Origin of the sequence: Pseudomonas sp. NPDC088444 (genome assembly GCF_044900175.1) — a bacterium.
GTDB lineage: Bacteria > Pseudomonadota > Gammaproteobacteria > Pseudomonadales > Pseudomonadaceae > Aquipseudomonas.
Window position 1 is genome coordinate 51,832 of sequence record NZ_JBJDNK010000001.1, and the last position, 50,480, is coordinate 102,311.

At 58.6% G+C, this 50,480-nt stretch carries 72 protein-coding genes, 2 tRNA genes and 3 pseudogenes (2 of these 77 only partly in view); 45 read left to right on the plus strand and 32 right to left on the minus strand.

Annotated features, from left to right (window positions below):
* The 12 genes from ACI2KB_RS00350 to ACI2KB_RS00405 form a co-directional block, all read left to right on the plus strand.
* Window positions 1-272, plus strand: the 3' portion of a protein-coding gene (locus ACI2KB_RS00350) for a hypothetical protein (RefSeq protein WP_404630306.1). Its footprint begins 133 nt before the window's first position; 272 of the gene's 405 nt are visible here — the last part of the coding sequence; its start codon lies off the left edge, out of view; its stop codon occupies window positions 270-272.
* Entirely contained in the window at window positions 269-463 is a 195-nt protein-coding gene (locus tag ACI2KB_RS00355; RefSeq protein ID WP_404630308.1) for a hypothetical protein, read from the plus strand. Before ACI2KB_RS00350 ends, ACI2KB_RS00355 begins: the two co-directional genes overlap by 4 nt.
* Entirely contained in the window at window positions 460-891 is a 432-nt protein-coding gene (locus tag ACI2KB_RS00360; protein ID WP_404630310.1) for a hypothetical protein, read from the plus strand. The genes ACI2KB_RS00355 and ACI2KB_RS00360 overlap by 4 nt, the downstream gene beginning before the upstream one ends.
* Window positions 888-1,109 carry a hypothetical protein gene (locus ACI2KB_RS00365; RefSeq protein WP_404630312.1) on the plus strand — a complete coding sequence of 74 codons (222 nt, stop codon included), beginning with the start codon at window positions 888-890 and terminating at the stop codon, window positions 1,107-1,109. Before ACI2KB_RS00360 ends, ACI2KB_RS00365 begins: the two co-directional genes overlap by 4 nt.
* Window positions 1,106-1,561, plus strand: coding sequence for a hypothetical protein (locus tag ACI2KB_RS00370; RefSeq protein ID WP_404630314.1), 456 nt, complete (start codon window positions 1,106-1,108; stop codon window positions 1,559-1,561). Before ACI2KB_RS00365 ends, ACI2KB_RS00370 begins: the two co-directional genes overlap by 4 nt.
* Window positions 1,562-1,719: 158 nt before the next feature.
* Window positions 1,720-2,883, plus strand: a complete 1,164-nt coding sequence (locus tag ACI2KB_RS00375; protein ID WP_404630316.1) for a hypothetical protein — start codon at window positions 1,720-1,722, stop codon at window positions 2,881-2,883.
* A 7-nt stretch (window positions 2,884-2,890) separates the two neighbouring features.
* On the plus strand, window positions 2,891-3,805 hold the full coding sequence (locus ACI2KB_RS00380) for a hypothetical protein (RefSeq protein WP_404630318.1): 915 nt from the start codon (window positions 2,891-2,893) through the stop codon (window positions 3,803-3,805).
* Window positions 3,802-4,446 (plus strand): lambda exonuclease family protein, encoded by a 645-nt coding sequence (locus ACI2KB_RS00385; RefSeq protein ID WP_404630319.1) that lies wholly within the window; start codon window positions 3,802-3,804, stop codon window positions 4,444-4,446. Before ACI2KB_RS00380 ends, ACI2KB_RS00385 begins: the two co-directional genes overlap by 4 nt.
* A complete protein-coding gene (locus tag ACI2KB_RS00390) occupies window positions 4,443-4,685 on the plus strand; it encodes a hypothetical protein (protein ID WP_404630320.1) in 243 nt (80 codons plus the stop codon). Before ACI2KB_RS00385 ends, ACI2KB_RS00390 begins: the two co-directional genes overlap by 4 nt.
* Complete coding sequence (locus tag ACI2KB_RS00395; protein WP_404630322.1) at window positions 4,682-5,143, plus strand: hypothetical protein; 462 nt, start codon at window positions 4,682-4,684, stop codon at window positions 5,141-5,143. The genes ACI2KB_RS00390 and ACI2KB_RS00395 overlap by 4 nt, the downstream gene beginning before the upstream one ends.
* A gap of 81 nt (window positions 5,144-5,224) precedes the next feature.
* Complete coding sequence (locus tag ACI2KB_RS00400; protein WP_404630324.1) at window positions 5,225-5,536, plus strand: hypothetical protein; 312 nt, start codon at window positions 5,225-5,227, stop codon at window positions 5,534-5,536.
* Window positions 5,520-5,738 carry a LexA family protein gene (locus ACI2KB_RS00405; protein ID WP_404630326.1) on the plus strand — a complete coding sequence of 73 codons (219 nt, stop codon included), beginning with the start codon at window positions 5,520-5,522 and terminating at the stop codon, window positions 5,736-5,738. The genes ACI2KB_RS00400 and ACI2KB_RS00405 overlap by 17 nt, the downstream gene beginning before the upstream one ends.
* On the opposite strand, the gene ACI2KB_RS00410 is transcribed toward ACI2KB_RS00405, so the two are convergent.
* Window positions 5,731-6,129: a hypothetical protein gene (locus ACI2KB_RS00410; RefSeq protein WP_404630328.1), complete on the minus strand. Its 399-nt coding sequence runs from the start codon at window positions 6,127-6,129 to the stop codon at window positions 5,731-5,733. The two genes, ACI2KB_RS00405 and ACI2KB_RS00410, sit on opposite strands and share 8 nt — an antisense overlap.
* Before the next feature lie 90 nt (window positions 6,130-6,219).
* Here ACI2KB_RS00410 and ACI2KB_RS00415 point away from each other — a divergent pair, with 90 nt between their 5' ends.
* Together ACI2KB_RS00415 and ACI2KB_RS00420 are read left to right on the plus strand one after the other, a co-directional pair.
* Window positions 6,220-6,840, plus strand: coding sequence for a hypothetical protein (locus ACI2KB_RS00415; protein WP_404630330.1), 621 nt, complete (start codon window positions 6,220-6,222; stop codon window positions 6,838-6,840).
* Window positions 6,841-6,862: 22 nt separating this feature from the next.
* Window positions 6,863-7,183 carry a hypothetical protein gene (locus tag ACI2KB_RS00420; protein ID WP_404630332.1) on the plus strand — a complete coding sequence of 107 codons (321 nt, stop codon included), beginning with the start codon at window positions 6,863-6,865 and terminating at the stop codon, window positions 7,181-7,183.
* Here ACI2KB_RS00420 and ACI2KB_RS00425 read toward each other — a convergent pair.
* Window positions 7,146-7,346: a hypothetical protein gene (locus tag ACI2KB_RS00425; RefSeq protein ID WP_404630334.1), complete on the minus strand. Its 201-nt coding sequence runs from the start codon at window positions 7,344-7,346 to the stop codon at window positions 7,146-7,148. The two genes, ACI2KB_RS00420 and ACI2KB_RS00425, sit on opposite strands and share 38 nt — an antisense overlap.
* A gap of 61 nt (window positions 7,347-7,407) precedes the next feature.
* Between ACI2KB_RS00425 and ACI2KB_RS00430 the strand changes: the two are divergent.
* Window positions 7,408-7,515: pseudogene (locus ACI2KB_RS00430) on the plus strand (site-specific DNA-methyltransferase); the annotation flags it as partial.
* A 113-nt stretch (window positions 7,516-7,628) separates the two neighbouring features.
* On the opposite strand, the gene ACI2KB_RS00435 reads toward ACI2KB_RS00430, so the two are convergent.
* Window positions 7,629-8,423, minus strand: a complete 795-nt coding sequence (locus ACI2KB_RS00435; protein ID WP_404630336.1) for a hypothetical protein — start codon at window positions 8,421-8,423, stop codon at window positions 7,629-7,631.
* Between the two features lie 89 nt (window positions 8,424-8,512).
* Here ACI2KB_RS00435 and ACI2KB_RS00440 point away from each other — a divergent pair, with 89 nt between their 5' ends.
* The 8 genes from ACI2KB_RS00440 to ACI2KB_RS00475 all read left to right on the plus strand — a co-directional run bounded on the left by ACI2KB_RS00440 (window position 8,513) and on the right by ACI2KB_RS00475 (window position 12,869).
* Entirely contained in the window at window positions 8,513-10,315 is a 1,803-nt protein-coding gene (locus ACI2KB_RS00440) for a DNA cytosine methyltransferase (RefSeq protein WP_404630338.1), read from the plus strand.
* A gap of 316 nt (window positions 10,316-10,631) precedes the next feature.
* Complete coding sequence (locus ACI2KB_RS00445; RefSeq protein WP_404630340.1) at window positions 10,632-10,916, plus strand: DUF4031 domain-containing protein; 285 nt, start codon at window positions 10,632-10,634, stop codon at window positions 10,914-10,916.
* On the plus strand, window positions 10,913-11,515 hold the full coding sequence (locus tag ACI2KB_RS00450; RefSeq protein ID WP_404630342.1) for a Lar family restriction alleviation protein: 603 nt from the start codon (window positions 10,913-10,915) through the stop codon (window positions 11,513-11,515). Before ACI2KB_RS00445 ends, ACI2KB_RS00450 begins: the two co-directional genes overlap by 4 nt.
* Window positions 11,512-11,877: a hypothetical protein gene (locus ACI2KB_RS00455; RefSeq protein ID WP_404630344.1), complete on the plus strand. Its 366-nt coding sequence runs from the start codon at window positions 11,512-11,514 to the stop codon at window positions 11,875-11,877. Before ACI2KB_RS00450 ends, ACI2KB_RS00455 begins: the two co-directional genes overlap by 4 nt.
* A 53-nt stretch (window positions 11,878-11,930) precedes the next feature.
* A complete protein-coding gene (locus ACI2KB_RS00460; protein WP_404630346.1) occupies window positions 11,931-12,257 on the plus strand; it encodes a hypothetical protein in 327 nt (108 codons plus the stop codon).
* A complete protein-coding gene (locus tag ACI2KB_RS00465; protein WP_404630348.1) occupies window positions 12,254-12,496 on the plus strand; it encodes a hypothetical protein in 243 nt (80 codons plus the stop codon). The genes ACI2KB_RS00460 and ACI2KB_RS00465 overlap by 4 nt, the downstream gene beginning before the upstream one ends.
* Window positions 12,496-12,642, plus strand: a complete 147-nt coding sequence (locus ACI2KB_RS00470) for a hypothetical protein (protein WP_404630350.1) — start codon at window positions 12,496-12,498, stop codon at window positions 12,640-12,642. Before ACI2KB_RS00465 ends, ACI2KB_RS00470 begins: the two co-directional genes overlap by 1 nt.
* Entirely contained in the window at window positions 12,639-12,869 is a 231-nt protein-coding gene (locus ACI2KB_RS00475; RefSeq protein ID WP_404630352.1) for a hypothetical protein, read from the plus strand. The genes ACI2KB_RS00470 and ACI2KB_RS00475 overlap by 4 nt, the downstream gene beginning before the upstream one ends.
* A gap of 38 nt (window positions 12,870-12,907) precedes the next feature.
* Here the strand turns inward: ACI2KB_RS00475 and ACI2KB_RS00480 are convergent, their stop codons facing one another.
* Window positions 12,908-13,084 (minus strand): hypothetical protein, encoded by a 177-nt coding sequence (locus tag ACI2KB_RS00480; RefSeq protein WP_404630354.1) that lies wholly within the window; start codon window positions 13,082-13,084, stop codon window positions 12,908-12,910.
* Between the two features lie 298 nt (window positions 13,085-13,382).
* Between ACI2KB_RS00480 and ACI2KB_RS00485 the strand changes: the two genes are divergently transcribed.
* From ACI2KB_RS00485 to ACI2KB_RS00495, 3 genes are read left to right on the plus strand one after another with little or no spacing between them, the layout of a single operon-like run.
* On the plus strand, window positions 13,383-13,775 hold the full coding sequence (locus ACI2KB_RS00485) for a hypothetical protein (protein ID WP_404631678.1): 393 nt from the start codon (window positions 13,383-13,385) through the stop codon (window positions 13,773-13,775).
* A 17-nt stretch (window positions 13,776-13,792) separates the two neighbouring features.
* Window positions 13,793-14,005 carry a hypothetical protein gene (locus tag ACI2KB_RS00490; RefSeq protein WP_166596879.1) on the plus strand — a complete coding sequence of 71 codons (213 nt, stop codon included), beginning with the start codon at window positions 13,793-13,795 and terminating at the stop codon, window positions 14,003-14,005.
* The gene (locus ACI2KB_RS00495; RefSeq protein WP_404631680.1) at window positions 14,005-15,117 is read left to right on the plus strand and encodes a tyrosine-type recombinase/integrase; all 1,113 of its coding nucleotides are present in this window, start codon (window positions 14,005-14,007) and stop codon (window positions 15,115-15,117) included. The genes ACI2KB_RS00490 and ACI2KB_RS00495 overlap by 1 nt, the downstream gene beginning before the upstream one ends.
* Before the next feature lie 88 nt (window positions 15,118-15,205).
* On the opposite strand, the gene ACI2KB_RS00500 is transcribed toward ACI2KB_RS00495, so the two are convergent.
* From ACI2KB_RS00500 to thrS, 9 genes are all read right to left on the minus strand, one after another.
* Window positions 15,206-15,282 (minus strand) — tRNA-Pro (locus ACI2KB_RS00500).
* A 90-nt stretch (window positions 15,283-15,372) separates the two neighbouring features.
* Window positions 15,373-15,729 carry a MerR family transcriptional regulator gene (locus ACI2KB_RS00505; protein WP_108238075.1) on the minus strand — a complete coding sequence of 119 codons (357 nt, stop codon included), beginning with the start codon at window positions 15,727-15,729 and terminating at the stop codon, window positions 15,373-15,375.
* On the minus strand, window positions 15,710-16,012 hold the full coding sequence (gene ihfA, locus ACI2KB_RS00510) for an integration host factor subunit alpha (protein ID WP_002553164.1): 303 nt from the start codon (window positions 16,010-16,012) through the stop codon (window positions 15,710-15,712). Before ihfA ends, ACI2KB_RS00505 begins: the two co-directional genes overlap by 20 nt.
* Before the next feature lie 3 nt (window positions 16,013-16,015).
* Window positions 16,016-18,397, minus strand: a complete 2,382-nt coding sequence (gene pheT, locus ACI2KB_RS00515) for a phenylalanine--tRNA ligase subunit beta (protein ID WP_404630356.1) — start codon at window positions 18,395-18,397, stop codon at window positions 16,016-16,018.
* A 31-nt stretch (window positions 18,398-18,428) separates the two neighbouring features.
* Window positions 18,429-19,445: a phenylalanine--tRNA ligase subunit alpha gene (gene pheS / locus ACI2KB_RS00520; RefSeq protein WP_404630358.1), complete on the minus strand. Its 1,017-nt coding sequence runs from the start codon at window positions 19,443-19,445 to the stop codon at window positions 18,429-18,431.
* A 105-nt stretch (window positions 19,446-19,550) separates the two neighbouring features.
* A complete protein-coding gene (gene rplT / locus ACI2KB_RS00525; RefSeq protein WP_295479351.1) occupies window positions 19,551-19,907 on the minus strand; it encodes a 50S ribosomal protein L20 in 357 nt (118 codons plus the stop codon).
* A gap of 28 nt (window positions 19,908-19,935) precedes the next feature.
* Window positions 19,936-20,130 carry a 50S ribosomal protein L35 gene (gene rpmI, locus ACI2KB_RS00530; protein ID WP_027620572.1) on the minus strand — a complete coding sequence of 65 codons (195 nt, stop codon included), beginning with the start codon at window positions 20,128-20,130 and terminating at the stop codon, window positions 19,936-19,938.
* A 60-nt stretch (window positions 20,131-20,190) separates the two neighbouring features.
* On the minus strand, window positions 20,191-20,742 hold the full coding sequence (gene infC, locus ACI2KB_RS00535; protein WP_404631682.1) for a translation initiation factor IF-3: 552 nt from the start codon (window positions 20,740-20,742) through the stop codon (window positions 20,191-20,193).
* Complete coding sequence (thrS, locus tag ACI2KB_RS00540) at window positions 20,742-22,664, minus strand: threonine--tRNA ligase (protein WP_404630361.1); 1,923 nt, start codon at window positions 22,662-22,664, stop codon at window positions 20,742-20,744. Before thrS ends, infC begins: the two co-directional genes overlap by 1 nt.
* 394 nt (window positions 22,665-23,058) lie before the next feature.
* On the opposite strand from thrS, the gene ACI2KB_RS00545 reads away from it, so the two are divergent.
* Window positions 23,059-23,373 carry a hypothetical protein gene (locus ACI2KB_RS00545; protein ID WP_404630363.1) on the plus strand — a complete coding sequence of 105 codons (315 nt, stop codon included), beginning with the start codon at window positions 23,059-23,061 and terminating at the stop codon, window positions 23,371-23,373.
* A 298-nt stretch (window positions 23,374-23,671) separates the two neighbouring features.
* Complete coding sequence (locus ACI2KB_RS00550; protein ID WP_017904083.1) at window positions 23,672-23,884, plus strand: cold-shock protein; 213 nt, start codon at window positions 23,672-23,674, stop codon at window positions 23,882-23,884.
* 59 nt (window positions 23,885-23,943) lie between these two features.
* Here the strand turns inward: ACI2KB_RS00550 and ACI2KB_RS00555 are convergent, their stop codons facing one another.
* Window positions 23,944-24,267 carry an I78 family peptidase inhibitor gene (locus tag ACI2KB_RS00555; protein ID WP_404630365.1) on the minus strand — a complete coding sequence of 108 codons (324 nt, stop codon included), beginning with the start codon at window positions 24,265-24,267 and terminating at the stop codon, window positions 23,944-23,946.
* A 216-nt stretch (window positions 24,268-24,483) separates the two neighbouring features.
* Between ACI2KB_RS00555 and ACI2KB_RS00560 the strand changes: the two genes are divergently transcribed.
* A complete protein-coding gene (locus ACI2KB_RS00560) occupies window positions 24,484-24,681 on the plus strand; it encodes a hypothetical protein (RefSeq protein WP_404630367.1) in 198 nt (65 codons plus the stop codon).
* Here the strand turns inward: ACI2KB_RS00560 and ACI2KB_RS00565 are convergent, their stop codons facing one another.
* The 7 genes from ACI2KB_RS00565 to ACI2KB_RS00595 all read right to left on the minus strand — a co-directional run bounded on the left by ACI2KB_RS00565 (window position 24,682) and on the right by ACI2KB_RS00595 (window position 31,714).
* Window positions 24,682-25,710 carry a nucleoside hydrolase gene (locus ACI2KB_RS00565; RefSeq protein WP_404630369.1) on the minus strand — a complete coding sequence of 343 codons (1,029 nt, stop codon included), beginning with the start codon at window positions 25,708-25,710 and terminating at the stop codon, window positions 24,682-24,684.
* A gap of 42 nt (window positions 25,711-25,752) precedes the next feature.
* Window positions 25,753-26,157: a D-ribose pyranase gene (gene rbsD, locus ACI2KB_RS00570; RefSeq protein ID WP_404630371.1), complete on the minus strand. Its 405-nt coding sequence runs from the start codon at window positions 26,155-26,157 to the stop codon at window positions 25,753-25,755.
* Window positions 26,154-27,071 (minus strand): ribokinase, encoded by a 918-nt coding sequence (rbsK, locus tag ACI2KB_RS00575; RefSeq protein WP_404630373.1) that lies wholly within the window; start codon window positions 27,069-27,071, stop codon window positions 26,154-26,156. Before rbsK ends, rbsD begins: the two co-directional genes overlap by 4 nt.
* Window positions 27,072-27,111: 40 nt before the next feature.
* A complete protein-coding gene (locus ACI2KB_RS00580) occupies window positions 27,112-28,134 on the minus strand; it encodes a LacI family DNA-binding transcriptional regulator (protein ID WP_404630375.1) in 1,023 nt (340 codons plus the stop codon).
* A 1-nt stretch (window position 28,135) separates the two neighbouring features.
* The gene (locus ACI2KB_RS00585; RefSeq protein ID WP_404630377.1) at window positions 28,136-29,131 is read right to left on the minus strand and encodes an ABC transporter permease; all 996 of its coding nucleotides are present in this window, start codon (window positions 29,129-29,131) and stop codon (window positions 28,136-28,138) included.
* Window positions 29,131-30,681, minus strand: a complete 1,551-nt coding sequence (locus tag ACI2KB_RS00590) for a sugar ABC transporter ATP-binding protein (RefSeq protein WP_404630379.1) — start codon at window positions 30,679-30,681, stop codon at window positions 29,131-29,133. Before ACI2KB_RS00590 ends, ACI2KB_RS00585 begins: the two co-directional genes overlap by 1 nt.
* A 73-nt stretch (window positions 30,682-30,754) precedes the next feature.
* Window positions 30,755-31,714 carry a sugar ABC transporter substrate-binding protein gene (locus ACI2KB_RS00595; RefSeq protein ID WP_404630381.1) on the minus strand — a complete coding sequence of 320 codons (960 nt, stop codon included), beginning with the start codon at window positions 31,712-31,714 and terminating at the stop codon, window positions 30,755-30,757.
* 346 nt (window positions 31,715-32,060) lie between these two features.
* Here ACI2KB_RS00595 and ACI2KB_RS00600 point away from each other — a divergent pair, with 346 nt between their 5' ends.
* Window positions 32,061-32,333, plus strand: a complete 273-nt coding sequence (locus ACI2KB_RS00600) for a hypothetical protein (RefSeq protein ID WP_404630383.1) — start codon at window positions 32,061-32,063, stop codon at window positions 32,331-32,333.
* Between the two features lie 67 nt (window positions 32,334-32,400).
* Here the strand turns inward: ACI2KB_RS00600 and ACI2KB_RS00605 are convergent, their stop codons facing one another.
* Window positions 32,401-32,625: a YgdI/YgdR family lipoprotein gene (locus ACI2KB_RS00605; protein ID WP_404630385.1), complete on the minus strand. Its 225-nt coding sequence runs from the start codon at window positions 32,623-32,625 to the stop codon at window positions 32,401-32,403.
* Window positions 32,626-32,798: 173 nt separating this feature from the next.
* Here ACI2KB_RS00605 and ACI2KB_RS00610 point away from each other — a divergent pair, with 173 nt between their 5' ends.
* Window positions 32,799-33,074, plus strand: coding sequence for a DUF1654 domain-containing protein (locus ACI2KB_RS00610; RefSeq protein ID WP_404630387.1), 276 nt, complete (start codon window positions 32,799-32,801; stop codon window positions 33,072-33,074).
* A gap of 78 nt (window positions 33,075-33,152) precedes the next feature.
* Window positions 33,153-34,211, plus strand: coding sequence for an endonuclease/exonuclease/phosphatase family protein (locus ACI2KB_RS00615; protein WP_404630389.1), 1,059 nt, complete (start codon window positions 33,153-33,155; stop codon window positions 34,209-34,211).
* 49 nt (window positions 34,212-34,260) lie between these two features.
* On the opposite strand, the gene ACI2KB_RS00620 is transcribed toward ACI2KB_RS00615, so the two are convergent.
* Entirely contained in the window at window positions 34,261-34,590 is a 330-nt protein-coding gene (locus ACI2KB_RS00620) for a hypothetical protein (protein ID WP_404631684.1), read from the minus strand.
* A 481-nt stretch (window positions 34,591-35,071) separates the two neighbouring features.
* Between ACI2KB_RS00620 and ACI2KB_RS00625 the strand changes: the two genes are divergently transcribed.
* The 3 genes from ACI2KB_RS00625 to dacB all read left to right on the plus strand — a co-directional run bounded on the left by ACI2KB_RS00625 (window position 35,072) and on the right by dacB (window position 37,528).
* Window positions 35,072-35,296: a DUF6555 family protein gene (locus tag ACI2KB_RS00625; RefSeq protein WP_404630391.1), complete on the plus strand. Its 225-nt coding sequence runs from the start codon at window positions 35,072-35,074 to the stop codon at window positions 35,294-35,296.
* A gap of 84 nt (window positions 35,297-35,380) precedes the next feature.
* Entirely contained in the window at window positions 35,381-35,638 is a 258-nt protein-coding gene (locus tag ACI2KB_RS00630; RefSeq protein WP_404630393.1) for a hypothetical protein, read from the plus strand.
* A 420-nt stretch (window positions 35,639-36,058) separates the two neighbouring features.
* Complete coding sequence (dacB, locus tag ACI2KB_RS00635) at window positions 36,059-37,528, plus strand: D-alanyl-D-alanine carboxypeptidase/D-alanyl-D-alanine-endopeptidase (RefSeq protein WP_404630395.1); 1,470 nt, start codon at window positions 36,059-36,061, stop codon at window positions 37,526-37,528.
* A gap of 60 nt (window positions 37,529-37,588) precedes the next feature.
* On the opposite strand, the gene ACI2KB_RS00640 is transcribed toward dacB, so the two are convergent.
* The 3 genes from ACI2KB_RS00640 to ACI2KB_RS00650 are packed head-to-tail and all read right to left on the minus strand — an operon-like array spanning window position 37,589 to window position 40,438.
* Entirely contained in the window at window positions 37,589-38,383 is a 795-nt protein-coding gene (locus ACI2KB_RS00640) for an ABC transporter ATP-binding protein (RefSeq protein WP_404630397.1), read from the minus strand.
* A complete protein-coding gene (locus ACI2KB_RS00645) occupies window positions 38,377-39,375 on the minus strand; it encodes an ABC transporter permease (protein WP_404630399.1) in 999 nt (332 codons plus the stop codon). Before ACI2KB_RS00645 ends, ACI2KB_RS00640 begins: the two co-directional genes overlap by 7 nt.
* On the minus strand, window positions 39,362-40,438 hold the full coding sequence (locus tag ACI2KB_RS00650) for an ABC transporter substrate-binding protein (protein WP_404630401.1): 1,077 nt from the start codon (window positions 40,436-40,438) through the stop codon (window positions 39,362-39,364). The genes ACI2KB_RS00645 and ACI2KB_RS00650 overlap by 14 nt, the downstream gene beginning before the upstream one ends.
* Window positions 40,439-40,742: 304 nt before the next feature.
* Here ACI2KB_RS00650 and ACI2KB_RS00655 point away from each other — a divergent pair, with 304 nt between their 5' ends.
* Window positions 40,743-41,375 carry a DUF5666 domain-containing protein gene (locus ACI2KB_RS00655; RefSeq protein ID WP_404630403.1) on the plus strand — a complete coding sequence of 211 codons (633 nt, stop codon included), beginning with the start codon at window positions 40,743-40,745 and terminating at the stop codon, window positions 41,373-41,375.
* A 74-nt stretch (window positions 41,376-41,449) separates the two neighbouring features.
* Here ACI2KB_RS00655 and ACI2KB_RS00660 read toward each other — a convergent pair whose 3' ends face one another.
* From ACI2KB_RS00660 to ACI2KB_RS00670, 3 genes are all read right to left on the minus strand, one after another.
* Entirely contained in the window at window positions 41,450-41,794 is a 345-nt protein-coding gene (locus ACI2KB_RS00660) for a 2-oxoacid ferredoxin oxidoreductase (RefSeq protein WP_404630405.1), read from the minus strand.
* Between the two features lie 55 nt (window positions 41,795-41,849).
* The gene (locus tag ACI2KB_RS00665) at window positions 41,850-42,407 is read right to left on the minus strand and encodes a DUF4174 domain-containing protein (RefSeq protein ID WP_404630407.1); all 558 of its coding nucleotides are present in this window, start codon (window positions 42,405-42,407) and stop codon (window positions 41,850-41,852) included.
* A gap of 242 nt (window positions 42,408-42,649) precedes the next feature.
* Window positions 42,650-42,726 (minus strand) — tRNA-Val (locus ACI2KB_RS00670).
* 411 nt (window positions 42,727-43,137) lie between these two features.
* Between ACI2KB_RS00670 and ACI2KB_RS00675 the strand changes: the two genes are divergently transcribed.
* Both ACI2KB_RS00675 and ACI2KB_RS00680 read left to right on the plus strand, forming a co-directional pair.
* Window positions 43,138-43,965, plus strand: coding sequence for a hypothetical protein (locus ACI2KB_RS00675; protein ID WP_404630409.1), 828 nt, complete (start codon window positions 43,138-43,140; stop codon window positions 43,963-43,965).
* Window positions 43,966-44,060: 95 nt separating this feature from the next.
* Window positions 44,061-44,408: a hypothetical protein gene (locus tag ACI2KB_RS00680; protein ID WP_404631749.1), complete on the plus strand. Its 348-nt coding sequence runs from the start codon at window positions 44,061-44,063 to the stop codon at window positions 44,406-44,408.
* Between the two features lie 161 nt (window positions 44,409-44,569).
* On the opposite strand, the pseudogene ACI2KB_RS00685 reads toward ACI2KB_RS00680, so the two are convergent.
* Window positions 44,570-44,923: pseudogene (locus ACI2KB_RS00685) on the minus strand (substrate-binding domain-containing protein); the annotation flags it as partial.
* Window positions 44,924-45,080: 157 nt separating this feature from the next.
* Here ACI2KB_RS00685 and ACI2KB_RS00690 point away from each other — a divergent pair.
* Window positions 45,081-45,257, plus strand: a complete 177-nt coding sequence (locus tag ACI2KB_RS00690; RefSeq protein WP_404631686.1) for an MFS transporter — start codon at window positions 45,081-45,083, stop codon at window positions 45,255-45,257.
* A gap of 29 nt (window positions 45,258-45,286) precedes the next feature.
* Here the strand turns inward: ACI2KB_RS00690 and ACI2KB_RS00695 are convergent, their stop codons facing one another.
* On the minus strand, window positions 45,287-46,123 hold the full coding sequence (locus tag ACI2KB_RS00695; RefSeq protein ID WP_404630411.1) for a helix-turn-helix transcriptional regulator: 837 nt from the start codon (window positions 46,121-46,123) through the stop codon (window positions 45,287-45,289).
* 100 nt (window positions 46,124-46,223) lie between these two features.
* On the opposite strand from ACI2KB_RS00695, the gene ACI2KB_RS00700 reads away from it, so the two are divergent.
* The 5 genes and pseudogenes from ACI2KB_RS00700 (at window position 46,224) to ACI2KB_RS00720 (ending at window position 49,328) form a co-directional block, all read left to right on the plus strand.
* On the plus strand, window positions 46,224-47,138 hold the full coding sequence (locus ACI2KB_RS00700; protein ID WP_404630413.1) for an SDR family oxidoreductase: 915 nt from the start codon (window positions 46,224-46,226) through the stop codon (window positions 47,136-47,138).
* 103 nt (window positions 47,139-47,241) lie between these two features.
* A complete protein-coding gene (locus ACI2KB_RS00705; protein ID WP_404630415.1) occupies window positions 47,242-47,754 on the plus strand; it encodes a GNAT family N-acetyltransferase in 513 nt (170 codons plus the stop codon).
* Window positions 47,708-48,403 (plus strand): MFS transporter, encoded by a 696-nt coding sequence (locus ACI2KB_RS00710; protein WP_404630417.1) that lies wholly within the window; start codon window positions 47,708-47,710, stop codon window positions 48,401-48,403. Before ACI2KB_RS00705 ends, ACI2KB_RS00710 begins: the two co-directional genes overlap by 47 nt.
* Window positions 48,404-48,440: 37 nt before the next feature.
* A pseudogene (locus ACI2KB_RS00715) lies at window positions 48,441-48,911 on the plus strand (NAD(P)-dependent oxidoreductase); the annotation flags it as partial.
* 45 nt (window positions 48,912-48,956) lie between these two features.
* Window positions 48,957-49,328 (plus strand): NAD-binding protein, encoded by a 372-nt coding sequence (locus ACI2KB_RS00720; protein WP_404631688.1) that lies wholly within the window; start codon window positions 48,957-48,959, stop codon window positions 49,326-49,328.
* A gap of 8 nt (window positions 49,329-49,336) precedes the next feature.
* Here the strand turns inward: ACI2KB_RS00720 and ACI2KB_RS00725 are convergent, their stop codons facing one another.
* Window positions 49,337-49,894 (minus strand): helix-turn-helix domain-containing protein, encoded by a 558-nt coding sequence (locus ACI2KB_RS00725; protein WP_404630419.1) that lies wholly within the window; start codon window positions 49,892-49,894, stop codon window positions 49,337-49,339.
* Between the two features lie 146 nt (window positions 49,895-50,040).
* On the opposite strand from ACI2KB_RS00725, the gene ACI2KB_RS00730 reads away from it, so the two are divergent.
* A protein-coding gene (locus tag ACI2KB_RS00730; RefSeq protein ID WP_404630421.1) for an aldolase crosses the window boundary here: on the plus strand, window positions 50,041-50,480 show its 5' portion. 343 nt of this gene lie beyond the right edge of the window; only the first 440 of its 783 coding nucleotides appear in the window; it begins with the start codon at window positions 50,041-50,043; the stop codon falls past the right edge of the window.

Below are 50,480 nucleotides of genomic sequence, written 5' to 3' on the forward strand. Positions count from 1 at the left end.
TCCACAGTCCGCAGGGTGTGTCCTTCGAGCGATTCGCCTTGGCGGTTGACGAGCACATCACTGACCGCCTCATGAGCGCCATTCAGAGCAACTCGGTACTGGGCCGACTGGCGATGCACTCACGCTGCAAGGCTGCATCTGACGCCGCTACGGTTGCTGACGAGCTTATCGGTCCAGACCCGGAGGAAACACTTCGGGAAATCGCGACGAAGCTGCTCAAGCCGTTGGCTGCTGATGCGCTGATCGCCCAATTCGAGGATGCAGATTCATGAGTCGATCATCCATCGAGTCCGCAATCGAGGCCATCACCACTCACGACAATCCTGATATGGCATCTGGTCTGGCTGAGGGCTTGGTGATCGCGTACTTCACCTCCTCAGCAATCACTGCTGACGAATTCAAATCCTACTGCGCTCGGATCAGGGATGTGTACCTGGAGCGGACTGCAAGGAGAGCGGCATGAGCAGAAGCGGATATAGCGACGACAACGACAACAACTGGTCTCTGATCTGTTGGCGCGGCGCTGTAAACTCAGCATTGCGCGGCAAGCGCGGGCAAGCATTTTTGAAAGAGCTCGCCACGGCCTTGGACGCCATGCCGGTCAAGCGCTTGGTTAGCGAGCAGCTACAGGCGGATGGTGAGTTTTGCACGCTTGGAGTGGTCGGACAGGCTCGCGGCTTAGACATGACGGTCATCGATCCTGACGACGCCGAGGCTGTAGCTGACAGATTTGGCATAGCCTCGGCCATGGCTCGCGAGATCGTTTGGGAGAACGATGAACACCCAGGCGTCTACGACCCTCAGCAGGGATGGCGGCGCGAGAATCCCGAAGAGCGCTGGACTCGCATGCGCAAATGGGTTGATCAGCAGATCAAGAAGGTTGCCCAGTGAGTACGCCACTCGTTCCATCCCTGATCGACGAGCAGCTTGCAGAACTACCTGATCACCTGGCTGTTCCTGCTGATCGTGTGCTCATGGTCTTCAAGGGCCGGACCATGCTCGAAGCCATGCAGGCCGCCGAGCGCGCTCACATCTCCAACCCTGAAGCATGGAGCCGCCGTGCCTGCCTTTGTGGTGAGTGGACGCTAGCTTATGAGGTGCGGGCATGAAGCTTGAGCGCTCAATCCTCATCACCCTGGCGGCGCACGAAAGCGCACTTCAGCGAATCAAGTCGCTGACACGCGCTATCGGTGAGCATCTTGGCCAATGCGAAAACCGTTTTGATCAGCTCGGCCCAAAGCCTGTCAACGCGTTCCCCGAACTGGGCGAACTGCCTTGGCCCAATGGCAGCGAAGAGCACTGGCGAATTCTCTACGACGAGAAGAATCACCGCAAAACGCACTTGTGGGAAGCATTTCAGATGTGGGCAGACGACGAAGACCGCAGACTGAATGACGATGAAGTGATGGATAACCTACTCAAGCGAGGCTGCGTCCACTGCACTCGCGCTTGGTACTTTGCCAGAGAGCGCAAGAAAGCGCGGCTGGCGCTTCGCGGCTTCAGACTTTCTTTGCGCGCGCTTGGCAAGTCTGCCATTAAGGCGTTGGAGCCAAAGCGATGACCCGCTACCAGCACGCCAAGCGCATCGCATTCTGGCGCGGCAGCTTCATCACCCTTCTCTTCTGCACTGTGTGGATGCTGGCCAGCGCCTACGCACCGCACTGAACCCCTACCCAATTTAATCAGCGCCCCGGCAACGGCATGGCGCAAGGAGCAGTCATGTCTACAGATACGCAACTGGCCGCAGTTCCGCCCAAGGAAACAGCGCTGAAAGTGTTCAGCACTGACAAAGGCTTGGAGCCATGGCTGCAGCAGGTCAGGACGAAGGTTGATGAGTTCCTAAAAGTTCTCCCGGAGCTCAACACCGTGAAGGGGCGCGAGGCCTACGCATCAATGGCCTACAAAATTGCCAAATCAAAAACCGCCTTGGACGCTCTCGGCAAAGATATTTCTGCTCAGCAGAAGGAAATCCCCAAGAAGATCGATGCCGAGCGGAAGCGCGTATGGGACACGCTGGAGCTGTGGCAGAAGGAAGTTCGCAAGCCTCTGGATGATTGGCAAGCGGCAGAGGATAAGCGCCTTGATGCGCACAATGCCCGGCTGGACTTGCTGCGTCAGATGCCTCTAAACCTCGTAGGCTCCACTTCCGCGCATGTGCAGGGCCTTATCGACCAGGCGGAAGCAATCGCCATCGACGATTCTTGGGAAGAATTCAAGGCGGAGGCAGGTCAAGCGAAAGACCTGACACTCAAGGCGCTGCGAGACATCCTCGCCGAACTGCATCGGTATGAGGCTGAGCAGGCTGAACTCGCTCTGCTCCGCGCTGAAGCAGAAGCCCGCGCCAAAGCAGACCATGAGGCCGCCATTGCCCGCGCAGCAGCGGAGAAAGCTCAGCGCGAAGCAAATGAGCGCGCCGCAGCCGAACTGGCAGCCGCCGCAAAGCGCGAGCAGGACCTGAAAGACCAGGCGGCAGCCCAGCAACGTGCCGCCGAACAAGCCGCGCGCGATGCGGAAGCCGCCGCCGCGCAGCAGGCCCTGCAACTGAAACTTGCCGCTGAACAGGCCGAACGCATTGCAGCCCAGGCCGAAGCCAATCGACTCGCAGCCATTCAACAAGCCGAGCAAGACCGCATTGCCGCCGAGAAGCGTCAAGCCGAAGCGGTTGAGCAGGCGCGTCTGGCTGAGATCGCCCGCCAAGAAGAAGCTCTGCGGGAAGAGCAGCGACTGGCCGCAGCCCGCGAGGCAGACAAAGCCCACAAGGCAAAGATCAACCGAGCGGCGCTAGATGCCTTCATTGCAGGCGGCATGACGGACGAATGTGCCCGACAGGCCGTCACCCTCATCGCCCAACGCAAGATCCCCAACATCGCCATCACCTACTGAGGCAGCTATGAACGAACTCATCCAAATGCCGGTTCGCGAAAGCGCTGGCCTCACCGCCGCTGAGGTTCATCGCTTCTCGGCCGTCGAAATTCGCCAGCGAGTGAACCTGGTGCAAGAAGTGATGCAAGGCATCATGAAGCGGGACACGCACTACGGCACGATCCCCGGCACGCCGAAGCCAACCCTCTACAAACCCGGTGCCGAAGTCTTGTGCGTGACTTTTCGTGTCGCGCAGGAGTACCGGATCGAAGACCTGTCCACCGACAAGGTCGCCCGATACCGCGTCACCTGTGTTGGTCGGCATCAGACTACCGGAATCGCCTTGGGCGAAGGCGTTGGTGAATGCTCGTCCGGTGAAGAAAAGTACAAGTGGCGCGGATCGATCTGCCAGGAGGAATTTGAATCGACGCCAGAGAACCTGCGCCGCATCAAGTTCTCGAAATACAAAGGCAACGTCGAGAAGAAGCCGCAGGTTCGCACGGAGGCTGCGGACTTGGCGAACACCGTCCTGAAGATGGCCTGCAAGCGCGCCATGATCGCGATGACTCTCAACGTCACGGCCGCATCCGACATCTTCACGCAGGATATCGAAGACCTGCCTGAGGAGCTTCGGCACCAAGAAGCCAGCCAACCTGCAACCGACCCTGAGCTGACAAAGAAATGGGTCGGTGCCGCCATGGCCGCCGAAACTCAGGAAGCTCTGACCGCCCTCTGGAGGGACGGCGTCAAAGAGCTTCAGGAGGCGAAAGACATCCCGGCGTACAGCGCTTTCAAAGCTGCAGTTGGCGCGCGCGGCGAAGCGCTGAAGGCAGTTGCAGAAGCTAAATCCGACCCAGAACCGCAGCCTGAACCAGACCCCGCCGCATCCACCGAAAGCCAGCCCACCGATGAAACGGTGGAGTTCGAGGAGGTTTCCGAATGATTATCGTCAGTTGCGCTCAAGGCTCCCCGGAGTGGCATGAGGCCCGCGCGGGCGTCATCACAGCCAGTATGTTCGGCGATGCCCGGGCAAAGCTGAAATCTGGACCCAACAAGGGCGAGCCAACTTCAAAGGCACTCGACTACGCCTTCAAGCTGGCCGTCGAGCGGATCAGCGGCAAGCCGCTGGATAACGGCTTTGAAACCTGGCAGATGAAGCGCGGCCACGAACTCGAGCCAGAAGCTCGCATGGAGCACGAAATCCAAACGGGTCTGATCGTTACCCAGGTTGGTTTGGTGAAAACCGATGACGGTGCATTCGGCGCCAGTGCGGACGGCTTCATCGGCGACGACGGCGGCAGCGAGTACAAATGCTTCCTTGCCCCAGAAAAACTGCGCTCCTTCCACATCGACAACGACGCCAGCGAGATCATGGACCAGGTGCAAGGCTGCATGTGGATCACCGGGCGCAAGTGGTGGCACATCGGGATGTATTGCCCCGACCTTCGCCCCGCTGGCCGCCAGCTCTGGTGGCAGGAGTTCAAGCGCGACGATAACTACATCGAAAAGCTTGAGGAAGACCTATGGCAATTCAAGCTGCTAGTCGACTCATACGAGCAGAAGCTGAGGAGCAAAGCGGCATGATCAGCCTCGAACTCAGCAGCATTCAACACAATCGGGTCGAATCGGCCCGCCTCGCCCAGGCCATGGCCGAATACGAGGCCCGCGGCGGGCGCATTACCCAGGGTGCCTGCTTCACCGGCAACCCCATCCCGCCCAAGCGGCGGGACTGGATAGATCCTGAAACGGTCCTGAAGCGAAAGACGCGCCATATCTCACCGGCAGGACGCAAACAGCTTCGGCAGATGGCGGACGCATTATGAGCAAACGCAAACCGTGCAATCGCAAAGTCCAGGTGGAGCGCAGCATGCGCGCCCTGCTCGGCCCCAACCATGCGGCAGTGATCAGCATCGACCCCAGCGGCTTGCAGATCATGATCAACTGGAAGAACGGCAAGCAGATCCGTTCCCTTCCGGTGGCCGACGCCCTCTGCGATCTCGCCCACCGCTGGACCATGCACATCGCTGGCATCTGCGTGAAAGACGACGGCACCGAGTACATCAAGATGACGGTGTTTACGCCTGACGGCATCCACCGCGTGGCAACGCTCTCCGACCTGGTCGAGCACTTCTATGAAGAGGTGAAGGCCGAGTGCAATCCTAACCACTTGGTGGGCATGGGCTGGCTCGCGGTGCCCGGAGCGGTTGAGGTCAGCGACGAGCAGGTATCGGCACTGCTGTCATCATTCGGCGCCTGGAATCAGGTAAAGGTCGCGGCATGAGGCGGATATTGAAAGCGCCCCAGCGCCGCAAGCGCGAAGTTCAGCATCATTTGCCGCCGAGCGGCTTGAAGGAGCCAGTTCATGGCAGTGGATCAGAAAGAGCGCAGCGCCAAGTCGGCGAAGAAGCGCGAGCAGTACGATGAGAAAGAACTGCGCCACCGGCTACGGCTCGGCACCCGACAGAAGCTTGAAGAGCTAATGGCCTGGAACGACATCGAGGAGATCAGCGAGGCGGTGCAGAACCTGATTCTGAATGCTCATGCGCTGGGGCCGACACTGTCATACGAAGCGGTGGGCAGCCCGCGCCACAAGGTCACGATTAGCGAAAACGTGGCGCGTCAGCTACGCGAACTCGGAATGGCGGAGAAAGACCCGGATGCAGACGAAGAATGAACTCACCCTGGCGCAGGCCGAGACGCTGGCTTTCATCAAGGCGCACATAGACCAGCATGGCTACTCGCCGACCTTCGCGGAGATCGCCAAGGCAGCAGAGGTCAACGTGAATGCTGCCGGCCAGCGCATCGCGCAGATGGTTAAGAAGGGCGTCATCACCAAGGCCGATGGGATCGCTCGCAGCATTCGACCAGTCAGGTAAAAAGAGCAATGATCGAGATTATCAAGCTTACGACTGAGATCGGAACTGCAAGACCTTCGTTCTTGTTACAAAACTCAAGAAACCTGTCAATGGGGGTCATAGCTGCCCTGTGGTATCCAGCCTCTGTCAAAAAGAACGACATTTTACCGTCGAAGCGCACGTAACCGCTGGCTTGCAGCTCTTGCATAGTGTCGATGAAAAGATCACGTGCCATCAGACCTTGAACCTCTCTCATCTCGGGAATTTCTGATAAGAAAACCTCAGAAGCAGTGATGAGCACAGGGTACTCGTTGAGGTTTCGCACACCTCGGCCAAATGTCTCGACATATCGGCGATAAAGAATTCCGAGCAACTTTTGCTCCATGCCTTTCTTCAGCTTTTTCGTTATCACGAACTCTCCTTGACCCGGCCACATGCCGGTCACCCTTGATACCCCATCCCTATACAAATTGCCACCATCCCACATGCATGGAGCTTTGCCATGGCCGATCAATTTTATTTGCAGGACAGCCGCAGCTATGTCGGCGACAACCTGACGTTCTGGGCGAAGGACGGACAGGGGTACGTCACCGACCTAGACAAGGCCGAGGTATTCACCGCTGAGCAGGCTACAAGCCACCGCGACACCGACGTTCCATGGCCGAAGACCTACATTGATGCGCGCTCCCACATCGGGGTCGACCACCAGTACCTGCGTCTGGAAGATGCGGCTGAACAACTGGTGAGCGGCTGCCCTTGCGTGCTTCAGGTGGTTGGCGAATGGAATGGAAACGATATGGTCTTCGCCAGGAAAGTAATCGGCCGCACCGCCGACTTCAGCCAGGCTGCCCAAGTTTCCAAGGAGCAGGCTGAGGCGCTTGGCAACGACCCAGCCGAAATAACCTTGTGGCCAGCAGCCTACGTCGAGCAGAAGACAAGGCGCGTCGTTCGTCGTGACAGGCTTGCTATCAAGGAAGCCCTGCGCGGCACCGGCATCAAGCTGGCCAAGCCAAAGAAGCCGCGGGAAATGATGTTCAACTGTCACGGATGCGGCCGGTTCATTTCTGACCGCCAGCGGTTTCATCATGACTGTCTGAACTGCGGTGCTGACAACCGCCCCTGATTACCCCCGCCGGAGCGAAATAATGCCCGACTCATTTCAGAGCATCAGCTTGGTGAAGGCGCGCAAGCCCCACAAGTGCGAAAGCTGTCGACGCCAGATCCAACCGGGTGAGCGGTACGCGGCAATCGCGGGCAGGTTTGATGGCGACTTCTACGCCGCCAAGCTTTGCCAGGGCTGCGAATCGTTATGGGAACTGGTCTGGCAGTTTGACCGCGAGCACAACGACTGGCTGAGTATCGACGGCTTGGAATTCAACCAAATCATGGAGACGGCCGAGGAATTCGAGTTGATCTGCATGGTGCCGCTCACCGCACCGCAACCGCATCAGCCGCCACCTCAATAGCAATGACAGCCTCGGCTACGTCATCTTGCGTGTAAGCAATGTCGTTGAGCATCAGCTCAATCGCTGCCTCTGACAGCGTGTCGACGGCGAGTCCCTGATCAACCGCCGCACGCAACACTGCGCTCAGCGCCATCCGAAACACCCTTTCCCTGTCTTCGCTCATGACCGTTCCCTCCCTGTAGAGCGGTAAGCGTAGGCCATTTCAACTCGCATGGAATCGAACCATGAGCCAGCAGCACCAGATACTGGTTGGCGACTGCATCGAGATGATGCGGACGCTACCGGACAAGTCAGTACACACTTGCCTGACGTTACCGCCCGACTTCGGGCTTCACGTCCGACCGGACTCCGAGGCCTGCGCCAAGGTGTAATTCTCGCTGAACACACCTGCTCAGATAGCTTGATCAATGCGGCGCAAGCAGCCGGTCAAACTCGCCTCCCACATCTATACGTTGGAATGCAGATACAACAAGCCAGAAACAAATGAGGCGACACCAAGAAACAGTGGAAGGCTGATATCAACGAATAGAACCCTCAGATTTTGGGATGCTATAAGTCTCCAAAAGCAACTATCAAAGCGATACAGAGAATCCTCAATCCTGCTGCTCTTCATAAACTCCGCTTGATTCTTTACGGTCACATTCAAATTATCAACAGAGCTACGAAGGGTTTCCAAAATCACCAGATTGAGGTGACCCGTAGTTGCCAGTGACTCTTTTATGGCATCGTCAACTTTCTTTTGTATTTGTTGCAACTCCAAATCTATATTTTTTATTATCTCTTCTACGGAAACCAACGCCCCACTTCTCTCTTTCCACCAGTTATATAGGGTGGATTGTTTAGGGGAGGCTGGCGACTCCTCTTCACCAGAGCCGAACGTCGCGGGCCCAATCGAATAGGCAACGCGTAGGCCGGTGATACGTAATCGCCACTCCCTGAATGATTCAATCGAGTACCAGAAGTAATGGACGGTGACCCAGCCAACTGCGACCAATAAACCCGAAACCATCTTGTTAGCGGTTATGCCTTCAAGCGATATGCCAAGAAAGCTAACAGTTTTACCGACTGACACCCCTCCGACTACCATACACAGCAGGACTATAGAAACACCTAGCAGCAGATTTTTAACTTTCAATGCAGGTTCAGATATATCGAAGCCTATGGGCTCACCCATAACCTTCGCTAGCGCTTTGGATCGTTCCTCGTCCGCAAGTCTTGAGGCTTTCATTTTTGAAAACATCAATCTCCCTCCCTGAAAGTAAAACAGCGTCGGTTTGATTGCTGTTCATACTCCATTTCCACGAATCACGCCACTGGCGAGGATCCCGCATGACCGCATTTCAGCGTCGGCTCGCGAGCGAGCAATCCCCTTCCTTGGCTCTGCCGTTTGGGCAAGAGCTGATCGTTGACCTATTCGCCGGTGGTGGCGGCGCCAGCTCCGGCATTGCCCGGGCTTGGCGCGAGCCCGATGTCGCGGTAAACCACAATGAAATCGCCATCGCAGTGCACCGCGCCAATCACCCGCAGACCCAGCACTATGTCGCGGATGTGTTCGAAGTTGATCCGCTGCTGGCCACCCGCGGCTTGCCAGTGGCCCTGCTCTGGGCGTCGCCGGACTGCAAGCACTTCAGCAAGGCCAAAGGCGGCGCACCGCGCGACCGGAAAGTACGTGGGCTGGCATGGGTGGTGATTCGCTGGCTGTACGCAACACGCCCACGCCTGATGCACCTGGAGAACGTCGAAGAGTTCTGCGACTGGGGTCCAATCGACGACAACGGCCTACCCATCAAGGCTGAGCGCGGCCGAACCTTCCGGGCGTTCATCGCCGCCATGAGCACCGGCCTCGCCGCCGATCACCCCGACATGCCGGAAATCCTCGATGCCATCGGCGAGTTCGTACCTGTAGACGCGCTGGTTCGCGGCCTGGGCTACACCGTTGACTGGCGGGAGCGTATTGCGGCCAACGCGGGCGCGCCAACAATCCGGAAGCGTCTGTACCTGGTAGCGCGGCGCGACGGCCATCCAATCGTGTGGCCAGCGCCTACACGGCACAAAGACCCGAAGACCAATCAAGACGCATGGCGCAGCGCTGCCGAATGCATCGACTGGTCGAACCTTGGCCGGACGATCTTTCGCCCGAAGCCCATGGCCAAGAACACGATGCGCCGGGTTGCAAAAGGCCTGTGGCGGCACGTCCTCACCAGCGCCAAGCCTTTCATCGTGCCGATGCGCGGAACCTCGGATTCGCATACGAGCACCCACGGCGTAGGCGAGCCGCTTTCTACCGTCAGCGCAGGGGGAAATCATCACGCGCTAGTGCAGCCGGTGGTTACGCCATTCCTCACCGAATGCGCCAACGGATCATCGCAGCGGAACTTCGATATCGCCGAGCCGCTTCGCACACAGGTCGCTCAGGTAAAAGGAGGTCATTTCGCCATGGTTGCTGGGCACATGACGGCGTTCGGTCAAAACGCGGTGGGCAGTCTGCCGACTGAGCCACTACAAACGGCAATGGCAGGTGCAACACGACACGGCGTCGTCGCGGCCTTCTTCGAACAAGCCAATGGCGGTTTCTACGATGGCGACGGCCGGGCAGCGAACACGCCACTGTCGACGATATGCCAGTCCGGCGCCAATCAGCGGCTGGTGAACGCCTATCTGGTGAAGTACTACGGCAACGAGAAAGACGGCGTATCGCTCCGGGAGCCCATGCACACCTTGCCGACAAAAGATCGCGTAGCAGTCATCGAGGTCGAGCGCGTCATGAGCAGCCTGACGCCGGAACAGTTTGAGGGCGCCCAGCGTTGTGCCGCTTTTATGCATGAGCATTTGCCGGAACACTTCAAAGAGCCGGCTGATCTGGAGATGCTTGATGGCTACGTGTTGATCGACATCACCCTGCGAATGCTCAAGCCACCAGAGCTGAAGAAAGCCCAAGGCTTCAGCCATGACTACATCATCGACCGCGGCTACTTCGTCGACCCTGAAACCGGCACCGGTGAGTGGCGGGATATCAATGCCACCGACCAGGTGAAGCTGATTGGCAACAGCGTCTCCCCTTACGAGGCGTATGAATTGGTCAAGGCCAACGCCGCCCCTCTGATCGACCTCTACCGGCGCCTCGCCGCCTAGTCAGCGCCAGAATGCTGATGAGGTCGTAATGACCGGGGCATGGACTCCTTTCAAACGTTCTGTAGCAAACCAGAGCCTTGTCTGATCAACAGAAAATGCTCTCGGGTTAGATAACTGCTCAGCGAGCAACGTACCACTCAGCACATAAGGACCGCAGTCAGCACAGTCGTATGCATCGCCGTCGCGCGTTGTATCAAGAGCCTGAGCTGGAGCACCGCAAATACAACATTTCATAGGTTGGGTCCTCTGTTGATCAAACAACTGTAGCTGATCGACATCGCCGCCGCGTGAGCGAGAGCAACCAAAGGAATATCAAATGACCGTCTACGTCGACAACGAACAGATCCCGTACAGGCGCATGAAGATGTGCCACATGCTCGCGGATACTGAAGACGAACTGCACGCGATGGCCGACAAGATCGGTGTGGCGCGCCGCTGGCACCAGTTTCCCGGCTCCGTGAAGAGTCACTACGACATCTGCCAGAGCAAGCGCGACCATGCCATTCGCCTAGGGGCAAAGGAAATCGACCGGCAAGAGCTTGGCGCAATCATCAAAGCGCGGCGGGCCGCGGTTATCGCGAAAGCGCAGGAGGGGTTATGAGTCAGGAATTGAAGCCGTGTCCGTTTTGTGGCGGAACGAATTTGCAGGTCACCGAGGCATCCTCCTATGTGATGTGCTACGGGTGTGATGCTGATGGACCAGTTGGTAGGCCTGCTGATGCAGCTATTGCAGCCTGGAACAATCGTGCCGCCCCTGTGCCGCCTGCTGGCGGGGAGCCAAACCTAAACCGAACTCAGGAGCAATGGCGGCTCGTCGACGCAAAGCTCTGTGCCAAGCAAAACAGCGAAGCAGCCAATGAGTTTCTGATTCTTGATGCGCAATACGATATCGCTATTCTCGGGTCGTATGTCACCCGGTTGCAGGCCGAGGTCGCAGCCCTGCAAGCCCGCCTCACGGTTGCCGATCAGCGGGTTGATGATCTGGGGAGCAAGGCAAAGCTGTATGACCAACTGCAGAACGGTGCCGAACTGCTGCCAAACGGCTGGGTTATCACGATTAAGATAGAGCGCGATGGTGGCGGGGTGACGCTGATCGATCCCCAGGGTAACGATATCGATTATCCATCGAACCGTGAGTCGATGGGCGACGAGATCGAAGACGCCATCGAAGAGGCCTTGGCCCTGCAGGGGGAATCATGACCGGGCAGACACTGTTGCCCTGCCCATTCTGCGGCTGCCCTGCCGGGGTAACCTCAAACCGGGACTGGCATCGAGTGATCGTAGATCATGGCGAACATTGTCCGCTCAAAGACTACGACGACCTCATGATGACGCCTGCCTCGGATGATCAGCTTCTGCTGGTCGTTCGAGATTGGAACATGCGCGCCACGGCTCGGCAGCACCAGAAACGGCCACTCTTGTCCGCATTCATCCAGCCCCACCCGCCGCGCCACAAAGGATTCCTGCAACCTGATCGCGAAGTACCAGGTTTCACGCTGGAGCAGATGAAAGAGTACGGCGCAGCGTGCGTTGCTGGTTTCATCGAGCAGAACAAGCTTTAACCCCTCCCCACCCTATCCATTGCCTGCTGCGCGAGCGCGGCGAGGACGAAGTCATGCCTGAAGAAAAGCAGAAGATCATTCGATTGCCGGTGGAACGCGACGAGTACGGCCAGTGGACCCACCCAGCATGGCCAGATGACGGCGAAGAAAGTCAGCTTCCCTATAGCTGGTTCGCCGAGCATGGCCTTGAGTTCACGATCGTTGAAATGGAAAACGACGGTCCGGAAGAATTAGTTGCGGCATGGTTTGGCACTGGGGAAACCGACTGTACGCCGTGGGAGCCGACCAAACCATCCGGCGAAGGCTGGTTCATTTTCTCGATCCATGACACTGAAGACGGCCCGATCTGTGTCTGGGTGCGTCCGCTGGTGACGCCATGACCGACGCCACCAGCTATGGGAAACATCTTTGGCTGATGCTCGCCCCGACTTTCGACGAAGCGACATCGCTCGATGGATTCGGCCAGCATCCTGAAAAGGCTCAGGCCTATCTTGGTTTCATCGCTGCAGCCTGTGGCGCAATGTTCGCGGACACAAGTCGAGACGCCGTCATGACCATGCTTGCAGCGATTGCTCAGCAGGTTGAGAGCATGGAGTCGAAGCCAGAGGTGAAGCATTGATGACCATCACCCGAATCATCAAAGGCCCGTACCGCTTCGCCGGTTTCTTCTGGGTTGACGTCGAGTGCGGAGGGAAGATTCAGCACCTGATGCGCTCTACCGAGGAACTGGCTAAGGCCATTTGTGTTGGGCAGGAGGCGGTATGACCTGGTACACCGAAAGCTGGCAGCGTATGGAATCAGTGTATTCGCGCTGCAAGGCCGAAGGTTTGGATGCCGCCGCGATCAGCAAGGCCATCGACGACTCTTACCCCTACAATTCGCGCAGTGGCTGGGCATACAAGGCGTGGCTCGACGCGCGCCGAAACTTCTTCCCGAAACATAACATCCCGCTTCGCCGGGCCAAGCGCCCAGAACCTGAGCTGTTCGCTTAACCCCTTCCCCATCATCCACATGCCTGGTGGGCATAGGCTCACTTATTGCGCTGCGTCCACCCGATCAGCATAAAGACCAACCCTGGAATCAACAGCCCGGGGGCCATGTAGGCGAATGTCCGTTCCGAGATCAGGCCATTTAGCCCGAAAGTAAAACCACAGATCACAAGCGGAATACCCACAACGAATAGTGGTTGTTTGAAAGCCTTTTCCATAATCCATCCTCCTGAAATTCAAACCTATTTAACCATATGCTCGCCGGTATGCGGCGGGCGAGGTATCGCTATGTCTCGAAATATCCAAACCCGCGAGGGCTATGAATTCTGGGATCGCCTTAACGCAATCCCGCACTATGGATTTTTGCTGAACCAACAAGGTAACGGTGTCGTCCGGGCTGAAGGCGTTGGCGATTGGATCGAGCGGCATGCCGCGCAGGTTGTCGTCGATGATGCCCAGTCAGAAGTGAACGTCCTACGGGAAGCAAACGCCAAGCTCCAGGCCGAGGTGACCGCGCTGAGCAAAAACGTTGTCGAGTTCACCCGGGAGGACTTCGACGCCACGTTGAACAACCTGCGCCGGATGGGGGCAAGCATCGACGGCGATAACGCCTACAAGCGGGATCTGTGCGACTCCATTACAGGCGCGATGGCCTTTGGTTGCCAGAACACGAATCCGCCACCCGAGGACCATTGGGCGAAACGGTTCTGGGACATTGGCCGGGCGGAAGGTGCGTCTCGCGAGGCTCTTACCGCAGCGTTAAAGCTGACCCGCGAAAACCTGCGCGCTTGCCAGGCCACGATCCATTTGCACGGCGGGTTCGACCCCGCTTATGTGAACGATGCTCAGGCAGCTATGAAGGTCGCCGATGAAGCGCTGGCCAAGTACTCACCACTCAACCCCGCATAGACCCGGAGGAAGCAAACATGAAGCGCGAACTGATCAAAATCAGCGAATTCCAGCGCCGCCGGTGGGGTGAAAACGGCACGCCGCCCTGCTCTCAAGCGATCCGCAACTACATCCGTGACGGCAAGCTTCCGGGCGAGCAGATCGGGAAACTCTGGTATATCGACTGGGCGGCATTTAATAAGTCCGCAGGAAACGAGCTGGTCGCGATGGTATTGAAAGGAGCTGCATGATGGTCCCACGGCCGCGCAACAAGTCGAACAAGGGCTTGCCGTCGAACCTCTACCTTGATGGGAGGCGCGGCACTTACCGATATCGTCGCCCTACCGACGGAAAGTGGTTCCCGTTCGGGGCCGACCGGGTAAAGGCGGTGGACGCGGCCAAACAGCTAAACCTTGCATTCATGCAGGGCGCAGACCTGGTTGGTGCCGTATTGGGCGAGTCAGCAGAGCTGTTCACCTCATTCTTGACGCATTACGAGGAAAAGATTCTGCCTCCGCGCGAACTGGCGCCGGGCACGCTCGGGCTGTATGCCGTGCACTTCCGCCGCTTTCGTAAGCATTTCGCGGGTAAAGCGGTTGATCAGATCACCATCCGCATGATCGCAGAGATGCTTGATGATTTGACGCCGCGCACTGCCAACCAGTGCCGAGCCTTGCTGATCGACATTTTCAACCATGCTGCCGCCAAAGGCCTTTGCCCGGACAACCCGGCAGCAAGCACCATCAACCGGATCGAGAAGAAAGCCCGCAAACGCCACACCGTTGAAGGTTTGAAGGCTATCCGCGAAAAGTCGCCGGCTTGGCTACAGAACGCCATAGACCTCGCCCTGATTACCGCTCAGCGACGCACCGATATCCTTGCGATGAAATTCGAGGATCAGCACGATGGATACCTGTATGTCGTCCAGCAGAAAACGGCCAAGGCCAGTGATGCAGCATGGATCAGGTTCAAAGTCACCGATGAGCTTCAGCGGGTAATCAGCAGATGCCGCGACAATGTCGTGTCGCCTTTCCTGATTCACCGTCGGCCGGATCGTAAAAAACAGAAGCAGGCGGAAACGAAAGAGCACTGGACCAAGATCGAGGAGCGGTATCTGACCAGGGCTTTCAAGGAAGCGCGGGAGGCAGCTGATTGCTACAAGGGATGGAAAGAGGAAGAGATGCCGGGCTTCCACGAAGTCAGGGCGCTATCACTGCACCTGTACAAAAAAGCCGGAAAGGACGGTCAGAAGATCGCCGGTCACGCCAGCGAGGAGATGACGAAAAACTACCAGAAAGATCACGCCGAGGTGGTCTGGTCTGACGCAGTTCCAGACCTCGATATCAGCGAGTTCGCCGTATAGTTTTGCGCCAGTTTTGCGCGGATTTTGCGCCGAGCGAAAACGAAAAAGGGAATCAAACCTGTAAGTGGCTGATTCCCTTATCAAAATATGGTCGGGACGGAGTGATTCGAACACTCGACCCCTAGCACCCCATGCTAGTGCGCTACCGGACTGCGCTACGCCCCGACTAGGCGTGAATCTGTTTGGGCTTCTTGCGAAAGCGTCGAGGAATATACCCTAACCTTTTGAATGATGGAAGTATTTTGATTGGCTGCGTTATGTACGCAGCACAACCAGTACATCTTCCAGCTCCACGATCATCTGCTTGATCAGCTGTTTGTATTGCAGGGAATCGTCCTTGACCTCATCACTGGACATGCGCAACCGCGCACCGCCAATGGTGAAGCCCTGATCATAAAGCAGCGCGCGGATCTGGCGGATCATCAGCACATCCTGGCGCTGATAATAACGGCGATTTCCGCGACGCTTGACCGGGTTGAGTTGAGGAAACTCCTGCTCCCAATAACGCAAAACGTGAGGTTTTACCGCGCAAAGCTCACTGACCTCACCAATGGTGAAGTAGCGTTTGCCTGGAATGGGCGGCAGCTCGTCGTTATGACTTGGTTCCAGCATAAGCCTCAACTCGGGCCTTCAGTTTCTGCCCTGGACGAAAGGTGACCACACGGCGAGCCGTAATCGGGATTTCTTCCCCTGTCTTGGGATTTCGACCCGGTCGCTGGCGTTTATCTCGCAAGTCAAAATTGCCGAATCCGGACAATTTGACCTGCTCGTTATCCTCCAGAGCGTGCCTGATTTCCTCAAAGAACAGCTCAACCAGTTCCTTGGCTTCTCGTTTATTCAGGCCTAGCTCTTCGTACAGACGTTCGGCCATCTCAGCTTTCGTCAGAGCCCCCATACGCTACTTCCTTAACGTGGCGTTTAACCTTTCCTCAAGCGAGGTGAGAATTTGCTGCGTCGAAGCGTTTACCTCATCGTCAGTAAGAGTGCGCGATGGATGTTGCCAGGTCAAGCCAACCGCAAGGCTTTTTCTATGCGGATCAATGCCTTTACCCTGATAAACATCAAACAGGCTGAGGTCTGTCAGCCATTCCCCTGCATTTTCACGGATTACGTCCAGTACCGACGTTGCTGAAACCTCTCGATCGGCCAGCAATGCCAAGTCTCGACGAACCTCCGGGAAGCGCGACAACTCGTGGAATTTCGGCAAACGCCCTTCCACCACTTCAGCCTGCACCAGTTCGAACACGAACACCGGGCGATCAAGCCCCAATGCCTTGACCAGCTCCGGGTGCAGCGCACCGAGGTAACCCACCTCGCGGCCATCGCGTTCAATACGCGCTGTCTGGCCGGGATGAAGTGCGGCATGCTTGCCCGGTACGAAACGGAAATCATCCAGTGCACCCGAGAAGCCCAATACCGCCTCCACGTCAGCTTTGACGTCGAAGAAGTCCACTGCATCGCGCCCCTGCGCCCAGCCTTCCGGCAGACGGCTGCCGCAGATCACACCTGCCAGCATAGGCTCTTGTTTCAAACCGTCCAGTTGGCCGACGAAACGCAAACCACTTTCAAACAGCCGTACACGAACCTGCTGACGGTTGAGGTTATGCTGCAATGCCTTGACCAGACCCGGCCACAGCGACGCGCGCATGGCCGCCATGTCGGCAGAAATCGGGTTGGCCAACAACAGAGGCTCGACACCCGGAGTGAACAGTTCGAACCATTTCTGATCGATGAAGCTGTACGTAATCGCTTCCTGATAGCCACGCGCAACCAGCAGGCGGCGCAGCGCAGGCAGATCAGCACGCGCTTCGGCACGGGCTTGCGGCGCGAGGCGCGCCTGGGGATAACGGACCGGAAGGCGGTTATAGCCGTAAAGACGCGCTAACTCTTCGATCAGGTCCACTTCCAGACTGATATCGAAGCGATGGCTAGGCACCTCTATCCGCCATTGACCGGCCGTTTCGGAGGAAACCTTCAGACCCAATGCCGTCAGCAGACGCTCAACCTCTGCCGCGTCCATGGTCATGCCAAGCATTTGCTCGATACGATCAGCACGCAAGGTGACCGGCGCAATCGATGGCAGATGCTGCTCACTGACCGTCTCAATGATCGGCCCGGCTTCGCCCCCCGTGATTTCAAGCAGCAGACCGGTGGCACGCTCCATCGCTTCGCGGGCCAGTTGCCAGTCCACACCACGCTCATAACGATGAGAGGCATCGGTGTGCAAACCATAGGAGCGCGCCTTGCCTGCGACCGCGATCTGGTCGAAGAAAGCACTCTCCAGGAAAATGTCACGGGTGGTCGAGGTGTTCACACCGCTGTGCTCGCCCCCCATCACGCCAGCGATAGCGAGCGCGCGTTGATGGTCTGCGATCACCAGCGTGTCAGCGCGCAGAGTAACTTCCTGACCGTCGAGCAGCACCAGCTTTTCGCCCTCTTCAGCCATGCGCACGCGGATCCCGCCATTGATTTCGGCGAGATCGAACGCGTGAAGCGGCTGACCCAGTTCGAGCATCACGTAGTTAGTGATGTCGACGGCGGCATCGATGCTGCGCACCTCGGAACGACGCAGACGCTCGACCATCCACAGCGGCGTTGGACGCGACAGGTCTACGTTGCGAATCACACGACCCAGATAGCGCGGGCAGGCAGCGGGCGCCAACACTTCCACAGGAAGCACTTCATCATGCACCGCAGGCACCGAAGCAACGTGCGGACGCGTGACCATGGCGTCGTACAGCGCACCGACTTCGCGAGCCAGGCCGGCGACAGACAGGCAGTCGCCACGGTTTGGCGTCAGATCGACCTCAATGCTCGCGTCGTCCAGTTCCAGGTAGGCACGGAAATCCCTGCCTACTGGCGCGTCAGCGGGCAGCTCCATCAAACCGTCGTTGCCCTCGCCCACCTGCAGTTCGGCCTGAGAACACAGCATGCCGTTGGATTCGACACCGCGCAGCTTGGCCTTCTTGATCTTGAAGTCGCCCGGCAACTGCGCGCCGATCATCGCAAACGGAATCTTCAGACCGGGGCGCACGTTTGGCGCACCACAGACGACCTGAAAGGTTTCTGCGCCATTGCTGACCTGGCAAACACGCAGCTTGTCGGCATCCGGGTGCTGCTCGGTGCTCAGCACCTCTCCCACCACGACACCGCTGAAAACACCGGCAGCCGGGGTCACGCTGTCGACCTCCAGACCTGCCATCGACAGACGAGCCACCAGCTCGTCACGGGACACTTGCGGGCTTACCCAGCCACGCAGCCATTGCTCACTGAATTTCATCCTGCTCTCCTAATAAGTTCGTGACGGCGACCTAGCGAAACTGCGCAAGGAATCGCAAGTCGTTGTCGAAGAACAGGCGCAAATCATTGACGCCATAACGCAGCATGGCCAGACGCTCTGCGCCCATGCCAAAGGCAAAGCCCTGGAACTCTTCCGGATCGATCCCGGACATGCGCAGGACGTTCGGGTGCACCATGCCGCAGCCCATGACTTCCAGCCAGCCGGTCTGTTTGCAGACACGGCAGCCTTTGCCGCTGCACATGACACATTCCATGTCGACTTCTGCCGATGGTTCGGTGAACGGGAAATACGAAGGACGGAAACGCACTGCCAGTTCTTTTTCAAAGAACACGCGCAGGAACTCTTCGATGGTGCCCTTCAGATCCGCGAAATTGATGTCGCGGTCGATCAGCAGGCCTTCGACCTGATGGAACATCGGAGAGTGGGTGATATCGGAATCGCTACGGTACACACGACCAGGGCACACGATGCGAATCGGCGGCTTGTTCGCCTCCATGGTGCGGACCTGTACCGGCGAGGTATGGGTGCGCAGCAGCATGCGGGCATCGAAGTAGAAAGTGTCGTGCATCGACCGGGCCGGGTGATGGCCGGGGATGTTGAGCGCTTCGAAGTTGTGGTAATCGTCTTCCACCTCGGGGCCTTCGGCGATGCCGTACCCGATGTGGGTGAAGAATTGTTCGATACGTTCCAGAGTCCGCGTGACAGGATGCAGACCACCTGTGGTCTGACCGCGGCCAGGCAGGGTTACGTCAATGGATTCGGCAGCGAGCTTGGCGGCAAGCTCCGCCTCCTCAAACGCAGCCTTGCGCGCATTGAGAATCTCTGTGACACGCTCCTTGGCAACGTTGATCAGCGCACCGACTTGCGGACGCTCTTCAGCCGGCAAATTTCCCAGGGTCTTCATCACCTGAGTCAATTCACCCTTCTTGCCGAGGTAGTGAACCCGGATTTGCTCCAGGGCGTTGATATCTTCAGCGCTTTGCACAGCCTCAAGAGCTTGCGAAACCAGCGCGTCCAGGTTTTCCATGTACAGACTCCAGATACGAAATAGGGGAAGAGCTTACAAGGCTCTTCCCCTATTTATGACGTTTAACACCGAGCTCCGAAGGGAGCCCGGTGATTGCCGGGGGACTTAGGCCAGAGAGGCTTTAGCTTTCTCGACAATCGCAGCAAACGCCGCTTTTTCGTTCACTGCCAGATCAGCCAGAACCTTACGGTCGATTTCGATCGACGCTTTTTTCAGGCCAGCGATCAGACGGCTGTAGGACAGACCGTTGTTGCGAGCACCAGCGTTGATACGAGCGATCCACAGAGCGCGGAACTGACGTTTTTTCTGACGACGGTCACGGTAGGCGTATTGGCCTGCCTTGATTACCGCTTGCTTGGCAACGCGGAACACGCGTGAACGCGCGCCGTAGTAGCCTTTAGCAAGTTTCAGAATTTTTTTGTGACGCTTACGGGCAATGACGCCACGCTTTACACGAGCCATGAGTAACTTCCTCTATCTTTGATCAAAATTAACGAAGGCGCAGCATGCGCTCGACTTTTGCCACGTCAGATGCGTGCAGCAGGCTGCTACCGCGCAGTTGACGCTTACGCTTGGTCGACATTTTGGTCAGGATGTGGCTCTTGAAAGCGTGCTTGTGCTTGATGCCATTCGCGGTTTTCAGAAACCGCTTAGCTGCACCACTTTTGGTTTTCATCTTTGGCATGTTCGGATACTCCGCATTCAGTTGATAAACATAACCGCAAGGCCTGCCGTGCCCTGGTGGTTACTTTTTCTTTTTCGGGGCGATGACCATGATCAGCTGGCGTCCTTCCATCTTAGGATGCTGTTCGACCGAGCCGTATTCGAGCAGGTCAGTCTCAACCCGCTTCAACAACTCCATCCCCAGCTCCTGGTGGGCCATCTCACGACCGCGAAATCTCAAGGAAATCTTGGCCCTGTCCCCGTCACTCAGGAAACGTACCAGGTTGCGTAGTTTTACCTGGTAATCCCCTTCCTCCGTCCCTGGACGAAACTTGATTTCTTTGATCTGAATCTGCTTCTGGTTCTTCTTCGCTTCGCTGGCCTGTTTCTTCTTCTCGAAGAGGTGCTTGCCGTAGTCCATCACCTTGCAAACCGGTGGGTTGGCATCAGCGGAGATTTCTACCAGATCCAGCTTCGCATCTTCAGCAATTCGAAGCGCTTCATCAATCGAGACGATGCCAATCTGCTCGCCGTCAGCGCCAATTAACCGAACCTCGCGTGCCGAGATATTCTCGTTGATCGGGGCCTTCGGTGCAGTTCGTTTATCCTGTCTCATTTCACGCTTAATAATAATTACTCCGAATCTTGGCGACCACGCCGGGAAACCGCTTGCGCGAGTAGCTCCATGAACTGGGCGACCGGCATCGAGCCGAGGTCAGCGCCTTCACGGGTACGCACAGCGACAGTTCTCGCTTCAACCTCCTTGTCTCCAATAACGAGAAGATAAGGAACCTTGAGCAAAGTATGCTCGCGGATTTTAAAGCCGATTTTTTCATTTCTCAAGTCAGACTTGGCACGAAATCCGCTTTCGTTCAGATTTTTTTCGACCTCGAGGGCGAAATCGGCCTGTTTGTCAGTGATGTTCATGATCACCGCCTGGGTCGGCGCCAGCCAGGCAGGGAACACGCCAGCGTAATGCTCGATCAGCATGCCGATGAAGCGTTCGAACGACCCCAGGATGGCACGGTGCAGCATGACCGGACGCTTGCGGTTGTTGTCTTCGGCGACATAGCTGGCATCCAGACGCTCCGGCAGGTTCGGATCGTACTGCAAGGTGCCACACTGCCAGTTACGGCCAAGGCAATCACGCAGAGTGAACTCGATCTTCGGTCCATAGAACGCACCTTCACCCGGCTGGTATTCCCAATCCAGACCCGATTCGTTGAGTGCATCGGCCAACGCGTTTTCAGCACGATCCCACAATTCCTCGGAGCCGACACGCTTGGCCGGACGGGTCGACAGCTTCATCGCGATATCGGTGAAGCCGAAGTCCTTGTAAACATCCAGCGTCAGCTTGATGAAGTCAGCCGCTTCCTTCTTCACCTGCTCTTCGGTGCAGAAGATATGCGCGTCGTCCTGCACGAAACCGCGCACACGCATGATGCCGTGCAACGCGCCTGACGGCTCGTTGCGGTGACAGGCACCGAACTCGGCCAAGCGCAGCGGCAGATCACGGTAAGACTTCAACCCCTGGTTGAACACCTGTACGTGACATGGGCAGTTCATCGGTTTCACTGCGTAATCGCGGCTTTCCGAAGACGTGGTGAACATGTTCTCCGCGTAGTTGGTCCAGTGACCGGAACGCTCCCAGAGAATGCGGTCGACCACTTGCGGGGTCTTGATTTCCTGATAGCCGTTCTCGCGCTGCACCTTGCGCATGTACTGCTCAAGCACCTGATAGACCGTCCAGCCATTGGCATGCCAGAAGACCATGCCTGGCGCTTCTTCCTGCAAGTGGAACAGATCGAGCTGCTTGCCGATCTTGCGATGATCGCGCTTTTCCGCTTCTTCGATGCGCTGGATGTACGCCGCCAACTGCTTCTTGTCAGCCCAGGCCGTCCCGTACACGCGTTGTAGCTGCTCGTTCTTCGCATCGCCGCGCCAATAAGCGCCGGACAGCTTGGTCAGTTTGAACGACTTGAGAAAGCGAGTGTTCGGCACGTGCGGACCACGGCACATGTCGACATATTCTTCGTGGTAGTAAAGACCCATGACCTTTTCGTTCGGCATGTCCTCGACCAGACGCAGCTTGTAGTCCTCGCCACGGGCCTTGAACACCTCGATGACCTCGGCACGAGGGGTCATCTTCTTGATGACGTCGTAGTCCTTCTCGATGAGCTGCTGCATGCGCTGCTCGATCGCTGCCATGTCATCCGGCGTGAAAGGACGCTCGTAGGCGATGTCATAATAGAAGCCATCGTCAATGACCGGACCGATGACCATTTTGGCCGTCGGATACAATTGTTTGACGGCATGGCCGACCAGATGCGCGCAGGAGTGACGAATGATCTCCAGGCCTTCCTGATCTTTCGGGGTGATGATTTGCAGGCTCGCGTCGGCATCAATGACATCGCTGGCATCGACCAGTTGACCGTTGACCTTGCCCGCCAGGGTGGCCTTGGCCAGACCGGCGCCAATGGAAGCAGCGACTTCGGCTACGGAAACCGGGTGATCGAAAGAACGTTGACTGCCGTCGGGAAGAGTAATAGTTGGCATGGCGCCTCCTCTCCTAGTGGTGACCCCTACCAAAGGTCACGTGGGTTGGGATAGAGCCAGTACGCGATTCGGCGGTGTACCTGCCTCACAGTGGCAGGAGCCCAAGGGCCAACCCGATGACCGAACCAGAGTGACTGGAATATACTAAATCGACAGGCCTCATACGCAATCTGGCCCGCCCCGCGAGACGCGAGCGAATCTGCAGGACGGGCATCCTAGCACAGCCTTTGCGCTCTACGTCAGGGCACAGACCATCGATTACGAAGAAACCGGCAGACAGTTTTTGTGGGATTCGTCCGGATACTGAACTGGCAGTCGCCACTGCCGTCAGATAAACCGAGACTTCCGTTAAGACCCGCCCACTCCGGGTCCCACAGACAAGAAGGAAACCACCATGAAGCTTCTACGTGTTGCCGCCCTGCTCGCTCCGATGGCGCTGGCTCTTCCACTGAGCGCTCATGCCGCCATGGACGCACAGACCAAGACCACTTACATGAGCGAATGCACGGCTGCGGCGGCTCAGAACAACCCCGGGATGGATGCCAATGCCGTCAAGGCGCATTGCGAATGTGGCGCGCAGCAGATCAACAAGAATTTCTCCGACAAGGAGATCGCATCACTGAGCGACAAAACGACGCCTCCCAGCACTGAGATGACCGCCCGACTGCAAAAAGCAGTGGGCGAAAACTGCCTGAAAGGCAAAAAATAAAAAATTTACATTGCGGGACCGAAATGAATGGGCCGTCATCCCTCCAGACGGCCCACATTTCGCCGAACCCCCCGAAATACCGGGGTCGCAGCAGCACCAACGCCTCACTCGCAGCGGCTCTTTTTTGCGGAAGACGCTGCGAATAACGGCATCATATGCCGTATCGTTTTACGGCACTGGCGCAAAGTTCTTATCGAAAAAGTCCTGCATTCACACAATTCGACTATGATAGCCCGCGTGTGCCCAGTTGGCCTGAGCAGCACAGCACTACTGAAAATTATGTTTCTGGAGATCCACCATGTCTAATCGCCAAACCGGCACCGTAAAATGGTTCAACGATGAAAAAGGCTTCGGCTTTATCACTCCACAAGGTGGCGGTGACGACCTGTTCGTTCACTTCAAAGCTATCGAAGCTGACGGTTTCAAAAGCCTGAAAGAAGGCCAGACCGTTTCCTTCGTGGCTGAGAAAGGCCAAAAGGGCATGCAAGCCGCTCAGGTTCGCCCGGAGTAATCCGAGCGCGCTGAAAAACCCCGTCACTGACGGGGTTTTTTTATACCGACTGAAAATCGTTAACCGCAGTTCACACGGTTGATAGTGGCACTTTGATCGGTATTGAGGTTCAACCGATCGGAACGGTACTCCAGCGTGACCATGTCGTGAGGACCAAGAATCCGCGCCGTTTGCGCACCCGCCTTGACCCTCGCCTGCTCCAGCAACGCTGCAGAAGCCGGTTTTCCAACCGCGAACTGGGCAGCGGCAGCATCGCAACGGGATTGGCCAGCGTCCGAAGCCGCAGGGTTCGCCGACGGTTGTGTCGACTCGGATGTACTGCTGCAACCCGCCAGTACCGCTGCGACCAGAACCAGACCCGATGATGCGTGTTTCCAGGGCATACCGCCTCCTTGTGCTTAACGTAAACCAGAACTTCTGCGACAGCGCTCGACCTGCATGGTTTCCTAAACGGTCGCCGTACAGGCCTCGGCTTTGTCGAGAATAACGCGCAAGTCTGCACGAGCCTTACGCCGCAAAGGCAAGCAAATCGTCACAAAACATTTGGCATGCTGAGCACCCCGAAGACGTTTTTTTTCAAGGAAAGGAACAGGCACGTTATGGCAATCGTATCCATCGACGCAGGCATCAAGGCCAGATGGGCACAGGGACAATGCGCCCACAGCCCCGGCAGCGCGGAAGAGCTGGCAATCATCGCGATCGACTTGCTGGTCAGAGAACTGGGCACCGAAAGCGCCCAGAACTTCATGAATCAGATAGGGCTGCGTCATGCGGCAGATGCGCTGAACAGCGCCTGACTATTTCAGGCGCGCCAGACGCTGGGTCAGCAGATCAAAAAAGCCCTGTGCATCGCCGTTTTCAACCCAGAACACATTCTTGGGCTGTCCCAGCGTGTCGTACCAGTCGGCCACCGTCTGGCCCATGGTCAGCCCTTCTCGGCTGTCGATCGCGAGATTGATCGCCTTGCCGCTGAACAGCTCCGGCTTGAGCAGCCAGGCGATGACACTGGCGTCATGCACAGGCCCACCGGGCAGCCCGTAATGCACCATATCCCCCTTGACGTATTCATTGAGGATGTCCCCCACCAGCTTGCCCGCCTGGTTGTTCAGGCCCTCAATGTTCTTGATGCGCTGATCACTGGTCAGAATCTTGTGCGTCACATCGAGCGGTACGTAGGTCAGTTTCACCCCACTGGCCAGCACGACCTTCGCCGCGTCAGGATCGGCATAGAGATTGAATTCGGCCACCGGCGTGATGTTGCCGCCATTAAAGTGCGCACCTCCCATGACCACCACTTCCTTGATGCCATGGGTGATTTCCGGCGCCTGGATCAATGCCAGTGCGAGGTTGGTCTGCGGCCCCAGCATGGCGATGGTAATGCTGTGAGGAGGCGCTTTGCTCAATGTGTCTATCAGGTATTGCACCGCATTGCCTTCGGCCAGACCACGCTTGGGTTCATGCACCGGAATACCTGGCAGCCCTTCCTTGCCATGAATGTTTTCGGCGTAGATGGGCGTGCGCACCAGAGGCCTCCCTGCGCCCGCATAGACCGGGACCTCCTCTCGCCCCGCCCACTCCCGCGCCAGACGCGCATTGCGCGAGGTTTTGTCGATCCGCACGTTGCCGGCCACGGTCGTGATCGCCAGAACGTTCAACTCCTGCGGCGACGCCAGCGCCATTAACAGCGCAACGACATCGTCCGCCCCCGGATCGGTGTCGATGATCAGGTCACGTTTTTCAGCCCCATGGGCCGCTGTACTGGTGAGGATCGCCAACAGTGCAAGACTCCTGATCAATTGAACGATGAAGTGATGGCCGGGTTGCATTGGAAACTCCCTGTTTCATGGCTGTTAAGGTACTCGAAGCGATCAGAAGACAACGCCCGATACCAGCGCAATGTTGGTGTATGGCTGACATTCGCCCGTGCGCACGATGGCACGAGCGTTGCAGCTCAGTTGCTTCAACGCGTCGTGACTGACAAACCGTTGCTGCCCCAGTTGCCCCTTGGCGTTCAACGTCTCGATCACGGCCAGCGCAGGTGGACGCTTTTCATTCATTTCGTCCGCAAGCACGTGGCTTTCAACCTGCATTTCTGCCAGCACCGTGTTCAACACGCTGACGAAATCCGGCACTCCGGGGGTGACCGCCAGATCAATCAGTTCCACGCCGGATGGCACCGGCATACCCGCGTCCACGATCATCAGGATGTCGCCATGCCCGAGGGAGGCAACGACCCGCGACAGGGCAATGTTGAGCAAGGGTGTCTTTTTCATGAGGGATAGCCCTGAACATCTTCAACGGTGGGAATGGAAGGCTGTGCGCCGGAGCGGGTCACCGACAATGCGGCGGCCACTTGCCCGAAACGTATGGCTTCGGCTTCGGATTTGCTCTCCGCCAGCGCGGCCGCGAAGCCCCCCACGAAGGTATCTCCTGCTGCCGTGGTGTCCACCGCCTGCACTTTCGGTGCGGCGAAGTGCTGGGCACTCGCTTGAGTGGCGAACAACGCCCCCTGCTCGCCCAAGGTAACGATCACCTTGCCCACGCCAGCCTTCATCAGCGTAGCCGCAGCGGCTTGGGCAGTGGTCACGCTGTCCACTGGCAAACCCGTCAAAGCAGTGGCCTCGCTTTCGTTGGGGATCAGGTAATCGATCCACGGATACCAGTCGTCAGGCAACGGCCCCACAGCCGGTGCGGGATTAAGAATAACGATTTTGCCCAGTTCCCGACTGCGCTTCAGGACATGTCCGACCGTCTCGACCGGAATTTCCAGTTGGCAAATAACGACCTGCGCCTGACTCAACAATGCGTCAAACCGATCCACTACCGCTGGAGCGACATGACCGTTGCCCCCGGCGACAATCACGATTGCATTCTGGCTGCTGTCGTCGACCACGATCAGCGCAACCCCCGTGGACTCGGCAGCGACGGTGGTCACTGCCCGACAGTCGATCCCTTCAGCCAGCAGCGCTGCGCGCAACTGTTGGCCGTAGGCATCATCACCAACACACCCGATCATCGCGACCTTTGCCCCCAGGCGCGCGGCGGCGACGGCCTGGTTCGCCCCCTTCCCCCCCGGCACCGTGACGAACGATTGCCCGGCCAGGGTCTCCCCCGCTCGCGGCAGGCGCGGCGCACGGGTCACCAAGTCCATGTTGAGGCTGCCCACTATCACTACGTTTGCTTGCATGACGTCTGTACTCTTCTCTCCGGCCCTTTCGCGGCCCGGTTCAGCGAAATTCGTTGAAGGCATTGGTAGGCGGCGCCGTGGATTCTCGCAACACGATGCTGGGCGCGACGATCAGCTGCTGCACCGGGCTGTCACCTCGTGTCGAGATCCGCCGCAGCAGAACCTCCGCCGCGCGCTCGCCCAAGTGCAGAATGGACTGCCCCACTGTCGTCAGCGCCGGATACACATACTGACTCATCTGGATATCGTCGAAGCCGATCACCGACAGGTCTGCCGGGACACGCACATTCCGCTCAGCCGCCGCGCGCAGCACGCCGATACCGACCATGTCGTTGGCCGCGAAGATGGCGGTCGGGCGCTCCCCCCCCAACAACTGCCCGGCCGCCCGATAACCACTGGGGCCGGTAAAGTCACTCTCGACCACCCAACTGTCGCGAACCTCGACACCTGCCTCCTTCATCGCCCGCCGATACCCCGCCAGACGCATGCGCGCCACGCTGGTTTCTTCAGGGCCGCAAATGCAGGCGATATGGCGATGCCCCAGTTCAAGCAGGTGCGATGTCGCCAGGTAAGCGCCCAGTTCGTGATCGATGCGTACCAGATCCGCACTGATGTTTTCCAGGTCCCGGTCGACGATGACCATCGGGGTACGCACCGCCGACAGGCTATCCACCAGACTGTCGCCGCCGCCCACCGACGACACGATCAACCCATCGACACGCTTTTCGAGCAGCACACGCAGGTAGTTGCGCTGCTTGTCCAGGTTGTCGTCCGAGTTGCAGAGAATCACGCAGAAGCCGTTGCGCTCGCAGTAATCCTCGATGCCCCTGGCCAGTTCGGCGAAGTACGGGTTGATACCGTTGGGAATCAACAGGCCGATGGTGGCGGTGGACTTGGCCTTGAGTGAGCGCGCCACGGCGCTGGGCACGTAATCCAGTTGCGCAATGGCCGCTTCGACTTTCTTGCGTACCTCGTCACTCACCGGCCGCGTTCTGTTCAGCACGTGGGACACCGTGGTGTAGGAAATACCCGCGATGGCAGCAACATCCTTGATGGTCGCCATATCAGCCGCGCCGCCGTGCGCGATGACTGCGATAGGTGTCCAGAATGACTGCAACCACGATCACGGCGCCAGTGATGATGCGCTTGGTCGGTTCGGTAGCACCGATCTGCGCGAGCCCGGCGGCCAGCACCGAAATGATCAGCACACCGAAGAATGTGCTGATGACCGAACCGCGCCCGCCCATCAGACTGGTCCCGCCGATCACCACCGCCGCGATGACCTGCAATTCAAGCCCGGAGCCCGCGTTGGGGTCTGCGGCTTCCAGACGGGAAATCTGAAACAGCGCCGCCAGCCCGGCCAGCAGTCCCATGAGGGAAAACACGAGAATCTTGTAGGGCTTCGGATTGATACCTGCCAGACGCACGGCCTCTTCGTTGGTGCCGATGCCAATCAGATAGCGACCGAACACGGTACGGGTCAGCACCGCTTGAGCCGCGAAGATCACGACCAATGCAATGACGAACGACGGCGAAATCCCAAAGGCAAACGGATTGGACAGCCAGGCGAAAGAATCGCCAATGTACGCCGTGCGCGAATCGGTCAGTTGATAGGCCACGCCGCGAGCCATTTCCAGCACGCCCAACGACACAATAAAAGAAGGGATACGCCACGCCACGGTGATCGAACCGGTCAGCGTTCCGGCCGCCGTGGCGCAGACCATTCCCAGTAGCGCAGACGGCAACACGCCCCAGCCCCAACCGAGCATGGCGACACTGACCGCCGAGGCCGCAAGCGCCAACACCGAACCAACGGAAAGGTCGATGCCGCCGATGATCAGGATGAACGTCATGCCCACTGCCAGCACCATCAGGTCCGGAATCTGGTTGGCCAGGGTGCTGAAGGTTTCATACGACAGGAAGTGATCACTGAGCAGCGAGAACAGCACGATCATCGCCAGCAACGCGCCCGCCAGCCCCAGATAGGTGCCGAGGCCGAAATAGTTGCCGCTGCGCTTGCCCGGCGAAGGCAGTGCGGCGGGAGTGGTTGAAGTTTTCATCAAGAATTCCTGGGCGCAGCGTCGGACAGCAGCGCATCACGTTTTTGATAGCCCGCAAAGGCGGCGGCAAGCAACTCGTCCTGAGTCCAGGTGTCGCGTTCGAAGGTGTCGATCAAACGCCCGGCGGACAACACGCCAATACGGTCGCAGATCAGCATGAGTTCGCGCAGATCACTGGAGACCACCAACAGCGCCCTGCCCTGACGGGTCAGTTCGCCCAGCAGCGTGTAGATGTCGAACTTGGCGCCGACATCGATGCCCCGGGTAGGCTCGTCGAACAGCATCACCTGGCAGTCACGCTCCAGCCAGCGCCCGATCACCACCTTTTGCTGGTTGCCTCCAGACAGCTCGGAGACCAGTTGCGTGGGGCTTGAACTGCGAATGCGCATGGCCTCGACTTGCCGTCTGGCCAGCGCCATTTCCGCGTTGCCGTTGACCACACCGGAACTGGAAATCGCATCCATGTTGCCCAGCGCGATGTTGGCACTGATCGACTGCGTCAGCAGAAGGCCTTCGCCCTTGCGATCCTCCGTGATCAAGGCAATGCCGTGACTCACCGCATCCACCGGCGAATTGACCCGCACCGCTTGCAGCGGGCTGCCCACTTCTACGGTTCCGCTGTCGGCGACATCGGCGCCGTAGATCAACCGCAACAGCTCGGTACGACCGGCACCGATCAGCCCGGAAATACCGAAAATCTCTCCGGCGCGCACCTCGAAAGACACATCGCGCACCTTGTCGGACCGACTCAAGCCCTTGACTGACAAGGCCACGTCGCCAATCTGTCGCGCCCCCAGATCAATGTGCTCGCCCAGTTCACGCCCGACCATCAGCGTCACCAGTTGCTCGCTGTTGTAGTGGGCCATGGCATCCACACACACCAGCTTGCCGTCGCGCAACACCGCGATGCGCTGGGCCACTCGGGCCAGTTCTTCCAGACGGTGGGAGATATAAACGATGGAAACACCCCGCTCCTGCAGACGCGTGATCTGCTCGAAGAGCATCTCCACCTCACGGGCCGTCAGCATCGCGGTCGGCTCATCGAGGATCAGCACATGGCAATCGCCGATCAGGTTGCGGGCGATTTCGACCATCTGTTGATGGCCGATGCCCAACTCGCCGACCAGGGTGTCGGGGTCGATGGCATCCAGCCCCACCTGCGCCATGGCCTTGATTGCGTCTTCGCGGAGTTTTTTGCGGTTGATGAAGCCTGCCCGGCTGGGCAAATTATCGAGAAACAGGTTTTCGGCCACCGACAGCGTCGGCAGCAGATTGAGTTCCTGCATGACCATGCGCACGCCCAGCTTTTCGGCCTGAGTGCGACTGTCGGGCGTGTACGGCTGCCCCTGAAACTGCATCTGGCCGGTGGTGGGCGTGACCAGTCCACCGATGATTTTCGACAGGGTGCTTTTACCTGCGCCGTTTTCCCCGGTCAGCGCCAGCACCTCCCCACGCATGAGCGTCAGGTCGATGTCGCCGAGAACAGGTTGGGCGTAGGTTTTGCCGATGCCGCTGACAGATAGAACAGCGGCCTGAGCAGACGCTGACATAACGCTCTCCACGCGCCTGCCCTTCCCATGAAAAGGAGGGCAGGCAGCATTCACGGATGTTTGAAGGTAAGGCTTACTGCGGCTTGGTGACCAACTCGACCGGGGTCTCGATGACGCCGTCCTTGATGTCGAGCTTGTCGCCTTTGATCATCTTCAGCGCAGTGTCGATGCCAAACACGGCCTGACGCGCGGCGAACTGGTCGGCGGTCGCCAGGACACGGCCATCCTTGAGCATCGGTTTGATGGCATTGATGTTGTCGTAGCCGACAACCTGCACTTTGCCCGTTTTACCCGCCGCACGTACGGCAGACACGGCGCCCAGCGCCATGCTGTCGTTACCGGCCAGCAGCGCCTTCAGATTCGGGTATTCATTGAGCATGGCGGACGCGACTGCGTTGCCCTTGTCGATTTCCCAGTTACCCGATTGCGTGGACACGATCTTCATCTGCGCAGCGTCCATCGCGTCCTTGAAACCGGCGGTGCGCTGCTGTGCGTTGGTGGTGGTCGGCACGCCTTCGATGATGCCCACCTGATCGCCTGCGGTCAGCTGTTTGGCCAGGTAATCGCCCACCAGCTTGGCCCCCTTGCGGTTGTTGGGGCCAACGAACGGCACTTCGATATTCTTGCTTTTCAGCACATCGGCATCGAGCTGGTTGTCGATGTTCACGACCTTGATACCGGCGTCCATGGCCTTTTTGATCACAGAAGCCAGGGCTTTCGAGTCGGCAGGCGCAATGACCAGTGCATCGACCTTCTTGACGATCATCTGGTTGACGATGTCGATCTGCGCAGCCGTATCGGACTCGTTCTTGATGCCGTTGGAAATCAGATCGAAATCAGCGGAATGTTGTTTCTGGTATTCCTTGGCGCCGTCTTCCATGGTCAGGAAGAATTCATTGGCCAAGGACTTCATCACCAGCGCGACCGTGGGCTTTTTCGCGTCGTCGGCGTAGGCGGATGAAAGAGGCAGGGTAACGGCGCTCGCGGTGAGCATGGCAACAGCAAGAAGACGTGCAGCGAATGGCAGCTTCATGGGATCACTCCGACATTATGATTATTGTATCGGCACCGTACGGGACTCGATTCGACGCATCGAACCAGTCGCAAACGTTTGCGTGAGCGAAACTATGGTAATCAACACGCGCTTTGTCAACTTCCCCGAGCAATGACGTGACGGTTTGTGTATCCCTCTCGCTCCTCCCGCTGCCCGTCCTGCGCCGAGAAAATACCTGGGGGACTGCTTGTCAGTTCACACACCACACTAAATTATCGCGCTAATGCACTGTAATGCTTGAGGCTGCGCTAAGATGACGGCCATCTGACATCGCCATTTGTCACATAACGATAACCATGTTTACCGATGGACTGCGGGAGTAAAAATGACAGACCCGGCCGCAAAGGATATTCGGGCAGAGGACGGATCCGATCCAGCCTCGGACTTCGTTCAATCCATGATCTCTGCCCTTCCCGGCTCAAGCCCGGTAGGAAGGAGTCGAGAAGCCCAGCGACAGTGGTATGAATCGTTGTCGGAAGAAGAGCAGATGATGGTGCGCGACAAGATTCGCGCAGAGATTTTTCGCATCCGGTCGGAGTTCGGACGACGCTCGAACGCGGTGTCTGCTCACCCGTTCCGACTTCGGGATCATGGCTGACCGCTCAATGCGTCTGTCGAACGGTCATGACGCCTGATCGAATGCCGTTCGATCAGGCGCGTCCCTCTCAGTCTTCTGTTTTGACCGTTGCCACTTCGTCGGCGCGCACCCTGACCGTTTTTCCGGAAATATCTTCAAACTCATAGAATCCATCCTTGCTCTTGGTTTTGGGCAAGTCCTTGGTCACGTATTGCGTACCGTTTTGCAGCGTCACCACGGTTGCCGTCGAGCAGCCGGCCACCCCGAAACAACACAACAGCGCTACGTACAACCCCACCCCTTTGATATTCATGCTGACTCCTTTTTTCTCTGGACCACTGCGAACCGATTCGCCAACAGAGCATCTGATCGGTGCGAGCCGTTTTGGTTCGCATCCCCAGCGAGCGTCAGAAGAATCAACAAATTGTTCCTCATCACGTTTTTCCCTACGTCAGAGTTGCGAAACGCCCTACAGTAAAATACTGTATGCACATACAGCATAAAACAAAGGATCTTTCCGTGTCTGACAACACCGCTTCCGCGCCCGTCTCTTACGAGCACCTGGCCACGCGCATCCAGAAAATCATCAACTCGCCTACCGCACAGCGGTCACGTTCAGCGTTGATTTTCCGTCTCGCCAACGAACAGGAAGATGACTGGAATCAGTTGCTGGAAGAAATCGCCGAGAACGACAACGTGACACTGGCCTGGCGTGATGACGGTGGCGTGCAGATTTTCTGGACCGTGCCCAAGGAAGACTGATTCCCCTGACGCCTCACTGATAGCAGCGAGCCAGACTGAATGGCTCGCGTTCGTTTCAACCCGCTCTAGTTGGACTTCATGCTCAGATTTTTCGCCTCTATCCTGCTGACGCTTTCTCTGCTGCAAAACGCTTTCGCTGACATCAACATTGGCACCTGGAACCTGGAGCACTTGAGTGTGCGCCCTAACAAGGATTTCCAGGCCATTGCCAAAGTGGCCCAGAAAGTCGACTTACTCGCCGTACAGGAACTGATGAACGAAGAAGCGCTTCAAGCGCTCGCAACCGAGCTGACCCGCCAGACGGGCAAACACTGGAGTGCGATGGCCTCACATGCAGTGGGACGATCTTCCTACAAGGAAATGTACGGTTTTGTGTGGCGTGACGACGTCATTGCCTACGAAGACGGCGCAGTCACCTACCTAGACCGGGGCGATGCGTTCGAGCGCGAGCCCTACTCCGCCCGCTTCAAGTCGCTCAAGGACGGCGCGACATTCGTAGTCGCCACCGTGCACATTCTTTATGGTAAGAATCAGGCGGATCGCGCGTCCGAAATCACCGCGCTGTCGAGCTACTGGGCCTGGCTGAAAGACACTTATCCGGGCAATAACTCGATCATGCTGATGGGCGATTTCAATACCCCGCCTTCGTCCCCGGCCTGGGACAAGCTTGACGCCAGTGCCAGACCGCTGATGCTCGAAGGTGCGAGTACGCTGTCGACCACCGACGGCAAATTCTCCAACCTCTACGACAACATCTTCGTCAGCCGCAACTCTGCCATCAAGGTGAATGGCATCCAGGTGTTCAACTACCCGAAATTTCTGGGGTTTAGCCATGCGCAGGGCCGAGACAAAGTGTCGGATCATGCCCCCATCTTTCTCAGCGCCAGTCTGAGCGGCGGCAACCCGGGCAACGCTTCCGTAAAATCAATGTCACCCAATCCGATGAAGCCTGTCGCAGTCGGCGATGACAGCGCAAAGAACCTGACCGTGGCGATCCGCGGCAACAAGAAGACCATGATCTACCACCGCCCGGATTGCCCTTCGTACAACAGCGTGTCGGAGAAAAACCGCGTGGAATTCGACAGCACGGCCGCTGCTGAAGCGCAGCATTATCACCTCGCGGGCAACTGCCGCTGACCGCAAAAACACAAAACGGGGCGCGGTTGACTGTGCCCCGTTTTTCGTGTCATTTGCGCGCCAGATCGTGCTGAATGCAGCCCTCATAATATGTTTGCTTGACGGCCGCCGGTTTCAGGCGAGACGGGCTCTTGTAGGTTTGCTCGGTAATGCCCAGCGCCATTTTGCGCATCCAGGGCTGAGCGTACTTGCGCGATTGCAATTTCTTGCGGGCGCTGTAAAGCGTCGTACCCGATAACTTGGATTGCTGCGCCGCCCCCGCGACGCCTGAACCCCACTTGCACACCTGAACATCATTTTTGCTGATATCACGGGCCTGCGCGGGCATCACTGCCACCATCAAAGCCAATGCCGTCACGCCCAACCCAATACTTCGCATACGCTTTGCCCCGGAATTCCCTGAAAGAGAAGGATTTTTCCAGAAATGAGGCGAGGCGCGGGCCATCACATTGCCCCTACCTGAAAAAAACGAGCATGCGGACGCTGCACCGAGTCGCGCAGCGATCACCGACGCTCCCCATCCATTCAAAAACATGCAATGCCAAGGCGTTTTTTAGCAGGCGAAGTACGAGCACACTCGAACAGATATGGCACATGGCCGCTCATCGGCACAAGGTGCAAACAGCACAAAAACAATGCAATTCTCTGCCGGTCAGTAGCCGGTTCAGTCAACGCAGGTTACTCGTCTCAGGCAGAGAAAACGCACCACGATCCAAGGCCGGAAAACGCTCCAGCAGCCTGCATCGATCTCGAAATGAAGTGACAGCATCGCCGATGCATTAAGCGACCACCCTGTCAGGTACATCAGGAAGTACTCAAATTTCAGACCGGCGTACACGACGCCCAACAGGCCCATGATGATGAATGACTCTAAGGATTTTGAAATTCATTACCGTTTTCGAGGCGAATCCCGACAGTTTTCCCATCACGCCAAACACCTGTGCGAAAGCGAAGCATTGCACTTCGCCACATTGCACGCAGGCGTCGGCAATCTTGAAGGCAGCATTGCCACAGGGCCGCTGCGTCTGGCGATGCTCTATGCTGAAGGCCTGGGCGTGACTCAGGTACAGTGGAAACGCACCTGAGCACGTAAAAACTCAAAACGATCCCTGTATCGCGTGGTCGGTATTTACAAGCAGCGCTCATCAAACCAGCAAAGCGAGGAAAATATGACCATCGATAACGCACTCAAGAACGAGGTGCTGACCCGGCTCTTGCACGCTCACCCGGTCGGACTGGGCAAAGAAGTGTTGGACAATTACCGGGGCGAACACGCCGTCGCCGACACCCTGGAACATCTACAGAACGCGGGCCTGATTCACGACGGCTGCGTCGACCACCCCATCAAGGGCGAGCGTTCATTGCGCTACCCGGTCAAGCTCAGTTCGGCGGGGGTCGAGGCTGCCAAGCACTTGCAGAGTTCATAATCACCCCCCTTAAAAAACCGGCTCAAGCCTGATGCCTGTCAGGTAAGACTGATGTTTAGCCTGTGAACCGCAAAATCCGATGCCTGGAAACGAGCATCGGATTTTTTATGCGCCTGTCAAAAGCGTGTCCCTCGGGCGTTTTTTATGGGTGACGATCCGCCTTGAGCACGGCATTACGGGGAAGTGCGTACAAAAAACCGCCTTTTCACCTGACAGTTCGCTGACATGTGTAAAAATAGCCGCTTTTGACGGCGGTTCCCCGGCGCAAGTCACGTCGCCTTGGGGCATAATGCCGCCTCATGGTTGGGCTATACCTTCATCTCAAGGAACGAGATCTTTTATCAGTTCCGGTTCATGTTCAGGTCACGAGGGAATTCACCCCCTCATTGTTTCCCCTCTTTTGCAGTAGGGTTTTATTGAATGATCAAGTCTTTGCGTCCGTTGTTGCTTGCCACCCTGCTTCTTCCGATTTCCTTGTCTGTTTCTGCCGCACCGATCAATACCGCGCTGCCACCAAAAGTCGAGGCTGCGCTCAAAGCCAGCAAACTCGACAACAGCGCCCTGTCGCTGGTCCTGCTGCCGCTGACCGGTCCTGGCACCCCCACCGTCTACAACGCCGACGTCTCGGTCAACCCGGCCTCGACCATGAAGCTGGTAACCACCTACGCGTCGCTGGAAATGCTCGGCCCGACTCACCAGTGGAAAACCGAGTTCTACACCGACGGCATCCTGAGCAACGGCGTGCTCCGGGGCAACCTCTACCTCAAAGGTGGCGGCGACCCGAAACTGAACATGGAAAAACTCTGGTTGCTGATGCGCGATCTGCGAGCCAACGGCGTGCAGCAAGTGACCGGCGATCTGGTGCTCGATCGCAGCCACTTCATCCAGCCACAACTGCCGGTTTTCGATGACGACGGCAACGACAAGAACAAACCATTCCTGGTGCGACCTGACTCGTTGATGGTCAACCTCAAGGCCTTGCGTTTCGTGACCCGCAACGACGGCGGCAAGATTCTGGTGTCGGTTGAACCGCCAATCGCGGCGATCCACATCAACAATCAGGTCAAGGCACTGGCGTCGAACAAATGCACGGGCGACGTGCTGTACAACCCGGTCCCCGACGCAGATGGCGGCATCACCGTGACGGTGTCTGGCCAGTTGGGCGATGGTTGCAACTCCCAGACCTACCTGTCGCTGCTCGACCACCCGACCTACACCGCCGGCGCCGTGCGCGCGATCTGGCAGGAACTGGGCGGCACCATTCTCGGCAAGGACCGTCTGGACGTCGTTCCCGGCAGCGCCAAACTGCTGGCCAAGGCCTACTCGCCGGACCTGGCGGAAATCATCCGCGACATCAACAAATTCAGTAACAACACCATGGCCCAGCAACTGTTCCTGAGCCTGGGGGCGGAATTCCGCAACGAGGCCGACGGCGATGACGCCAAGGCTGCACAGCGGGTGATTCGTCAGTGGCTGGCGAAAAAGGGCATTACCGCGCCGCACCTGGTGATGGAGAACGGCTCGGGCCTCTCTCGCGCAGAGCGCGTCAGTGCCCGTGAAATGGCGCAGATGCTTCAGGCCGCCTGGAACAGCCCCTATCAGGCCGAGTTCATGAGTTCACTGCCGCTGGCTGGGATGGACGGCACCATGCGCAAACGCCTCAAGCGTACCGCGCTGCGTGGCGAAGCCCACATCAAGACCGGGACCCTGAACACCGTGCGCGCCATCGCCGGGTTCAGCCGCGACAGCAACGGCAACACCTGGGCGGTGGTTGCGATCCTCAACGACTCCCGTCCATGGGGCGCATCGTCGATCCTCGATGAGGTGCTAGTGAGCATGTTCAACCAGCCGAAACTGGCCAACACCACCCTCTCCCTGCAACAGCAGTAACGCTCAATGAAGCGCGCACGGTCGTGACGACGACCGATGCGCGCTTTCGTTATTCGCTCGTCACCAGCTTTCGCCCAGTCCCAACAACCCCAGAATCTGTTTGCGCAACTGCAGCAGGTATGGGTCGTCACGATGCCGGGGATAACCGCGGTCGATGGTCAGTTCGGCCTTGATGGTCGCAGGCCGGTCGCTAAAAACAATCACCCGATTGGCCAGCAGCAACGCCTCTTCCACATCGTGGGTCACCAGCAGCGCCGTGTAACCCTGACGCTGCCAGAGGTCGATCAGCTCTTGCTGCATGGCGATGCGAGTCAACGAATCCAGCTTGCCCAATGGCTCATCGAGAATCAGCAGACGCGGCTCGTTGACCAACGCTCGCGCCAACGCCACACGTTGCGCCATGCCACCGGACAACTGCCGGGGATAGGCACGGGCGAACGGACTCAGCCCCACCTTCGCCAGCGCCTGATCGACCTTGTGCCCAGTGGTCTTGAGCAAGCCTTGGGCTTCCAGGCCCAGCGCGACGTTGTCCCAGACCCGGCGCCATGGGTAAAGCGTCGGGTCCTGAAACACCACCACGCGACTCGGATCAGGCGAAATGATGTCAACGCCATCGGCCTGCAACGCCCCGCGATCAGCAGTTTCCAGACCTGCCACCAACCGTAGTAACGTCGACTTGCCGCACCCTGAAGGCCCCAATAAGGCGACGAACTCCCCAGGCGCGATACTTAGAGACACCCGCTCCAGCACCGGCAGTCGATGCCCTTCCAGCGAAAACCCATGGCTGAGGTTGTCGATCCGCAACGCCAGCCCCGCTCCCTGCCGTGCGTCATTCACGTAAGCGGTGTTCACCATTTCATTGCTCCCTGCTGCCAGGCCAATAACCGGTCACGAATCAAAAACAGGCCCGAAATCAGCCCCGAACAGGCCAGCGCCATGATCAACAACGCCGCATACATGTTGGCGTAGGCGGCCCAGCCCTGTGCCCATTGCAAATACCAGCCGATACCGGATTTGACGCCCATCATTTCCGCGACGACAAGGGTGGAGAACGACGCCCCCAGGCCCATGAACAAACCGACAAAAACATGGGGCAGCGCCGCCGGAATCGCCACGTTGAAGATCAGAAAGCGCTGCTTTGCGCCGAGGGTGCGGGCCACGTCGTAGTAGGCCTTGTCAACGCTGGACACCCCGGACCAGGTCAGCACCGTCACCGGAAACCAAGTGGCCAACGCAATCAGAAACACGCTGGCGCTCCAACTGCTGGGAAACAGAAAGAAGCACAGCGGCAACAAGGCCGTCGACGGCACCGGCCCGAGAATGCGCAACACCGGGTGCAGCCAGTAGCCGATGCTGCGCGACCAACCGATCGCCACCCCGGCCACAAACCCGGTGATCGCTCCCACAGCCACACCGCTGCCCAGCAGGATCGCCGAGTGAAACAGACTGTCGGCCAGGCGCGGCCAGTCATCGAAATACACATCGAGTAACGCTTGAGGTGGCGCGAAAAACGGCACCGGCAGCCAGGCCAGTTTGGCGGTGAACACTTCCCACAGGCTCAAGACCAGCGGCAAAACGATCAGCCACGGCCCCAAGGATCGGGCGCGCCGCCCCAAACGCGCTGACCATCGACTGCCAATCACCGCACAGACAATCAGCGCCGCCACCGCCAGACACAGATTGGCCAGCCCTTGAGTCATCGGCCAGCGCCGCGACACATCAGGCCACCAGACAATCAACGCCGCCGCAGCGATCCACATCCCGGCAGCGACCAGTCCCTGTACCCAAATTCGATGGGGTTGTACGCCCTCCGGCTCATGTACATCGACCAGTTCAACTGAAGACATCGGCAGTGATCTCCCCGGCAAAGGTGGCAGGGTCGGTGCTTTGGCGAATCACTTCGACGGTTTTCAAATCCCGCACGTAGGTGGCGATCTCGGCGGTCAGTGCCGCGCCGACCGCGTGATGACCATGGGTGTGATCGTGCAGGATCGCCACCACTTCTTCGGTAGTGGTGTTCAAGGCGTAGGCCTGGAAACCCTTGGCGACTTCTTCGGGGTGTTTGACCGAGTAATCGTGGGCTTCGAGAATGGCCTGCGTCAGTGCCGCGACCACTCGCTTGTCGTCCCGTGCCAGCTTGCCCGTGACGCCGACCACGCAGCAGCTCAGGTTGGCGTACTCCTCGACCAGATTGGTCGACAACTCTCGCGCCTTGCCTGCATTGATCAGGCGATACATGAACGGGTCGCTGCCGCTGACCGCCTGCACTTCGCCACGCTCCAGCGCCGTGCCCAGCAGGTCAGCCGGATACAGCCGCCACTCCACGTCGCGCACCGGGTCCACACCGTGCTTTTTCAGCAAAATGGAGAAGAAGTTGCGATCCGGGCTGGCCATGTCGGTCACGCCGATGGCCTTGCCTTTGAGGTCTTCCAGTGTGTTCGCGCCGCCGTTCGCTGCCGTCAACAAACGCAGGCAGCCACCATGGGTACCGGCGGTGAGCTTGACGTCGAAGCCCTGCTCCAGCGCCTTGAGCCAGCGTAACGCCATGCCGATGCCTGCGTCTGCCTTGCCGGTGGCGATGGCCTCCAGCAAGACCTCGGTGGAGTTACCGAAGTTGACCAGCTCAACGTCCAGATTGTGCTTTTTGAAGAAGCCCTGACCGTGGGCGATCACCACTGGTGCCAGACACACCGCGTTGAGATTGACCGCCAGCTTCAGCGCACGAGGTTGGTCAAGACGGATGAAATCTCCCGTCCCGGCAGGCTCGGCACCTGCGCCGTGCGCCTCATGGCCCGCGTGTTCATCCGCAGCCCAGACGCCTCGCGGCAATGACAACAACAGCGGCGACGCCAGTGCAGCGCCCACCAGACCCAGCGCGCGACGGCGGCTTAGATGATCGAAAACGGCCATGGGTGTTCCTTTACCAGATGAATGAAATGGACGTGGTCATCTGGGCCGTTTTAATAACTGTTACGGAGGGTTCCAGCGACTGTTTAAAACCTTATCACCGGTTTTTTAATTACATAAATTCATTTTAATTCTAAATCACTATGCAAATAGTCTATGTATAGGCCTGCATGGCACGGCATCATGCGCCCTCACACACTCCCAACCGAGTGTTCGCTTTCTGACCGGGATGTCATGAACTTCTCCGGCCGCTGGCGCTAAGCTCGACACTTTAAAATCGAACAGACCACACAGGACGGCGACACCCATGAGAACCACAACAGGCAAGCGACTGCGTGACACCCTGCTGATTTCAAGCCTGATGGCATCGGCGCTGATGATGACCGGCCCCGGACACGCCGATGACGCCAAACCCACCCGCGTGCGCGGCGCCATCACGGCCATCGAAGGGGATTCGCTCAAGGTCCACAGCAACCGCGGAGAAGACCTTCAGGTCAATCTGACCCCAAACACACAGGTACGCGGCGTGACCTTGGCGCAGGTCTCGGAAATCAAACCGGGTAGCTACGTGGGTTCAGCGGCCATTCCGCAGGCTGATGGCACGCTCAAGGCGCTGGAAGTGCACGTCTTTCCACCGGAAATGGCCGGCACGGGAGATGGGCATCGGGCGTTCGATCTGGGCAAGGACAGCACCATGACCAACGGCTCGGTGGGTGATCTGGTGACCAGCAACGGGCGCACCATCACAGTGAACTACAAAGGGGGCCAGAAGAAGATCGTGGTTCCGGACGACGTGCCCATCGTCAATCTGGTGCCGGGAGATCGCAGCCTGCTCAAGCCGGGAGTCAAGGTGGTGCTGCAAGCGCAGCCCGGTGCCGATGGCGCGCTGACGGCGCTGTCGATTTCAGCCGGGGAGAATGGCGTGACACCGCCGATGTAGTCATCGGGTGCGTAGATATGAAAAATCCCTGAAGGCACGCGCGTGTCGTGCTTTCAGGGATCGCTGTCAACCCATCACAAACAGGTCGCGACCACCGCGCCACGCTGATCGGCCACCTTTGCGCCAGGCTTGGCGTAGAAGTTGATGGTGGTGGCACCGCCCTTCCCGCTCACGTCAGCGAAATATTCGCTTTCAGTGGTGTAGACGGTGAAGTCGCCAGCCTTGCCGTTTTCCATGAACACATCGGCCACATCGCCGAACAGTTGCACATTCGCCCAGCTCACCTTGATGCACTCGGCCACTGCAGCCGCGGGTTTCTGGCTCGAATACACCTGCGCAGGCCCGGCCGAACGCATTTGATCCATGCTCACGCAACCCGCCAGCATCGCCAGCGCTACCGCTCCCGCCCAGTGTTTCATGACAGTCCTTTCGATCGAAAAGGAGCGATCTTACCAGCAAGGACCCATCGGATGCTCAATCATCCAGGCCGGCAGGCGGTGCAGCGGCTGCGCCTTTGCCTGCCTTGCCCGGTTTGCCCCCTTGCCCGGCGGCTTTGGTTTCAGCGGCAGGGGCGACCGGCGCCGGGGCGGCGGCCTCTTTTTCAGCCATGGGCATCTGATCGATGGTGCTGAAAATCTCCTTGGGATCGATAGGCCCCTTGTGGTCGATCTTTTTCTCGCCGTCCTTGCCGACCAGAATCACTTGCGCCTGCTCCTTGTCCAGCACACCCAGCTTCAACTCGCGAATCAGGGCCATGGTCGACTGCGCGTCCATCTCCTTGCCGTTACGCTGCCCGGCAAGACCGACAATGGTGTAAAGCACCATGCTGCGCTTGGCGAAGCCTTCTTTGTTGGCAGGTTCATCGAGCTGCTTCTTGAGTGTGGTCAGCGTCGAATCCACGGAACTGGAGGCAATGATGATCAACGGACGGGACCTGCCGCGCTCCTGAGCCAGTGGGGTGTCTCCATCGGCAGCCATCAGGGGACTGGCAACCGCCAACAGAACGGCAAGGGTCAGTGACCGACTTAACATACGCACCTCCTTTCGATATCCATGCACTGATGATCGCGCATCGTGGCAAAAGGTCCAGCCGATGGCTTGAAAAATCAGGATTTTTTTCGAGGCGGCGTCGAAGGCCGCATTAACAAATGCAGCGCAGAAGACCGAGGCACGGGCCTGTAGATGCGAAACGGGACACATAAAACAAGCGCAATAAAAAAGGGCGAATCTTTCGATTCGCCCTTTTCGTCACCGCCCAGCAGAGCGGATTTGTTTGGTAGGCGCGATTGGACTCGAACCAACGACCCCCACCATGTCAAGGTGGTGCTCTAACCAACTGAGCTACGTGCCTGCTGTGAGGCGGCATTCTACGGATATTCAAAAGTGTGTCAACGTCTTTTTTCACACTAAGCCTATGAATATGCGAATTTTTTGCGCAAACCGGCAAGCGACGCGGCTCGCCCCTTCGCAGCCCAGCACTTTTCGCTGCCTATACTGCACAAACCCGCCGCCGATACGCCGTCCGACGCCACCGGGCAGACCTTTCTGCAACGCCAGGGATAGCCATCGTGAACCTGCGTGCACCGAGCTTGTTATTGCTGCTGGCGTTGGCCGCGTGTACTTCGGCACACAAACCCGCGCCTACAGTCATCGTGCCCGTTGCCCCCGAGACCTGGCATCAGGTGGATCAGGAGATCCTCGACGCGTCAAAAACGCCACCGCCCCGGCCCGGCAATACGCCACCGAGACCATGGACCGCTGGATGGACAGCGTCTACCAACGCACGGAATCGGATTTCATCCCTTGGTTCACCGGTTACTGGACCCAGCAATGGCTGACCGCCAAGGTCAGTTGGTACAAGCTCAGTGCAAAGCAAGGCGAACAGACCGCCGCTCAACGACTCGATGGCTATCTTCAAGAGCAGTATCACGAGCGGGTTCTGGACCCGGTCGCGAAAGAAATCGACCCTGAAGCGGTCACCGCCCAAGCGACCGCTTACTACGTGCAGTTACTTGGGCAGCAATTGCCGTCCATCGCCAGGCACTACCGTATTCCCGACGAACAGTTCGATGCTCACCTCAAGCAGATCCCGGCCATCACCCTCGCCCCGCCGTCCAGCCGCAACGCCACACTCTATGAAGTGATCCATGCGGAGCCGCTGGTAAAAATGCCCGCCTACGCCGCTTTGATCGAACAGATTCACACTGCCGCCACAGGCCCCGACGCCGGACGGCCGGACGCGGGCATTTCGGCGGTGGCGATTCGCTCCAGTGAGAAACTCGAAGCCAGCCTTGCCCCACGGGGCGCTGCCAGTGCCGTTGCCGCTGCGGTGGGTCGCGTGGCCGGGCTGATGATCTCCGTCGGCACCCTTGGCATTGGCGCCCTTGCCCATCAAAGCCAGCGTGCCGACATGGAAGAGCAGATGCGCAGCAGTCTGTATGCGGCGCTCAACGAGAAAAAGCGCAGCCTGATCGACAACCCGGATTTCGGCGTGCTCGCCGGGGTGTATTACGTGGCCGGACAGATAGAAGGCAATCTGGGGGACGCACCGCTGCTGCCCTCCATCCTCGACAACGTTTCGGCCCCTTGAACGGCAGATGACTGCCGCTGGTCGCCATGATGGCACTTTGTTTGATGATCGACTGCCCAATTTCAGGACAGGATTCAAGACACGGAGATCTCCTGATGAACAGATCATTTGCGACAGTGGCGCTGGGCTGTGTTCTGACATGCGCATCGATTACAGCGCTGGCCGGGGCAGCCACCCCTGAAATGGGCGCGCCCCCTTCTCAAACCGGCATGGACCCAAGAACCCAAGGCAACGATGTGCAACGCCAAGGCACCGACATGGACAAAGGCGATCCTGCCACGGGCATTCGCCGGGGCATGAACAATGGATCGATGAGCAATGGGACCGGTGGCAGCAACGGCGTCGACCTGCCCGGTGGCGAGCAAACCGGCTCGGGCTCCACTGGCAGTGGTTCGAAGGGCTCGTCCGGTAGCTCGTCGAGCGCAGGTGGCGCCGGAGGATGATCCAGGAGGGGGGAGCGGTTGAGACGACCGCTCTCTGCTTTACCCCTCACAGTTATACCGCGTGTGCACCAGAATCTGGATGAAGGCGGTGCGGCCCTGGCGCCTTCCAGCGTTTCGCGAATCCAGCGCCCAGCGGCGGCTGTCTCGCCGACGAAGTCATGGGAAATCACGTAGTCCATCACCCCGCTCTCGAGCATGGCGCGAGTGTGGACGGTCAACTCATGGCCCACAAAAATGGGCCGCCGCTCAGCGGTGACCCTGCTCAACGCTTGGGCCACTCCCCGGCTTGCACCTGCCACGTTATAGATCGCTGCCGGGTAGTCGTGTTTTGAGAAGTAACGCATCAGATGCTCGGCGGTGGTCTCCGGACGATCGTCGGACATCACGCGCTCATCGATTTTCAAGTGCGGAAAATCTGAACGCAGCACACGCCGAAATCCCATTTCCCGCTCCTGCTGGCAGCGAAACGGCACGCTGGTCACCAGCAGAATCGGCCTTGTCTCGCGGCAACGCATGGATTTCTGCGCGAGAACACCTCATGTAACACCTACGTTACGCCCCAAAAGCCCTGTGAGACTGGGCTTGCCCACGAATACGCTCGTGCCGCGACATCGGTAGCGGCTGATAGCACCCTTTCGTGAGCAAGCTCACTCCCACTGACGCCCGTGCTGGCTGACCAACGTCATGATCGGCCTGTTCTTCCCGAGCATGATCGCGACCCTTGGCATCGGCCAGACCTTTTTCGTATTCGTCGGCGCCGGAGTGCTTTCACTGATTTTCGTCGCTCGGTGGGTGCCGGAAACCCGAGGCGCCACGCTGGAAGAGATCGAGCATCGGTTGTATGACTGAGCCCTGAACGCGTCCCTTCGGCGGGGCATTCACGGCCCTGCCACCCCATCCATCATCAGTTGCCGTATCAGCGCCGCATCGGCCTCAGTCGCCGGGTTATAGACAATCATCCCCAAATCCGGGCGACCGTCCACCGCGAACCCGGAATATTCAAGCTCAATCACGCCTTGCGCCGGATGGCGCAGGCGCTTGGTGCCCTCGCCATGAACCCGCACGTCGTTGTCCCGCCAGAAGGCGGCGAATTCCGGGCTCAGCACACACAACTCTTCTGCAAGCTGGCTGACTTCGGACGCCGCCCCTGCCCGAATCGCATCGGCACGAAAGGCCGCCACCAAAAAGCGCGCCATGCTTTCCCAATCGGCCTGCCGCTCCCGCACGCCGTCGCCACAGAACATCAGACGCAGGATGTTGCGCTGCTTGATTGGCAGTTGGCTGTAATCGGTGAACACCGCTGCGGCAGCGCGGTTCCAGGCCAGTACGTCCCAGGTCGCCGTCTTGATGATCGCCGGACTGTGGGTGAACGTGTCCAGCACCCGTTGCAGGCGCGGTGTCACCCCTTCTGGCGCGCGATACACCACTTCAGGCGGATGCCCGAATGCCAGCATGAAAAGGTGCTCCCGCTCAGGCTCGGTCATCAATAGACTCTGAGCGATGCGGTTCAACACCTCGGCAGACGGCGCGCCGCCACGCCCCTGCTCCAGCCAGGTGTACCAGGTGGCGCTGATGTGCGCCCGCTGCGCCACCTCTTCGCGGCGCAACCCCGGCGTACGCCTGCGCGCGCTGGAAAAACCGAAACTGGCCGGGTCAAGCCGCGCCCGGCAATCTTTCAAATACGCGCCCAGCAATTGCACCGACTGACCTGACATCGTCCTACCCTGTTAGTGTTTATACCCTGATAACGCCACGGCTTTAACCGGATAAACACTACGCGCAGGCTGGTGCTTTCCGCAAAGAGAGAATGACCCCATGCGCGTATTTCTGACCGGTTCCACGGGCTTCATCGGTGCTCAAGTGACACGGGAGTTGCTCGCCGCAGGCCATCAGGTCCTGGGCATGACCCGCTCCGAGGAAGGCGCCCAGGCTCTGCACCGGCTCGGCGCCCAGGCTCATCACGGCACCCTCGAAGATCTGGCCAGCCTGCAAAAAGGCGCCGAGCACTGTGACGCCGTGATCCACACCGCCTTCGATCACAACTTCGCCCACTTCGCGGACAACTGCCAGAAAGACGCCCGCGTGATCACTGCGCTGGGCGAAACACTGGCAGGCTCGACGCGCCCCTTGATCATCACGTCTGGCACGGCCATGGGCGCCACCGCGTCGGAGCCGCTGGCCGATGAAGACCATTTCGACCCTCATCACACCAACCCGCGCGTGGCATCGGAACTGGCGGGGGAAGCGTTGAAGCAGCGTGGCCTCAACGTGGTGGTGATGCGCCTGTCGCAGATCCATAACCCGCAACGACAAGGGCTGGTCAGCTACCTCATCGACCTGGCGCGGCAGACCGGTGTGTCCGCCTACCTCGGCGAGGGCCTCAACCCGTGGTCGGCCGCCCACTTGGCCGACACCGCGCACCTCTACCGCCTGGCGCTGGAGCACCACCAACCCGGCGCCCGCTACCATGCCACCGCCGAACAGCACATTGCCGCCCGTGACATCGCGCACGTTATTGGCCAAGGGCTTGGCGTGCCAACCGTCTCGTTATCGGAGGCAGATGCCGCGGCGCATTTCGGCTGGCTGTCCGTGTTCGCGGGTCGAGACTTTTCCGCGTCCAACGAGAAAACCCGGCGCCGGTTGGGCTGGACGCCGGAGGGGCCGGGGTTGCTTGAGGACGTGAGGGTCTGTCTTGCGTCGGGGCAAAGTGACGGCAGGTCAACACATTGATCAATGTGCAGTCACTGGCGAGTGGTAGCTCACACTAAAAAACGGATAGAACCGTTTGGATAGTGCTAGGTTTATCCGCTCGCCCTCAATACAAGACCGAATCATGCCGATTTCCAGCGACCGTCTGATTTGCCGCCCGCCTGAACCGAGCGATGTGAATCGGTTGTTCGAGATTTACAGCGATCCGCAGACTCAACTATTCAATCCCGCAGGCCCGATGAAAAGTCTGGGGCAGGCTCAAGCACTTTTGACGGGCTGGGTGGAGCATTGGAACGAATACGGTTTCGGCTGGTGGGCGATCGCGGAAGATGCATCGCCTGAACAGGTGATCGGCTTTGGAGGTGTCGGGCTGTACGATTTTCTGGGCGATAGAAGACTGAATCTGGGTTACCGCTTCGCCAGTGATGCCTGGGGTAAAGGCTATGCGACGGAAATGGGCCGGGTTGCGCTTGAGAACACCTTCGCCAGACCGGGTATCAACCGTGTCTGGGCCGTTGTGCGCCCTGATCATGCAGCCTCGATCAAGGTGCTGGAAAAGCTGGGAATGCAACGGTGCGGCTTGCTGGACGATGTGCCCGGCCAGAAGCAAAGCCTGCTATTCAGCATCGAGCGGTAACGTAGAACCACGACAGCCGCCCCCCCTCGGCTATCGCCTCCTGTTCACGGCCGGTCAGGCGACTCGTACGGTATCGCTGGCACTGGCGCTGTTCCTGATCATGTTCAGCTTTTACTTCATCACCAGTTGGACACCCGTGCTGCTGACCCAAAGCGGCTTCTCGGAGAAGGACGGCGCGGCAGGCGGCGTGCTGCTCAACCTCGGCGGCATGTTGGGCGCGCTGTTGATGGGGCTGAGTGCCAACCGTTTCGGTTGCGCCAGGCTGCTACCGTTTTTTTTGCTGGTCAATGCGGTGTTGATGACGTTGATGGTCCCCGCCACCCACCTGGCCTGGCTAGCCGTGACCATGGGGGTCAGCAGCGGCTTGCTGCTGTATGGCGCCATCGCCGGGTTGTTCACCCTCGCGCCACAAGGATTCGCCACCGCGATTCGGACCCGGGGCGTCGGGTTTGTACTGGCCACCGGTCGCGTGGGTGCCATCCTCTCCCCCCCCCGTGGCCGGTCTTTTGCTCGACCATCGCTGGACAGTGCAGCAACTGTTCACGTTCTACGGGGTCAGTCAGCTACTGGCGGCGCTGTTGATCTGGCGCTTGCGCACACCGGAATGAAACACTTCACCCAACACCTAGGTACTACCGTCAGCACCTAAACACAGTGCTAGAGTCGCTGACCATCGACCACTCGAAGCGGAGAACACGCCAATGAACATCGGTTTTCTGGGGCTGGGCAACATGGGCCAGGCGATTGCAACGAATCTGATCAAGGGCGGCCACGCCGTGCGCGTCTGGAACCGTTCACCCCAGGCCACGCAGCCGCTGGTGGAACTGGGTGCCACGGCAGTGAGTGAACCGGCCCAGGCGTTCGCTGCCGATGTGGTGTTCAGCATGCTCGCCGACGACAAGGCTCTGCGTGCCGTGCTAGTGGATTCGGGGCTGTTGAAGCAGCTCAAGGCGCCGTTGATTCACGTCAATCTGGCGACCATCGCCGTGACCTTCGCCGACGAACTGGCCGACCTGCACCGCGCCCAAGGCATCGATTACATCGCCGCACCGGTCATGGGCCGTCCCAATGTCGCGGCGGCGGCGCAACTGAACATTCTGGCGGCGGGTTCCGAGCAGGCCATCAATACGGTCCAGCCATTATTGGACCTGATCGGCCGCAAGACTTGGCGTCTTGGCGAAAAAGCCTCGGCGGCCAACGCGATGAAACTGGCCACCAACTTCCTGCTGGTCGCCGCTGTCGAGGCCATGAGCGAGGCTGCCGTACTGGTGAGTCGACACGGCCTGAAGTCAGCGGATCTGGTAGACCTGGTTTCCAGCACCATCTTCACCGGACCGGTGTATTCGGGCTACGGCGCGCTGATCGGCGAGCGACGCTATGAGCCTGCTGCGTTCAAGGCCGTGCTCGGACTCAAGGACGTCGACCTGATCCTCGCCGCTGCCGGGCAGGTCAACGTGCAGTTGCCCGGCGCCGAACTGATTCGCGGGCATCTGCAAGAAGCGGTCGATCACGGCGAAGGCGAGATGGACCTGGCAGTGCTGGCCGAAGTCATCGAACGGCACAACCCGGCCTGACCGCTCGCTTAATGCTCGTGCGCGTCGTCCGGTTCGCTGTGCACCACCACCAGCAATTGCGCCTGAACGCCGCCCAGCGAACGCAGACGGTGGGGTTTCTGGGCGTTGAAATGCAGGGCATCGCCGCGTTCGAGGATCACGGTTTCGGTCATGAAATCCACTTCGACCCGGCCCTCGTGAACGAACAGGAACTCTTCGCCCACGTGCTCCTTGAACGTGGTGCCTGCGAACTCGGCAGGCGGAAACATCATGAACGGCAGCAAGTTGCGGTCGCTGACCTGATGGGCCAGCACCGCATAACTTGAGCCTTGCTCGCTGTTGGTCAGCATCTGACGCTGGCCTTGGCGCACCACGCTGTAGCTATCCAGATCGGCTTCGGCCTCGTTGAACAGCTCTTCGACGTTGACGTGCAGCGCCTTGGCCAGTTTCAACGCCGCCGCGATGGACGGCGTATTCAGGCCGCGCTCGACCTTGGACAAGTAGCTTTTGGTCATGCCGGAGCGCTCAGCCAGGGCTTCGAGCGTGACCCCCATTTTTTTGCGTAACAGCTTCAAGCGAATGGACATGGATAAAACATTTCCGTCGGCCGGTAAACCCGTGCATTGCTAATGACACTTTGTGTCATTAGTATTATTTTGTGTCATATGCAGCGCGACCGCCTCACGATCACGCTGCCTTCACCCTTGCGAACCCAACTGCCGAGGACCGCTTCATGGCCACGACTCTGGAACTCTCCAAAGACCATCTGATGACGCGCTCCAACGCGCAGATGGATAGTACGTTAAAAGACAACACCTGGACGCTGCGACAGAAGCTGGCGCTGACCTGCCGCATCCTGTTCGACAACGGCCATGACTCCGGTCTTGCCGGGCAAATCACCGCACGCGGCGAACAGCCCGGCACCTTCTACACCCAGCAGTTGGGGCTGGGCTTCGATGAAATCACCGCCAGCAACCTGCTGTTGGTCAACGAAGACCTCGAGGTGCTCGAAGGCCATGGCATGCCCAATCCCGCCAACCGCTTCCACACGTGGGTCTACCGCGCACGCCCCGATGTGCAGTGCATCATCCACACCCACCCGACCCACATCGCCGCGTTGTCGATGCTGGAGGTGCCGCTGGACATTTCGCACATGGACCTCACCCCGCTCTA

What these genes read in the sequence shown, in the direction of transcription:
- ACI2KB_RS00700 (WP_404630413.1), top strand. Translation starts at nt 46,224, where the DNA reads ATGCGCGTATTTCTGACCGGTTCCACGGGCTTCATCGGTGCTCAAGTG.
- ACI2KB_RS00505 (WP_108238075.1), bottom strand. Translation starts at nt 15,729, where the DNA reads ATGCTGGAACCAAGTCATAACGACGAGCTGCCGCCCATTCCAGGCAAA.
- ACI2KB_RS00560 (WP_404630367.1), top strand. Translation starts at nt 24,484, where the DNA reads ATGGCAATCGTATCCATCGACGCAGGCATCAAGGCCAGATGGGCACAG.
- ACI2KB_RS00615 (WP_404630389.1), top strand. Translation starts at nt 33,153, where the DNA reads ATGCTCAGATTTTTCGCCTCTATCCTGCTGACGCTTTCTCTGCTGCAA.
- ACI2KB_RS00580 (WP_404630375.1), bottom strand. Translation starts at nt 28,134, where the DNA reads ATGGCGACCATCAAGGATGTTGCTGCCATCGCGGGTATTTCCTACACC.
- ACI2KB_RS00400 (WP_404630324.1), top strand. Translation starts at nt 5,225, where the DNA reads ATGGCAGTGGATCAGAAAGAGCGCAGCGCCAAGTCGGCGAAGAAGCGC.
- pheT (WP_404630356.1), bottom strand. Translation starts at nt 18,397, where the DNA reads ATGAAATTCAGTGAGCAATGGCTGCGTGGCTGGGTAAGCCCGCAAGTG.
- ACI2KB_RS00705 (WP_404630415.1), top strand. Translation starts at nt 47,242, where the DNA reads ATGCCGATTTCCAGCGACCGTCTGATTTGCCGCCCGCCTGAACCGAGC.
- ACI2KB_RS00710 (WP_404630417.1), top strand. Translation starts at nt 47,708, where the DNA reads ATGTGCCCGGCCAGAAGCAAAGCCTGCTATTCAGCATCGAGCGGTAAC.
- ACI2KB_RS00660 (WP_404630405.1), bottom strand. Translation starts at nt 41,794, where the DNA reads ATGAAACACTGGGCGGGAGCGGTAGCGCTGGCGATGCTGGCGGGTTGC.
- rpmI (WP_027620572.1), bottom strand. Translation starts at nt 20,130, where the DNA reads ATGCCAAAGATGAAAACCAAAAGTGGTGCAGCTAAGCGGTTTCTGAAA.
- ACI2KB_RS00450 (WP_404630342.1), top strand. Translation starts at nt 10,913, where the DNA reads ATGAGTCAGGAATTGAAGCCGTGTCCGTTTTGTGGCGGAACGAATTTG.
- ACI2KB_RS00550 (WP_017904083.1), top strand. Translation starts at nt 23,672, where the DNA reads ATGTCTAATCGCCAAACCGGCACCGTAAAATGGTTCAACGATGAAAAA.
- rbsK (WP_404630373.1), bottom strand. Translation starts at nt 27,071, where the DNA reads ATGCAAGCAAACGTAGTGATAGTGGGCAGCCTCAACATGGACTTGGTG.
- ACI2KB_RS00395 (WP_404630322.1), top strand. Translation starts at nt 4,682, where the DNA reads ATGAGCAAACGCAAACCGTGCAATCGCAAAGTCCAGGTGGAGCGCAGC.
- ACI2KB_RS00360 (WP_404630310.1), top strand. Translation starts at nt 460, where the DNA reads ATGAGCAGAAGCGGATATAGCGACGACAACGACAACAACTGGTCTCTG.
- ACI2KB_RS00455 (WP_404630344.1), top strand. Translation starts at nt 11,512, where the DNA reads ATGACCGGGCAGACACTGTTGCCCTGCCCATTCTGCGGCTGCCCTGCC.
- ACI2KB_RS00595 (WP_404630381.1), bottom strand. Translation starts at nt 31,714, where the DNA reads ATGAAGCTGCCATTCGCTGCACGTCTTCTTGCTGTTGCCATGCTCACC.
- ACI2KB_RS00480 (WP_404630354.1), bottom strand. Translation starts at nt 13,084, where the DNA reads ATGGAAAAGGCTTTCAAACAACCACTATTCGTTGTGGGTATTCCGCTT.
- ACI2KB_RS00435 (WP_404630336.1), bottom strand. Translation starts at nt 8,423, where the DNA reads ATGTTTTCAAAAATGAAAGCCTCAAGACTTGCGGACGAGGAACGATCC.
- ACI2KB_RS00625 (WP_404630391.1), top strand. Translation starts at nt 35,072, where the DNA reads ATGAATGACTCTAAGGATTTTGAAATTCATTACCGTTTTCGAGGCGAA.
- ACI2KB_RS00675 (WP_404630409.1), top strand. Translation starts at nt 43,138, where the DNA reads ATGGACAGCGTCTACCAACGCACGGAATCGGATTTCATCCCTTGGTTC.
- ACI2KB_RS00610 (WP_404630387.1), top strand. Translation starts at nt 32,799, where the DNA reads ATGCACATACAGCATAAAACAAAGGATCTTTCCGTGTCTGACAACACC.
- ACI2KB_RS00720 (WP_404631688.1), top strand. Translation starts at nt 48,957, where the DNA reads ATGAAACTGGCCACCAACTTCCTGCTGGTCGCCGCTGTCGAGGCCATG.
- ACI2KB_RS00585 (WP_404630377.1), bottom strand. Translation starts at nt 29,131, where the DNA reads ATGAAAACTTCAACCACTCCCGCCGCACTGCCTTCGCCGGGCAAGCGC.
- ACI2KB_RS00375 (WP_404630316.1), top strand. Translation starts at nt 1,720, where the DNA reads ATGTCTACAGATACGCAACTGGCCGCAGTTCCGCCCAAGGAAACAGCG.
- ACI2KB_RS00385 (WP_404630319.1), top strand. Translation starts at nt 3,802, where the DNA reads ATGATTATCGTCAGTTGCGCTCAAGGCTCCCCGGAGTGGCATGAGGCC.
- ACI2KB_RS00370 (WP_404630314.1), top strand. Translation starts at nt 1,106, where the DNA reads ATGAAGCTTGAGCGCTCAATCCTCATCACCCTGGCGGCGCACGAAAGC.
- ACI2KB_RS00465 (WP_404630348.1), top strand. Translation starts at nt 12,254, where the DNA reads ATGACCGACGCCACCAGCTATGGGAAACATCTTTGGCTGATGCTCGCC.
- ACI2KB_RS00590 (WP_404630379.1), bottom strand. Translation starts at nt 30,681, where the DNA reads ATGTCAGCGTCTGCTCAGGCCGCTGTTCTATCTGTCAGCGGCATCGGC.
- pheS (WP_404630358.1), bottom strand. Translation starts at nt 19,445, where the DNA reads ATGGAAAACCTGGACGCGCTGGTTTCGCAAGCTCTTGAGGCTGTGCAA.
- ACI2KB_RS00655 (WP_404630403.1), top strand. Translation starts at nt 40,743, where the DNA reads ATGAGAACCACAACAGGCAAGCGACTGCGTGACACCCTGCTGATTTCA.
- ACI2KB_RS00680 (WP_404631749.1), top strand. Translation starts at nt 44,061, where the DNA reads ATGAACAGATCATTTGCGACAGTGGCGCTGGGCTGTGTTCTGACATGC.
- ACI2KB_RS00460 (WP_404630346.1), top strand. Translation starts at nt 11,931, where the DNA reads ATGCCTGAAGAAAAGCAGAAGATCATTCGATTGCCGGTGGAACGCGAC.
- ACI2KB_RS00440 (WP_404630338.1), top strand. Translation starts at nt 8,513, where the DNA reads ATGACCGCATTTCAGCGTCGGCTCGCGAGCGAGCAATCCCCTTCCTTG.
- ACI2KB_RS00475 (WP_404630352.1), top strand. Translation starts at nt 12,639, where the DNA reads ATGACCTGGTACACCGAAAGCTGGCAGCGTATGGAATCAGTGTATTCG.
- ACI2KB_RS00495 (WP_404631680.1), top strand. Translation starts at nt 14,005, where the DNA reads ATGGTCCCACGGCCGCGCAACAAGTCGAACAAGGGCTTGCCGTCGAAC.
- ACI2KB_RS00565 (WP_404630369.1), bottom strand. Translation starts at nt 25,710, where the DNA reads ATGCAACCCGGCCATCACTTCATCGTTCAATTGATCAGGAGTCTTGCA.
- ACI2KB_RS00650 (WP_404630401.1), bottom strand. Translation starts at nt 40,438, where the DNA reads ATGGCCGTTTTCGATCATCTAAGCCGCCGTCGCGCGCTGGGTCTGGTG.
- thrS (WP_404630361.1), bottom strand. Translation starts at nt 22,664, where the DNA reads ATGCCAACTATTACTCTTCCCGACGGCAGTCAACGTTCTTTCGATCAC.
- ACI2KB_RS00470 (WP_404630350.1), top strand. Translation starts at nt 12,496, where the DNA reads ATGACCATCACCCGAATCATCAAAGGCCCGTACCGCTTCGCCGGTTTC.
- ACI2KB_RS00380 (WP_404630318.1), top strand. Translation starts at nt 2,891, where the DNA reads ATGAACGAACTCATCCAAATGCCGGTTCGCGAAAGCGCTGGCCTCACC.
- ACI2KB_RS00545 (WP_404630363.1), top strand. Translation starts at nt 23,059, where the DNA reads ATGAAGCTTCTACGTGTTGCCGCCCTGCTCGCTCCGATGGCGCTGGCT.
- ACI2KB_RS00630 (WP_404630393.1), top strand. Translation starts at nt 35,381, where the DNA reads ATGACCATCGATAACGCACTCAAGAACGAGGTGCTGACCCGGCTCTTG.
- ACI2KB_RS00620 (WP_404631684.1), bottom strand. Translation starts at nt 34,590, where the DNA reads ATGCGAAGTATTGGGTTGGGCGTGACGGCATTGGCTTTGATGGTGGCA.
- ACI2KB_RS00725 (WP_404630419.1), bottom strand. Translation starts at nt 49,894, where the DNA reads ATGTCCATTCGCTTGAAGCTGTTACGCAAAAAAATGGGGGTCACGCTC.
- ihfA (WP_002553164.1), bottom strand. Translation starts at nt 16,012, where the DNA reads ATGGGGGCTCTGACGAAAGCTGAGATGGCCGAACGTCTGTACGAAGAG.
- ACI2KB_RS00695 (WP_404630411.1), bottom strand. Translation starts at nt 46,123, where the DNA reads ATGTCAGGTCAGTCGGTGCAATTGCTGGGCGCGTATTTGAAAGATTGC.
- rplT (WP_295479351.1), bottom strand. Translation starts at nt 19,907, where the DNA reads ATGGCTCGTGTAAAGCGTGGCGTCATTGCCCGTAAGCGTCACAAAAAA.
- ACI2KB_RS00415 (WP_404630330.1), top strand. Translation starts at nt 6,220, where the DNA reads ATGGCCGATCAATTTTATTTGCAGGACAGCCGCAGCTATGTCGGCGAC.
- dacB (WP_404630395.1), top strand. Translation starts at nt 36,059, where the DNA reads ATGATCAAGTCTTTGCGTCCGTTGTTGCTTGCCACCCTGCTTCTTCCG.
- ACI2KB_RS00355 (WP_404630308.1), top strand. Translation starts at nt 269, where the DNA reads ATGAGTCGATCATCCATCGAGTCCGCAATCGAGGCCATCACCACTCAC.
- ACI2KB_RS00390 (WP_404630320.1), top strand. Translation starts at nt 4,443, where the DNA reads ATGATCAGCCTCGAACTCAGCAGCATTCAACACAATCGGGTCGAATCG.
- ACI2KB_RS00490 (WP_166596879.1), top strand. Translation starts at nt 13,793, where the DNA reads ATGAAGCGCGAACTGATCAAAATCAGCGAATTCCAGCGCCGCCGGTGG.
- rbsD (WP_404630371.1), bottom strand. Translation starts at nt 26,157, where the DNA reads ATGAAAAAGACACCCTTGCTCAACATTGCCCTGTCGCGGGTCGTTGCC.
- ACI2KB_RS00555 (WP_404630365.1), bottom strand. Translation starts at nt 24,267, where the DNA reads ATGCCCTGGAAACACGCATCATCGGGTCTGGTTCTGGTCGCAGCGGTA.
- ACI2KB_RS00605 (WP_404630385.1), bottom strand. Translation starts at nt 32,625, where the DNA reads ATGAATATCAAAGGGGTGGGGTTGTACGTAGCGCTGTTGTGTTGTTTC.
- ACI2KB_RS00645 (WP_404630399.1), bottom strand. Translation starts at nt 39,375, where the DNA reads ATGTCTTCAGTTGAACTGGTCGATGTACATGAGCCGGAGGGCGTACAA.
- ACI2KB_RS00425 (WP_404630334.1), bottom strand. Translation starts at nt 7,346, where the DNA reads ATGAGCGAAGACAGGGAAAGGGTGTTTCGGATGGCGCTGAGCGCAGTG.
- ACI2KB_RS00445 (WP_404630340.1), top strand. Translation starts at nt 10,632, where the DNA reads ATGACCGTCTACGTCGACAACGAACAGATCCCGTACAGGCGCATGAAG.
- ACI2KB_RS00640 (WP_404630397.1), bottom strand. Translation starts at nt 38,383, where the DNA reads ATGGTGAACACCGCTTACGTGAATGACGCACGGCAGGGAGCGGGGCTG.
- ACI2KB_RS00665 (WP_404630407.1), bottom strand. Translation starts at nt 42,407, where the DNA reads ATGTTAAGTCGGTCACTGACCCTTGCCGTTCTGTTGGCGGTTGCCAGT.
- ACI2KB_RS00420 (WP_404630332.1), top strand. Translation starts at nt 6,863, where the DNA reads ATGCCCGACTCATTTCAGAGCATCAGCTTGGTGAAGGCGCGCAAGCCC.
- ACI2KB_RS00600 (WP_404630383.1), top strand. Translation starts at nt 32,061, where the DNA reads ATGACAGACCCGGCCGCAAAGGATATTCGGGCAGAGGACGGATCCGAT.
- ACI2KB_RS00405 (WP_404630326.1), top strand. Translation starts at nt 5,520, where the DNA reads ATGCAGACGAAGAATGAACTCACCCTGGCGCAGGCCGAGACGCTGGCT.